Source organism: Mesorhizobium sp. M2E.F.Ca.ET.219.01.1.1, assembly GCF_004016445.2.
GTDB lineage: Bacteria > Pseudomonadota > Alphaproteobacteria > Rhizobiales > Rhizobiaceae > Mesorhizobium.
On sequence record NZ_SADT02000008.1, the window covers coordinates 230,686 to 287,754 of the forward strand.

Annotated in this window: 54 protein-coding genes (2 of these 54 cut by a window edge); 31 read left to right on the forward strand and 23 right to left on the reverse strand. The window is 61.1% G+C overall.

The genetic code is table 11. From position 1 onward, the window contains the following. From EN862_RS32125 to EN862_RS32140, 4 genes are all read left to right on the forward strand, one after another. Positions 1-170, forward strand: partial view of an ABC transporter ATP-binding protein gene (locus EN862_RS32125; RefSeq protein ID WP_127864707.1) — the 3' end only. Its footprint begins 625 nt before the window's first position; only the last 170 of its 795 coding nucleotides appear in the window; the start codon falls outside the window, past its left edge; the stop codon is at positions 168-170. After that, on the forward strand, positions 167-1,015 hold the full coding sequence (locus EN862_RS32130; RefSeq protein ID WP_127864708.1) for an ABC transporter permease subunit: 849 nt from the start codon (positions 167-169) through the stop codon (positions 1,013-1,015). The genes EN862_RS32125 and EN862_RS32130 overlap by 4 nt, the downstream gene beginning before the upstream one ends. A 44-nt stretch (positions 1,016-1,059) precedes the next feature. Beyond that, entirely contained in the window at positions 1,060-2,217 is a 1,158-nt protein-coding gene (ssuD, locus tag EN862_RS32135) for an FMNH2-dependent alkanesulfonate monooxygenase (RefSeq protein WP_127864709.1), read from the forward strand. Between the two features lie 386 nt (positions 2,218-2,603). Continuing rightward, positions 2,604-3,056 (forward strand): MucR family transcriptional regulator, encoded by a 453-nt coding sequence (locus tag EN862_RS32140; protein ID WP_127864710.1) that lies wholly within the window; start codon positions 2,604-2,606, stop codon positions 3,054-3,056. Between the two features lie 651 nt (positions 3,057-3,707). On the opposite strand, the gene EN862_RS36355 is transcribed toward EN862_RS32140, so the two are convergent. After that, positions 3,708-3,977, reverse strand: a complete 270-nt coding sequence (locus EN862_RS36355) for a hypothetical protein (protein WP_189401931.1) — start codon at positions 3,975-3,977, stop codon at positions 3,708-3,710. 332 nt (positions 3,978-4,309) lie between these two features. Further along, positions 4,310-4,534 carry a hypothetical protein gene (locus EN862_RS36360; protein ID WP_167506965.1) on the reverse strand — a complete coding sequence of 75 codons (225 nt, stop codon included), beginning with the start codon at positions 4,532-4,534 and terminating at the stop codon, positions 4,310-4,312. Positions 4,535-5,096: 562 nt separating this feature from the next. Here EN862_RS36360 and EN862_RS32160 point away from each other — a divergent pair. The 4 genes from EN862_RS32160 to EN862_RS32175 all read left to right on the forward strand — a co-directional run bounded on the left by EN862_RS32160 (position 5,097) and on the right by EN862_RS32175 (position 8,596). Next, positions 5,097-5,798: a thermonuclease family protein gene (locus EN862_RS32160; protein ID WP_189401929.1), complete on the forward strand. Its 702-nt coding sequence runs from the start codon at positions 5,097-5,099 to the stop codon at positions 5,796-5,798. 263 nt (positions 5,799-6,061) lie between these two features. After that, positions 6,062-6,247, forward strand: coding sequence for a hypothetical protein (locus EN862_RS37035; RefSeq protein ID WP_127228041.1), 186 nt, complete (start codon positions 6,062-6,064; stop codon positions 6,245-6,247). Between the two features lie 277 nt (positions 6,248-6,524). After that, entirely contained in the window at positions 6,525-7,454 is a 930-nt protein-coding gene (locus EN862_RS32170) for a zincin-like metallopeptidase domain-containing protein (protein WP_127864714.1), read from the forward strand. 830 nt (positions 7,455-8,284) lie between these two features. Beyond that, the gene (locus EN862_RS32175; RefSeq protein WP_127228039.1) at positions 8,285-8,596 is read left to right on the forward strand and encodes a DUF736 domain-containing protein; all 312 of its coding nucleotides are present in this window, start codon (positions 8,285-8,287) and stop codon (positions 8,594-8,596) included. A gap of 22 nt (positions 8,597-8,618) precedes the next feature. Here EN862_RS32175 and EN862_RS32180 read toward each other — a convergent pair whose 3' ends face one another. From EN862_RS32180 to traC, 4 genes are all read right to left on the reverse strand, one after another. Next, positions 8,619-8,897 (reverse strand): WGR domain-containing protein, encoded by a 279-nt coding sequence (locus EN862_RS32180; protein ID WP_127864715.1) that lies wholly within the window; start codon positions 8,895-8,897, stop codon positions 8,619-8,621. A 233-nt stretch (positions 8,898-9,130) separates the two neighbouring features. Beyond that, entirely contained in the window at positions 9,131-11,053 is a 1,923-nt protein-coding gene (gene traG / locus EN862_RS32185; RefSeq protein WP_127864716.1) for a Ti-type conjugative transfer system protein TraG, read from the reverse strand. Next, positions 11,040-11,255: a type IV conjugative transfer system coupling protein TraD gene (locus EN862_RS32190; protein ID WP_167506966.1), complete on the reverse strand. Its 216-nt coding sequence runs from the start codon at positions 11,253-11,255 to the stop codon at positions 11,040-11,042. The genes traG and EN862_RS32190 overlap by 14 nt, the downstream gene beginning before the upstream one ends. A 4-nt stretch (positions 11,256-11,259) precedes the next feature. Next, positions 11,260-11,556 carry a conjugal transfer protein TraC gene (gene traC / locus EN862_RS32195; protein ID WP_127228037.1) on the reverse strand — a complete coding sequence of 99 codons (297 nt, stop codon included), beginning with the start codon at positions 11,554-11,556 and terminating at the stop codon, positions 11,260-11,262. A gap of 246 nt (positions 11,557-11,802) precedes the next feature. Between traC and traA the strand changes: the two genes are divergently transcribed. The 3 genes from traA to EN862_RS32210 are packed head-to-tail and all read left to right on the forward strand — an operon-like array spanning position 11,803 to position 17,079. Beyond that, entirely contained in the window at positions 11,803-15,384 is a 3,582-nt protein-coding gene (traA, locus tag EN862_RS32200; protein WP_127864717.1) for a Ti-type conjugative transfer relaxase TraA, read from the forward strand. Next, positions 15,381-15,914: a conjugative transfer signal peptidase TraF gene (gene traF / locus EN862_RS32205; protein WP_127864718.1), complete on the forward strand. Its 534-nt coding sequence runs from the start codon at positions 15,381-15,383 to the stop codon at positions 15,912-15,914. The genes traA and traF overlap by 4 nt, the downstream gene beginning before the upstream one ends. Further along, entirely contained in the window at positions 15,832-17,079 is a 1,248-nt protein-coding gene (locus EN862_RS32210; RefSeq protein ID WP_127864719.1) for a conjugal transfer protein TraB, read from the forward strand. The genes traF and EN862_RS32210 overlap by 83 nt, the downstream gene beginning before the upstream one ends. 92 nt (positions 17,080-17,171) lie before the next feature. On the opposite strand, the gene EN862_RS32215 is transcribed toward EN862_RS32210, so the two are convergent. Beyond that, positions 17,172-18,053, reverse strand: coding sequence for an MBL fold metallo-hydrolase (locus tag EN862_RS32215; RefSeq protein WP_127864720.1), 882 nt, complete (start codon positions 18,051-18,053; stop codon positions 17,172-17,174). Between the two features lie 158 nt (positions 18,054-18,211). Then, positions 18,212-18,835 (reverse strand): FMN-dependent NADH-azoreductase, encoded by a 624-nt coding sequence (locus EN862_RS32220; RefSeq protein ID WP_127864721.1) that lies wholly within the window; start codon positions 18,833-18,835, stop codon positions 18,212-18,214. A 119-nt stretch (positions 18,836-18,954) separates the two neighbouring features. On the opposite strand from EN862_RS32220, the gene EN862_RS32225 reads away from it, so the two are divergent. Next, on the forward strand, positions 18,955-19,911 hold the full coding sequence (locus EN862_RS32225; RefSeq protein WP_127864722.1) for a LysR family transcriptional regulator: 957 nt from the start codon (positions 18,955-18,957) through the stop codon (positions 19,909-19,911). A 178-nt stretch (positions 19,912-20,089) separates the two neighbouring features. Here EN862_RS32225 and EN862_RS32230 read toward each other — a convergent pair whose 3' ends face one another. Beyond that, positions 20,090-20,344 carry a hypothetical protein gene (locus EN862_RS32230; protein WP_127864723.1) on the reverse strand — a complete coding sequence of 85 codons (255 nt, stop codon included), beginning with the start codon at positions 20,342-20,344 and terminating at the stop codon, positions 20,090-20,092. A gap of 230 nt (positions 20,345-20,574) precedes the next feature. Beyond that, on the reverse strand, positions 20,575-21,597 hold the full coding sequence (locus EN862_RS32235) for a LacI family DNA-binding transcriptional regulator (protein WP_127864724.1): 1,023 nt from the start codon (positions 21,595-21,597) through the stop codon (positions 20,575-20,577). Positions 21,598-21,758: 161 nt separating this feature from the next. Here EN862_RS32235 and EN862_RS32240 point away from each other — a divergent pair, with 161 nt between their 5' ends. Then, entirely contained in the window at positions 21,759-22,634 is an 876-nt protein-coding gene (locus tag EN862_RS32240) for an NAD(P)-binding domain-containing protein (RefSeq protein ID WP_127864725.1), read from the forward strand. 11 nt (positions 22,635-22,645) lie between these two features. On the opposite strand, the gene EN862_RS32245 is transcribed toward EN862_RS32240, so the two are convergent. From EN862_RS32245 to EN862_RS32270, 6 genes are all read right to left on the reverse strand, one after another. Next, complete coding sequence (locus EN862_RS32245) at positions 22,646-24,760, reverse strand: LamG domain-containing protein (protein ID WP_127864726.1); 2,115 nt, start codon at positions 24,758-24,760, stop codon at positions 22,646-22,648. Between the two features lie 45 nt (positions 24,761-24,805). After that, complete coding sequence (locus tag EN862_RS32250; RefSeq protein ID WP_210235692.1) at positions 24,806-26,017, reverse strand: ABC transporter permease; 1,212 nt, start codon at positions 26,015-26,017, stop codon at positions 24,806-24,808. Positions 26,018-26,030: 13 nt separating this feature from the next. Further along, a complete protein-coding gene (locus EN862_RS32255) occupies positions 26,031-26,780 on the reverse strand; it encodes an ATP-binding cassette domain-containing protein (protein ID WP_210235693.1) in 750 nt (249 codons plus the stop codon). A 32-nt stretch (positions 26,781-26,812) separates the two neighbouring features. Then, positions 26,813-27,889 carry a substrate-binding domain-containing protein gene (locus tag EN862_RS32260; RefSeq protein WP_189401925.1) on the reverse strand — a complete coding sequence of 359 codons (1,077 nt, stop codon included), beginning with the start codon at positions 27,887-27,889 and terminating at the stop codon, positions 26,813-26,815. A gap of 409 nt (positions 27,890-28,298) precedes the next feature. Beyond that, entirely contained in the window at positions 28,299-29,078 is a 780-nt protein-coding gene (locus EN862_RS32265) for an alpha/beta fold hydrolase (RefSeq protein ID WP_127864730.1), read from the reverse strand. A 17-nt stretch (positions 29,079-29,095) separates the two neighbouring features. Beyond that, positions 29,096-29,581 (reverse strand): RbsD/FucU domain-containing protein, encoded by a 486-nt coding sequence (locus EN862_RS32270; protein ID WP_210235694.1) that lies wholly within the window; start codon positions 29,579-29,581, stop codon positions 29,096-29,098. A gap of 116 nt (positions 29,582-29,697) precedes the next feature. On the opposite strand from EN862_RS32270, the gene EN862_RS36370 reads away from it, so the two are divergent. The 7 genes from EN862_RS36370 (at position 29,698) to EN862_RS32300 (ending at position 34,744) form a co-directional block, all read left to right on the forward strand. Continuing rightward, positions 29,698-29,862, forward strand: a complete 165-nt coding sequence (locus tag EN862_RS36370) for a hypothetical protein (protein WP_189401924.1) — start codon at positions 29,698-29,700, stop codon at positions 29,860-29,862. Next, the gene (locus EN862_RS32275) at positions 29,859-30,536 is read left to right on the forward strand and encodes a GntR family transcriptional regulator (protein ID WP_127864731.1); all 678 of its coding nucleotides are present in this window, start codon (positions 29,859-29,861) and stop codon (positions 30,534-30,536) included. Before EN862_RS36370 ends, EN862_RS32275 begins: the two co-directional genes overlap by 4 nt. Before the next feature lie 183 nt (positions 30,537-30,719). Further along, positions 30,720-31,190, forward strand: a complete 471-nt coding sequence (locus EN862_RS32280; RefSeq protein ID WP_127404871.1) for an RbsD/FucU domain-containing protein — start codon at positions 30,720-30,722, stop codon at positions 31,188-31,190. Between the two features lie 84 nt (positions 31,191-31,274). Continuing rightward, positions 31,275-32,042 (forward strand): alpha/beta fold hydrolase, encoded by a 768-nt coding sequence (locus EN862_RS32285; protein ID WP_189401922.1) that lies wholly within the window; start codon positions 31,275-31,277, stop codon positions 32,040-32,042. 69 nt (positions 32,043-32,111) lie between these two features. Further along, complete coding sequence (locus tag EN862_RS32290; RefSeq protein WP_127864733.1) at positions 32,112-33,107, forward strand: ABC transporter substrate-binding protein; 996 nt, start codon at positions 32,112-32,114, stop codon at positions 33,105-33,107. 1 nt (position 33,108) lies between these two features. Further along, entirely contained in the window at positions 33,109-33,936 is an 828-nt protein-coding gene (locus tag EN862_RS32295; RefSeq protein WP_210235695.1) for an ABC transporter permease, read from the forward strand. A gap of 85 nt (positions 33,937-34,021) precedes the next feature. Further along, positions 34,022-34,744, forward strand: coding sequence for an ABC transporter ATP-binding protein (locus tag EN862_RS32300; RefSeq protein WP_245519793.1), 723 nt, complete (start codon positions 34,022-34,024; stop codon positions 34,742-34,744). Between the two features lie 284 nt (positions 34,745-35,028). Here EN862_RS32300 and EN862_RS32305 read toward each other — a convergent pair whose 3' ends face one another. Then, positions 35,029-35,709: an HAD hydrolase-like protein gene (locus tag EN862_RS32305; RefSeq protein WP_127864735.1), complete on the reverse strand. Its 681-nt coding sequence runs from the start codon at positions 35,707-35,709 to the stop codon at positions 35,029-35,031. 57 nt (positions 35,710-35,766) lie between these two features. Next, positions 35,767-36,837 carry a substrate-binding domain-containing protein gene (locus EN862_RS32310; protein ID WP_167506969.1) on the reverse strand — a complete coding sequence of 357 codons (1,071 nt, stop codon included), beginning with the start codon at positions 36,835-36,837 and terminating at the stop codon, positions 35,767-35,769. Positions 36,838-37,096: 259 nt separating this feature from the next. On the opposite strand from EN862_RS32310, the gene EN862_RS32315 reads away from it, so the two are divergent. The 11 genes from EN862_RS32315 to EN862_RS32365 all read left to right on the forward strand — a co-directional run bounded on the left by EN862_RS32315 (position 37,097) and on the right by EN862_RS32365 (position 52,165). After that, a complete protein-coding gene (locus tag EN862_RS32315) occupies positions 37,097-38,374 on the forward strand; it encodes an extracellular solute-binding protein (protein ID WP_127864737.1) in 1,278 nt (425 codons plus the stop codon). Between the two features lie 97 nt (positions 38,375-38,471). Further along, positions 38,472-39,410 carry a sugar ABC transporter permease gene (locus EN862_RS32320; RefSeq protein WP_127228018.1) on the forward strand — a complete coding sequence of 313 codons (939 nt, stop codon included), beginning with the start codon at positions 38,472-38,474 and terminating at the stop codon, positions 39,408-39,410. After that, on the forward strand, positions 39,410-40,252 hold the full coding sequence (locus tag EN862_RS32325; protein WP_127228017.1) for a carbohydrate ABC transporter permease: 843 nt from the start codon (positions 39,410-39,412) through the stop codon (positions 40,250-40,252). Before EN862_RS32320 ends, EN862_RS32325 begins: the two co-directional genes overlap by 1 nt. 9 nt (positions 40,253-40,261) lie before the next feature. Then, entirely contained in the window at positions 40,262-41,329 is a 1,068-nt protein-coding gene (locus EN862_RS32330) for an ABC transporter ATP-binding protein (protein ID WP_127864739.1), read from the forward strand. A 17-nt stretch (positions 41,330-41,346) separates the two neighbouring features. Further along, positions 41,347-42,846 carry an aldehyde dehydrogenase family protein gene (locus EN862_RS32335; RefSeq protein WP_127864740.1) on the forward strand — a complete coding sequence of 500 codons (1,500 nt, stop codon included), beginning with the start codon at positions 41,347-41,349 and terminating at the stop codon, positions 42,844-42,846. Between the two features lie 11 nt (positions 42,847-42,857). Next, complete coding sequence (locus EN862_RS32340) at positions 42,858-44,492, forward strand: choline dehydrogenase (RefSeq protein WP_189401918.1); 1,635 nt, start codon at positions 42,858-42,860, stop codon at positions 44,490-44,492. A 217-nt stretch (positions 44,493-44,709) separates the two neighbouring features. Continuing rightward, the gene (locus EN862_RS32345) at positions 44,710-45,579 is read left to right on the forward strand and encodes a dihydrodipicolinate synthase family protein (protein ID WP_127228013.1); all 870 of its coding nucleotides are present in this window, start codon (positions 44,710-44,712) and stop codon (positions 45,577-45,579) included. A gap of 145 nt (positions 45,580-45,724) precedes the next feature. Then, entirely contained in the window at positions 45,725-46,756 is a 1,032-nt protein-coding gene (locus EN862_RS32350) for a proline racemase family protein (RefSeq protein WP_127864742.1), read from the forward strand. A gap of 35 nt (positions 46,757-46,791) precedes the next feature. Beyond that, complete coding sequence (locus EN862_RS32355; RefSeq protein WP_127404834.1) at positions 46,792-48,285, forward strand: aldehyde dehydrogenase; 1,494 nt, start codon at positions 46,792-46,794, stop codon at positions 48,283-48,285. Positions 48,286-48,389: 104 nt separating this feature from the next. After that, entirely contained in the window at positions 48,390-51,338 is a 2,949-nt protein-coding gene (locus tag EN862_RS32360; RefSeq protein WP_127864743.1) for an NAD(P)-dependent oxidoreductase, read from the forward strand. Next, positions 51,338-52,165 (forward strand): inositol monophosphatase family protein, encoded by an 828-nt coding sequence (locus EN862_RS32365; RefSeq protein WP_127864744.1) that lies wholly within the window; start codon positions 51,338-51,340, stop codon positions 52,163-52,165. The genes EN862_RS32360 and EN862_RS32365 overlap by 1 nt, the downstream gene beginning before the upstream one ends. 187 nt (positions 52,166-52,352) lie before the next feature. Here the strand turns inward: EN862_RS32365 and EN862_RS32370 are convergent, their stop codons facing one another. From EN862_RS32370 to EN862_RS32390, 5 genes are all read right to left on the reverse strand, one after another. After that, positions 52,353-53,444 (reverse strand): Ldh family oxidoreductase, encoded by a 1,092-nt coding sequence (locus tag EN862_RS32370; RefSeq protein WP_245519775.1) that lies wholly within the window; start codon positions 53,442-53,444, stop codon positions 52,353-52,355. Between the two features lie 81 nt (positions 53,445-53,525). Then, complete coding sequence (gene alr, locus EN862_RS32375; protein WP_127864745.1) at positions 53,526-54,659, reverse strand: alanine racemase; 1,134 nt, start codon at positions 54,657-54,659, stop codon at positions 53,526-53,528. 165 nt (positions 54,660-54,824) lie between these two features. Beyond that, positions 54,825-56,072, reverse strand: a complete 1,248-nt coding sequence (locus EN862_RS32380) for a glucoamylase family protein (protein ID WP_127864746.1) — start codon at positions 56,070-56,072, stop codon at positions 54,825-54,827. 199 nt (positions 56,073-56,271) lie between these two features. Next, positions 56,272-56,478, reverse strand: a complete 207-nt coding sequence (locus EN862_RS32385; RefSeq protein ID WP_127864747.1) for a hypothetical protein — start codon at positions 56,476-56,478, stop codon at positions 56,272-56,274. A 397-nt stretch (positions 56,479-56,875) separates the two neighbouring features. Beyond that, positions 56,876-57,069, reverse strand: the 3' end of a protein-coding gene (locus tag EN862_RS32390) for an XRE family transcriptional regulator (RefSeq protein WP_127864748.1). It continues 463 nt past the right edge of the window; only the last 194 of its 657 coding nucleotides appear in the window; its start codon lies off the right edge, out of view — the gene reads right to left on this strand; the stop codon is at positions 56,876-56,878.

Consider the following 57,069-nt stretch of genomic DNA (forward strand, 5'->3'; position numbering starts at 1 on the left):
CGCGGCCTGGTCGGATCGTTGCCCGCTTCGACGCCGACTTCGTGCGCGATTTCGCCGAAAGCGGTGACATCGGGCCGATCCAGTCCCACCGGCGTTTCATCGAACTGCGGCAGGAAATCCGCTCGCTCATCCACCAGCCGGAAGGCGCCCGCACAGGAACCTTGCAATGACGCTTGCCGCCAATTCCCCAACCTCGTTCCCGCCCGCGAAGGCTCAGCGGAAGGCCTCTCTCCGACCGCGCCGGCCCGCATCGACAAGCACGTTCGGTATCAGTCTCGTCACGCTGACGGGGCTTATCGCTTTGTGGTTCCTCGCCGCGCGCTTCGGCTGGGCGTCGCCGCTTTTCCTGCCGTCGCCGGCCGACGTGCTGACCCAGTTCGGCGCCGTCGCGGCCGATGGCTATGCCAACGGCACGCTGCTCGACCACGCGCTGGCAAGCCTCGGCCGCATTGCCGCGGCGCTTGGCGTCGGCATTTTTGTGGGCATTCCGCTCGGCCTGCTCATGGGACTCAACCGCTGGGTCAAAGGCATCTTCAGTGTGCCGATCGATCTCTATTGGGGCCTGCCGCCGCTGGCCTATTTGCCTCTGCTGATCATCTGGCTCGGCATCGGCGAAACCTCCAAGATCGTTCTCCTGTCGCTGTCGACCTTCGCGCCCATCTGCTTTGCGGCACAGGCGGGGGTTCGTTCCGTGCCGGTCGAACGCATCAACGCGGCGCTGTCCCTCGGCGCCAGCCGGCTGCAACTGTTCACCAGCATCGTCCTGCCGTCCGCTTTGCCGGAAATCCTCACCGGGCTGAAGATCGCCATCGGTGCCGGATTGTCGACGCTGGTCGCGGCCGAGCTGATCGCTGCCCAGTCCGGGCTCGGCTACATGATCATGTCGGCGGCCAATTTCCTCGCGACCGACGTCGTGTTCGTCGGGCTCATCGTCATCGCCGTCCTCGCCTTCGCCTTCACCAGCGGCATGCGCTGGCTGGAGCACCGCCTCATCCCCTGGAAAGGCAAGCTCTGAGGCTTGCTCCCACAGATTCCGCAATCGCTGTAGGAAACAATCCGATGTCCGGCAACACCCATCCGCTCGATCTCTACTGGTATCTACCGACCCATGGCGACGGCCCCTATCTCGGCACGGACGAGCGGCACCGGCCGGCAACCTTCGGCTATCTCAAGGAGATCGCGCAGGCCGCCGACCGGCTTGGCTTCAAGGGCGTGCTCCTGCCCACGGGGACGCGGTGCGAGGACGCCTGGATCGTGTCCGCCGGGCTGATCCCGCTCACCGAGCGGCTGAAGTTCCTCGTGGCGTTGCGGCCAGGCAGCGGGACGCCGGCGCTGTTCGCGCGCCATGCGGCCACGCTGGACCGCATTTCCGGCGGCCGGGTGCTGCTCAACGTCGTCACCGGCGCGGATCCGGCCGACCTCGCCGGCGACGGCAACAAGCTCAGCCATGACGAGCGCTATGCGCAGACCGACGAATTCCTGACCATCTGGCGGCGCATCCTGTCAGGCGAGCCGGCGGATTTCGACGGCAAGTACCTGTCAGCTCACGGCACCGACATTTCTTTTCCCCCCGTCCAGCAACCTTATCCGCCGCTGTGGTTCGGAGGCTCGTCTGAGGCCGGAATCGACGTCGCCGCTAAACACACGGACGTCTATCTAAGCTGGGGTGAGCCCGTCGAGCAGGTGAAGGAGAAGTTCGATAACGTCAGGGCGCGGGCGGCGGCTCACGGTCGCAAAATCCGCTTCGGATTGCGCATAAACCTGATCGTTCGTGAAACGGAGGAAGAGGCCTGGTCGGCGGCGGAGCGACTGATCAGCCGGGTCACAGACGATGTGATCGCTGAGGCTCAGGATCAATTTACCAAGGTCTCAGAGTCGGTCGGGCAGAAGCGCATATCCGCTCTGCATCAGGGACGTCGTGACAAGCTGGTTATTGCACCCAACCTATGGGCTGGATTGGGTCTCGTCCGAGGGGGCGCCGGCACCGCGCTTGTCGGGAGTGCGGAAAGCGTAGCCGCTCGCATTCGCGAATATCAGGAAATCGGCGTGGAGACGATCATCGCCTCCGCTTACCCGCATTTGGAGGAAGCGTTCAATGTTGCCGAACTGCTTTTTCCGCGACTCGGATTACAAGGTGAACTGCCCCTCAAGGAACGCGGCTGGGATCTTGAGTTCGGACGTGGCAGGGGCGCGGGCGCCCGAGTAGCGGCGTCCTAGGCAGGTCGATTTTAGCGGAAGGAGGACACGGTCCGCGCAGCACCCACATGCCGCTGGCCACCTCTATTATCAGATTTCCAAGCCAGGCCTCAGAATAGCCGCCGAATAGGTCTCTATGCTGCGGTGCTCCAGCTGGAAGTGCGGCTTCTCGCCGATCATCCGAAATACCGACTTCTGCTTCCGGTCCCAAGGCTGTCGCCAGCTTGGCATGTAAGGTGGCCGCTCAAGGCGTGCACGGTGTCTCCGGTCGCCTCGACACTGCTCATCGGGCCTATGAGGACGCTGCCTTTACGAAGCCATTGGTAAACAACGATGCTGCAGTTGCGCTGCGCAGAAAACCGGCTATGAGGTTTCATCTATTGTTGCTGCGAAATGGAGGTTACTGCATGCCGGAAGAGAATGAGAACAGCCGAAGCCATTTGATCGAGCTCACCGCAGATATTGTGTCTGCCTACGTCAGCAAAAACCCAGTGCCGGTTGCGTCTCTTCCAGAGTTGATCGAAAGCGTGAATTCGTCGCTGTCGAAAATCGGACAACCGGCAGAGCCCGAGAAGCCGGCTCAGGCGCCGGCGGTCAATCCGAAGCGGTCGGTGTTCCCGGACTACATCATTTGCCTTGAGGACGGGAAAAAGTTCAAATCTCTCAGGCGCCATCTCGACGTGCATTTCGGAATGACACCCGACGAGTACCGGGAGAAGTGGGGCTTGAAGTCGGACTATCCGATGGTAGCGCCGAACTACGCGGCTCAACGGTCCGCATTGGCAAAATCCAGCGGGCTTGGCCGGAAGCCCACGGCAAAGCCGGCGAAAAGCACAGGCAAAAAGCGTTCTCCGCGATGAACGAGGAGCCTTGCCCGTTCTGCACAGGCACCGATGTGAGGCCCTACGTGACAGGCGAGGCCCGCGGTGTGATAGATGCGACGACCGCATCCGGCGCGGTCTGCATTGGCGAACTGAACGCCGTTAGAAGTTGGAATCGCCGTCCCGCGACACCTGATCAGGATTGGGACTGAGGGTCGGTTATCCAGCCTCATCTCAGCCAAGGTCACAGAATACCCGACCGCTGGGGCTTCGATAGCGGTGTTTTTGATGATCCGGATTCTTGTCGCAGCCGGCGTGATTGCGACGGAGATAGCCGATCTTTCAACGAAGGCTGCCAAGCCTACGTTGAAGAGCAAGCGGATAAAGCAGGTCAGAACAGCCAATCTGACGACGGAAACAATAGCGAGGACAGCGACGAACAGGAAACTCGGCCGGGTCGCGGACGGTTGCCCACTCGTTTCCAGCGGATTTCCACCAGGGCCTGCATCGGATCATGCGCGTCTGCGCGCTCTTGGCTACTCGCGGCTCCGCCTTGTGGATGTGCGCCGATCATTTCGGCACAAGCATATATTTGTTCAGCCGGTGCCGTGGCTCGCCCCCGAGCCCCAGCGGTTAGGCCGGCATTTGCTGGCCTACCCCGCCAGCCTGCCGGCCACTTCCGCGGTTCATCTATTCATCGCGCCAGATCACGCGCTTCTCCCAACGGATCTGCACCAGACGCCGGAACCGGATCGTGTGGGCCTGCTCTCCGGTCGGGTGGAATAGCTGCGCGCTCATCCACTCCCGGCTCTTGCACTGCTGGCAGCGGACCTTGTCTCTAACCTCATCGATCGTGACGTTGCCGATCACCTCCCGCAGCTCGAGCGGCTTGTAGTAGCGCGTGACGTTGCAGCGGGCGCAACGGATGCCCGCCGCCTGCCCTGCGTCGTGGGCATGCATCAGGGTCCAGACGGCGCCGCGCGGCCACTTCTCTGGTTGTTCCGGCATATTCTGAAATGAGGAACATATTCCTGTGCGGTCAAGAGGCGCTTGACTCTTTTGTTCTCATTTTGTTCACTTCGGAAAAATGGAGACAGCGCCTATGAAACCGATGCGTAACACCGAAGCTGACATCGGAAATTTACGCCACAGTGAAGCGCGAAATGCCCGACATTCATCGCGCCATCGCGAAGAAGGACGCCGGTTGGGGTTTCTCGCGACCAAGGCAGCTGTCGCATTGGTTCTGTTTTGAGCACCGTGGCGAGGGAGAGAAGTTCCTATGATCAGCCCGCCTAGACGATCGGCGAGCACGGCAACGACCGCAAGACGTTGGAGCGCGAGGCAAGGAAGTTGCGCGGGTGACAAAGCTGTCGGACCTTGAGCCGCCGATCGTCGGGCGACGACATGGGCGCGACCCTCCCAGCGAACAGGATCACTTCTACAGTTGCAGGAAATGCGGCCAGCCGGTCGACCGGCGTGATCTGCGGCAAGCCATCTGGCATGAACAACCGGACCATCAGCCACTTGACCTGGACGGTTGATCGCGGATTGTTTTGGAAGACGCGGAACCAATTTCGCGCGGCGAAGTTAGCAAGCGCTCTTCGGGGGGACTCACGCGATGCTACTTGCGTTGAACGATGCGATCTCGACGGCCGTTTTGGCCGCCAGAGGCGCAGACGCGGAAATCTTTGGAGTGATAGACCTCACCAGTAAAAATGAAGCCCGGATCGGCGCAATAAGCTTAGGGCGCGCCATTCAGTTCGTGGCCAATGCGTCGGTGCTTGGATATGACGTTCGCGGTGCGATGGTTCTCTATGGGGAACCAGGAACGCCAAGCTTACGGGTGTGGGACTGCGAACATCTTTGGGCGCAATACGGTGGCGCTCTGCTCCTGCCATAGTGGACTTCGGCCTTATTTGAGAGCATCCTTCCGAGCGGGGGAAAGGCTTGGACAGGTCTCGTCACGACAATCGGTCTGATCAATGGCGCAAGCGCGCAGGCGCGAGGCGCTCGCGCGCCCTGCGGTGGGCGAGCGTGCCACGGCGTCTCATTTTCGTGACTGTCGCGGCGGCCGCTGCCTTGGCTGCACACGCCGCCATGCAGCATAGCGACAGCTTGCCCGCAATCAATCTGCAGAACTTGATCGGCCCCAAGCCGCAGCCGATCACCGGTGTTGCATCCGTCATCGACGGCGACACGATCGAGGTCCATGGACAGCGGATTCGCTTCAACGGCATCGACGCGCCGGAGAGCCGCCAATATTGCGACGACGCCAAGGGGTTTGAATATCCCTGCGGCCGGCGATCGGCCGAAGCGTTGGACACCTTCCTGGCCGAATCGAGGCCGGTTCAGTGCACCTTCGTGAAATGGGATCGCTATCACCGCTTTGTTGGCGAATGCCGGCGCGCAGATGGCGCCAGTGTGGCCGGCTGGATGGTCGAGCACGGCCAGGCGCTCGATTGGCCCCGCTACAGCCATGGCGCCTACGCGACACAACAGGCGGAAGCAGAAGCCGCGAAGGTCGGCCTGTGGGTCGGCAAGTTCCAGGCGCCCTGGGACTGGCGCGCGTCGCATGCCGACGGTGCGGCACCATCGAGCCAGCCGCTCGGCGTCGTCAGCCGCAAGCTGATCGCGCAAAGCGGCAGCTATTCGTGCGAGCCGCGTCGCTATTGTTCCCAGATCAGCTCGTGCGACGAAGCACAGTGGTATCTGCACAACTGCTCGTGGGGCCGGAAGCTTGATCGGGACGGCGACGGCGTGGCGTGCGAAACGCTTTGCTGAACCCGGAACGAGCGTCGCACCCGCTCTTCGTTTAGCCTCAAGCAAGCCGATCGGACGCAGTTGTCTCCACGCTGCCCGCGACCCAATCCCGCTCTCTCGTGATGGCTTTCCTGGTGCGGCTGCGGATCTTCCACGATCAACCCGCAAGGGGTCCGCTAGCAAGCTGCGGCCGCTCGGCTGACGCCTTCGGGTGATCGCGCCCGCCGCCGCACACTGACGGAGCCATCGAGCGGGAATTGGCCCGCTCCAAGATGGAGCCTCAGATGTCCCACGATCTCACTCTCGCTCAGAAGGCCGCCTGGTCACTCGCCCGAACCCTCATGGCCCCCGTCGTCCTCTTCCAGGTCGACGACGAATTCGGCGTCCTGCCAGCCGACGAGCTCGATGGCGCCGACGTCGACATCCTCTTCGAATATGATCCCTACAGCGGCGGCCGGTCCGTTCATTGAACCGACATTGCTCCCCCATGCATCCACGCGGCGCCCACCGCCGCATTCTCTTTCTGGCGACCGTTCGCGGCCCCGTCCTTCGCCGTGGTCCTGGCGGAGCCAGGCAGTCAGCGCAACGGCTGCGCCGTCCTTCGCTGCCGCTGCGGCCATGACCACCCCATCGTGAAAGCACGATGGGGACCCCGGTCGGGTGCGCGGCCCGCCTTCCTGCTCCGCCCAACCGGACCCCGTGACGGGGCCGCGATCGGCGCGGCCTCCAGAACTGGAGGTTCATGAAATGAGCAGGAAAGACAAAGCACCGCGCATCGATATATATGCGCGCATCACCGACCGCATCGTGGCTGAGCTGGAGAAGGGTGTCCGCCCCTGGATGCAGCCGTGGCATTCGAGCAATGCCATCGGCCGCGTGACCCGGCCGCTCAGGCACAACGGACTGCCCTATAACGGCATGAACGTGCTGTTGCTTTGGTCGGAGGCTATCGCACGCGGCTTTTCCAGCCCGATGTGGATGACGTTCAAGCAGGCGCTCGAACTCGGCGGCGCGGTCCGCAAGGGGGAGACCGGCTCCATGGTGGTCTTCGCCAGCCGATTTACCAGGACGGAAACGGGCGCCGCGGGCGAGGAAATCGACCGCGAGATCCCGTTCCTCAAGGCCTATTCCGTTTTCAACGTGGCGCAAATCGATGGCCTGCCGGACCACTTTTATGGCCAGCAGGCAGAGCCGGTGCGCGATCCGATCGCCCGCATTACGCATGCCGACCAGTTCTTTGCCAATACGGGCGCTGTGATCCGACACGGCGGTGATCGCGCCTATTTTGCGCCGGCGACCGACCACATCCAGATGCCACCGTTCCAGACCTTCCGGGACGCTGCGTCATACGTGGCAACGCTCAGCCACGAGGCCACCCATTGGACTTCGGCGCCGAACCGCGCGAATCGCGACCTCAGCCGCTACGCCAGGGACCGAAGCGAACGCGCACGCGAAGAGCTGATCGCAGAGCTCGGAAGCTGCTTCCTCTGCGCCGATCTTGGTATCGTGCCGGAGCTCGAGCCACGCCCGGACCACGCGAGCTATCTCGACTCATGGCTCAAGGTGCTCGCCGACGACAAGCGGGCGATCTTCTCCGCCGCGGCCCATGCGCAGCGCGCCGTCGCCTTCCTGCACGGTCTCCAGCCGGCGGCTGCCGAAGAACGCGAAGCCGCCTGATGTCCATGCATCATCGAAGGGGGAAGGCTGCGTGCCTTCCCCTTCGGCATCGCTTGGCCGTGCCGCTTGATGAGGCGGATCTGTCGGCACCGGCAAATCATGGCCAGCTCGATTTCTGGATCGACCAATGCAAGGCATGTACGGTGTCTGACAGGCCTAAGCCAAGCAGCATCTCCTTTCGAAGCGTCCTGTCTGCTCGAGGGTTTCGTGATTGGGTCGGATATTGCGAATGCGTGCGACCAGGAGGTGCAAAGGATCCTTGCTGCCATCTCGAGCGAACGGCACGCGAGCCTGGTGGAACAGCCGAGCGGCTCCAGATCGACGGCAAGTTCGGCCACGGGATCTCGCGGTACTCAAGGACCTGGCAGATCATTTCCACGGTCGTCGGAGATGGAGTTATCGGGCTTCATCGAGGAAGCCGATCACAGCCAACGGCGCATCCTGATAGCGGTTAGCGTCGGCCTTCCCACCAGCGAGGCCATAGGTGCCGAATACCGATAAGTGGGCCAGCTCGTTCCTTCCGCCCCTCGCAACAGGCCAGCCCCTCAGCGGCTCGATGAGGCATGTCTGACCGGAAAGCGGCTGCGCCTCGATCGTTCTCCCGCAACGGCCATACGCAACTTTCTTCCCCTGCCGGACCCCACCCCACTCGGCTTGCCGAGCGGGGCCCCGAGGCGCCGCCATTCCTCGCGCTACCCAAGAAAGCCGCTCCAGGCCGCCCTCCATTGCATTCCGGCCCTTTGGGGTGCGGTCCGATCGTCTCCGGTCTGTCGACTGCCATCGAGGCCGCGAAGGGCGCGGCCCGAAACCAGAAGGAAAGGAACTTCACCATGGCCACCATCGGCACTTTCATCAGCACCGCCAACGGCTTCACCGGCACGATCAAAACCCTCAACCTCAACGTCAAGGCGCGCATCGAGCGGGTCGAGACCCCCTCCGACAAGGGCCCGCACTTCCGCATCTACTCTGCAGCCGTGGAACTGGGCGCCGCCTGGCAGAAGACCGCCAAGGAAACCGAGCGCGACTACCTCTCGGTCAAGCTGGACGATCCGAGCTTCCCGGCCCCGATCTACGCCACTCTGATCGAGGTGGACGGACAGGAAGGCTTCCAGCTCATCTGGTCCCGCCCGAACCGCGACTGAACGGCCCTGGCAAGCGACCCCGTCAAGCAGACGGGGTCGCTTCGGCATGTCGAGCGGCAGATCTTGGCCGATAACCTCGCAGCTTCTTGGCGCGCAACAATGCAAGGAAGAAACCTACGGCCTCACCCTCGTTGTCGAAGGAATGCTGGACGGTGCGGCCGCTAGTTCCGATCCGTCCCCATCGGCGGACAACGCAGGTTTGGCCGAACAGCGTCGCTTCGATCGACAACGCGTAGAACCGGGCCATGTTGAGGTCCGGGTCACGCCGTTCGATGTGGAGCCGATAGTGCAGCGCGTTCATGGCGAACAGAATCGCGCAGTCCAAATCCGGCGTCCAATGATAGGTTTGAATCACTGGGCGCGGTTCGATTCATTCGTGTGATGGATCGCGTGGCCGATCAACCGGCTTTTCCGCAACCGTGCTGCGTGGGTCCTGGCAAGCCAGCAGAAGCCCGATGGCGCTGCTCCAACCCCGCGTGCGGTTTAGGCGCATGGGGCGGGCGCCGATGACAGCCAGGGCGGAACAGAGCAAGGTCATGTCGCCTCCTTCCGGTGGAATCTGTTGTCACCTACGATCGAAGTCATGTCGCTACGCCGGAACCAGATCGCGCGCCCGCATCTCAGCGGCGGATTGCCGGCCGTGAACACGATCTGCTCGTCCATGCGCATCCGCATGACCTCATGCGGCTGGATCAGCCGGCGGCTGGCGAGCTGCTTCGAACGCGAGAGGGACGATCCCCGCATTCCGGTTGAGCGGTTGGTCTGGTCCACCTCGACCGTAGTCTCGCCGCAGCGCTTCGAAATATACTCGGCCGTGTCGGGATCGTTGATGGCGGCGAATGAAATCCAGGACGCCGATTCGAACCATTTCGAGGTGGCATCGCGGCCGCCATAGGTCTCGCGCATCTGGCCGATCGACTGGAAGATCAGCGTCAGTGTGATGCCGTATTTGCGGCCTGCATCGCGTGCGGTTTCGAGGATACGCATATAGCCGACCCGCGCCACCTCATCGAGCAGGAAGAGCGTGCGTCCCGTCACCTTGCCGTCGCGGTTATAGATGGCGTTGAGCAGGGAGCCGACGATCACGCGCGCGAGGCCGGGATGCGCCTCGAGCACCTTGAGGTTGAGCGCGATGAAGATGTCGGTTCCGCCGTTGGCGAGATCGTCGGTCGAGAAGGCGTCGCCAGAGATGAGGCGGGCATAGTTCGGATAGGAGAGCCAGTGGGTCTCCTTCACCGCATTGGCGTAGACGCCGGAAAACGTCTCGGGCGTCATGTTCACAAACACGGCGACGTTCTCGCGCACGAACTCCGAACCCGACTGCTCATAGATCTTCGTCAGCCGCTCGCGCAGCTTCGGCTCCGGCTCGGAGAGGTTCGCCCGCACCCGGCGCAGCGTCTGTTCTTTCTCCTGCGTATGGCCGGACAGGCAGACGTCTGCGATCAGGGCGGTCAGAAGCTGCAAGGCCGACGCCCGAAAGAAGTCGTCGCGCGCAGAAGCTGTCCGCGCGCTGTCGGTCATGATCCAGGTCGCGACCGCGACGATGTCCTCCTCCTTCGTGCTGCCGAACCTGCCGATCCAGTCGAGCGCGTTGAAGCCGTTCTCAGGCTCGGATGGATCCAGGACCATGGTGGTGTGGCCAGCCTTGCGCCGATGCTTGATCACCATCGGCGCGACCTCGCTCGACGGATCGAGCACGACAAGGCTGCCGCCCCATTTGAGCGCGGTCGGGATCGTCACCGATGTCGTCTTGAAGCCGCCGGAGCCGGCGAAGACGATACCATGCGACGATCCGAAACTGCCGTCGAAGCAGAGCAGGGGCCTCTTGCCGCCAGCTCCCCATGTCTCTCGGTCGTCGGCGCGGAACGACCGGGCAGCGACATGATCTCGATCAACGCGATAACGTTCGCCGATCACAATGCCGCCGTAGTCCGGAAAGAGCTTCGCCGCGTCACGCAAGCTCATCCAGACGGACTCGCCATGGATCGCCCGCGCGCCGTGCACACGGCGCGGCGTGGGTTTCGCGAAGGCGGCATTGCCCTTGACTGCGACACGCAGGGCAAAGACGCCGGCGAGGAATACGCCGGCAGCACCTATCGCCGTCGCCGGGTCGACATAGGCGAGGGCGGATTGCCCAGTCGGGACGCTGCCTGCGATCCCGACAAGCCGGGTCGCCTCGCGCGTTGCTGCGACCAGAACAACCGCGGCGCTGCCGGCGACGACGCTCCAGCCCGCCGGCCTGATGTTCGCCGAGCCGTTGGCCGCGAACAAAGCGGTCACGCCGATTGCACCTGCCGCGGCGTAGGGAAGGGCGAGACCGACGCGCCCGAGCATCATCTTCGCGTGTGCAGTCGCTCCGAACGCCGCCAGCCAGTGCTCGACGCCTGGGAGAAGAACCGTCGCCGCCAACATGATTGCACCGGGTACTGTCGCGAGCAGAACCTTATTCGCTGTCATGGCCGAAAGCCTCCGCGCCAAGCGCGGCAAGACGCGCACGCTCCGCGTCGTCGCCTTGTATGCGTCGGCTGGCGTCGATCAGCAGTCCGAGCAACAAGGCGCGCTTCTCGTAGCGAAGCCCGGCCTTCACGATCAGGCCGCCGAGCTCGATCTTCTCGCGCGTGTCCTTCTTGCGCGCATCGGTGATTGCGGAGCGGTGCATGCGTTCAAGCCTTGCCAGCGCCGCGCGCAGCCGCGCCAGCTTCGACCGCCGCGGTTGCGGCGCCGGCGCTCCGTCCATCGCCTGCGTTCTTCCTTCCGGTCGCTTCGCCCTTGCCGCCGCGAAAGCGCTTCGCGGTCTCCTCGAATGCCGCCTGAAGCGCGGCCTCCTCGATCTCAAGCTCGCCGAGACCGGCCTTCAGCGCGATCCGGCCGATGCGCTCGGCCTCGCGAGTCTCGGCCAGCCGAAGCTGTTCCTGCAAACGCGCGATTTCTTCCCTGATTTTCGATGAAGGCTTTTTCATTCCGGTCGGCCCTCCTTGGTGCTTGAAGCGAAGCTGCAAGGCCAAGGATCAACGAGGGAGGCGCGGAGCGCAGCCCCGTTTATTCTACAGTCGGCAAAGCCGACGCTTTTGGAGATCATCCCGGCCGTTCCGAAGGAGCGGCTCCAAGGGCGCAATTATACGTCGCTGACGCGACGTCCTGTGTTGCAAGCACGAACCGCCCGCCGATCCCGACGAACAGGTTTTCAAACGGGAGCATTCGTCGCCTTGGCCATCGCTCACTTCTCCGTCAGCATCGTTAGCCGCGGCGACGGCCGCAGCGCCGTGCTGTCGGCGGCGTATCGCCACTGCGCCAGGATGGAGTTCGACCGCGAGGCCCGCACCGTCGACTACACGCGGAAGGAAAGGGTCCTGCACGAAGAGTTCCTGCTCCCGGGGGACGCGCCGCAATGGCTGCGTAGCCTGATCGCGGATCGCTCGATCGCCGGCTCATCCGAAGCCTTCTGGAACACGGTCGAGGCCTTCGAAAAACGCGCCGATGCGCAGCTCGCCAAGGACCTCACCATGGCCCTGCCGCTGGAGCTGTCGGCCCAGCAGAATATCGCGCTCGTGCGCGATTTCGTGGAGCGGCACATTCTGTCAAAGGGCATGGTCGCCGATTGGGTCTATCACGACAATCCCGGCAATCCGCACGTCCACCTGATGACGACATTGCGGCCGCTGACGGAGGATGGTTTCGGCGCGAAGAAGGTCGCGGTGCTGGGCGAGGAAGGACAGCCCCTCCGGACGAAAGGCGGGAAGATCGTCTACGAGCTATGGGCCGGAGGAGGCGACGACTTCAACGCTTTTCGCGATGCGTGGTTCGAGCGGCTGAATCATCATCTTGCCCTCAACGGCATCGACCTTCGCGTCGATGGGCGATCCTACGAGAAGCAGGGCATCGATCTCGTTCCGACCGTCCACGTCGGCGTCGGCGCCAAGGCGATCGAGCGCAAAGCTCAGGTGGAAGGCCGCAAGCCGGAGCTGGAGCGCCTCGAACTCAAGCAGGAGCGGCGCGAGGAGAACGCCCGACGTATTCAGCAGAATCCGACGCTCGTGCTGGATCTCATCACGCGCGAGAAGAGCGTTTTCGACGAGCGCGACATTGCCCGTGTGCTTCACCGCTATATCGACGATGCCGGCCTGTTTCGGAACCTGATGGTGCGCCTTCTCCAAGACCAACAAATCCTGCGTCTGGAGCGCGAACGCATCTCGCTTGCTACCGGCGTCAGAGAACCGGCGAAATACACGACGCACGAACTGATCCGGTTGGAAGCTCAAATGGCAAGCCGTGCGATCTGGCTCTCGCGTCGCTCCTCGCATGGCGTCGGAAAGCGCATCCTCGAGCAGACATTTTCGCGACACGAGGGGCTATCGCAGGAGCAGCGTGCCGCGATCGAGCATGTCGCCGGCGGCGCATGGATTGCGGCGGTCGTGGGCCGCGCCGGTGCGGGCAAGACCACCATGATGAAGGCCGCGCGCGAGGCGTGGGAAGCGGCCGGCTATCGTGTCGTCGGCGCAGCGCTTGCCGGCAAGGCCGCCGAAGGACTGGAGAAGGAAGCCGGCATCGCCTCACGCACGCTTTCGTCATGGGAACTGCGTTGGAAACAACAGCGTGATCGCCTCGACGAGAAGACCGTCTTCCTTCTGGATGAGGCCGGCATGGTGTCGTCGCGGCAGATGGCTACGCTCGTCGAAGCCGTTACCAGCGCCGGCGCCAAGCTGGTGCTGGTTGGCGACCCCGATCAGCTTCAGCCGATCGAAGCGGGCGCGGCGTTCCGGGCGATTGCCCATCGGATAGGCTATGCCGAACTTGGAACGATCTTCCGCCAGCGCGAAGTCTGGATGCGCACCGCATCGGGAGATCTTGCACGCGGTGATGTCGGCGCGGCTCTCGCCGCATACGACAATGCCGGCATGGTCCGCTCCGCGTGGAGCAGGGACGAGGCTGTCGGCTCGCTGATCGACGACTGGAACAGCGAATACGATCCGGCCAGGACCTCGCTCATCCTCGCTCACCGCCGGCGCGACGTGCGCACTCTGAACGAACTGGCGCGCGAGAAGCTGGTCGAGCGCGGCTTCGTCGGCGAGGGTTTTGCGTTCCGGACGGAAGACGGCGCCCGTCAGTTCGCGGCCGGCGACAGGGTCGTGTTCCTGAAGAACGAGGGGTCGCTCGGCGTCAAGAACGGCATGCTGGCGACCGTCGTCGAGGCCGCGCCTGGCCGGATCGTCGCCGCGGTCGGGAAGGGCGATGATCGCCGTGAGGTCGTCATCGAACAGCGCTTTTATGCCAACGTCGATCACGGCTATGCCACGACGGTCCATAAGTCCCAGGGCGCCACCGTCGACGATGTCAAGGTGCTCGCCTCCGGCACCATGGACCGCCACCTCACCTATGTCGCGCTCACGCGTCATCGTGATGCCGCGCGGCTCTATGTCGGCCTCGACGAGTTCGCCAATCGCGGCGGCTTGCTCGTCGATCACGACGCAGCACCCTTCGAGCACAACCCCGAGAACCAAGAGAGCTACTTCGTCACGCTCGAGACCGCCGAGGGGAAGCGGGACACGATCTGGGGTGTCGACCTCAAGCGCGCGATGGCCGAGGCGGCCCCGCGGATTGGCGACCGTATCGGTCTGGACCATCAGGGCTCCCAGACGGTCCGCCTACCCGACGGAAACAAAGTCAAGCGCCATTTGTGGAAGGTCGTCGACGTCAGGGAGCTTGCGCTCTCCAGGATGACGGAGCGTCTGTCGGCTGACGGGTCCAAGGAAACGACGCTGGACTATGAGCGGGCACCGTCCTATCGCGCCGCTTTGCGCTTCGCCGAAACGCGTGGCCTCAATCTCATGAAGGTCGCTCGGACCATCGTGCGTGACCGTCTCGAATGGACGGTCCGGCAGAGGCAGCGCCTTGCCGATCTCGGCTCAAAGCTGCTGGCGATCGGCGCACGGCTCGGTCTCGTTTCCGGCCTGCGGACAGAATCCCAATCCAACAGCATGAAGGAGGCGAGGCCGATGGTTGCCGGCGTCACGATTCATCCGAAATCCCTCGAACAGGCTGTCGAAGACAAGCTCGCCTCCGATCCTGCGTTGAAGAAGCAATGGGAGGACGTCTCCACCCGCTTCCGGCTGGTCTTCGCGGATCCCGAAACCGCCTTCCGAGTCGTCGATGTCGAGGCCATGCTGAAGGACAGCGCCGCCGCGAAATCCACGCTGGCGACGATCGGAAACAGGCCAGAGGGCTTCGGTGCGCTCAAGGGCAAGACCGGCATTTTCGCCAGCCGCGCCGACAAGGAGGATAGGGAAACGGCGACAGTAAATGCGCCGGCGCTCGCTCGCGATCTCGCACGCTATCTCGAAATGCGAGAGGCCGCCGCACAGCGCCTTAAGACGGAGGAGAGGGCGCTCAGGCATCGTATCTCGATCGACATCCCGGCGCTGTCGCCGGCCGCCTGTGCGGTGCTCGAGCGAGTCCGCGATGCGATCGACAGAAACGATCTGCCCGCCGCCCTCGGATACGCGCTCGCGGATCGCGAGGCGAAGCAGGAGATCGATGGCTTCAACAAGGCCGTCGCCGAACGGTTCGGCGAACGGACGCTGTTGAGCGACGCCGCGCGCGAGTCATCCGGGAGACTCTTTGAGTCGCTTGCCAAGGGTCTGCAACTACAGGAGAGGGAACAACTGAAGGAGGCCTGGCCGGTAATGCGGGCCGCGCAGCAGCTCGCCGCCCAGGTGCGCACGGTCGCAACGCTGAAGCAGGCTGAAGACATGAAGCTTTCGCAGAGCCAAACTCCCGTCATGAAGCAATGACCAGGTCTCGCGCCATCGCGCTAATCGGCGTTCCGGCCGCCCTTGTACTCGTCGGGTCCGCGATCGCATTGACCGGCGGGTATCGGCTCAACCTGACGCCGAGCGAACCGCTCGGACTCTGGCGGATCGAGACGCCTGATCGCGATGTCGCGGTCGGCGATCTGGTATTAATCTGCCCACCGGCGGCAGTGTCGTTCCTTCAGGCACGCGAGCGCGGGTATCTGCGCCGAGGTCTCTGTGCCGGCGGCTTCGCGCCTCTGATCAAAACGGTCACGGCGCTTGCTGGCCAGCGCATCGACGTCGGTGAAAATGTCGCCATAGACGGCAGGCCGATCCCTTCATCCCGCATCCGCACTATCGATGGCGATGGCAGGGCGATCGAGTCCTATCCCGGCGGCATCGTGCCGGCCGGATTTCTGTTTCTCCACTCTTCCTATGCGAGTTCCTATGATTCCCGATATTTTGGCCCGATCCCGGATTCTGGCCTTCTCGGCATTGCGCGGCCAGTCCTTACCTTCGATCCCCGCTAGCCTCCGCTCGCTGCTCCTGATCGCCGTCGCGATCGTTGTCGGCACGGTCGGATGGAGCGGCCATGTGCTCGCCCTTCCCATCGCCATCATTTTTCCGGCGCTTTGGGCGCTGACGCCCGCGCGTGTGGTCGCAGGCATGGTGTCGGCTGGATATTTCCTCGCCGCCTCGCGCGGCCTGCCACAAGGGGTGGCGAAGTTCTACGCAGCCGATTTCTGGCCCGGCCTTCTGCTCTGGATAGCCGCGTCGCTTGCCTTCGTCGCTGTGCATACGATGCTCTGGGCAGGGCCACCGGAAATGGGCTGCCCGGAAAGGAGGGCGCTGCGATATCTGGCGGCGATGGTGCTGATGGGGCTGCCGCCCTTCGGCATAACCGGCTGGGCGCACACGCTTACGGCGGCCGGCGTGCTATTCCCGGGGTGGGGATGGTGGGGGCTCGCAACGACTGCCGCCGGCCTCGCAATGATGACATCGCGATTTTGGCCGGCTGCAGTTCTCACCTTGGCAGGCTTTTGGCTCTGGTCCGCCGCAACGTGGACGCAACCCGATCTACCGCAGGGATGGAAAAGCGTCGACCTCAAATACGGAGCGAGCCTCGGTCGTGACGGTTCGCTCGATCATCACCGTGATATGATCGCCACAGTTCGAGCGCTGGCTGGTGACGGAACGCGCTTCGTGGTGCTCCCCGAAAGCGCGCTCGGCTTCTGGACGCCGACTGTCGCGCGCCTCTGGCAGCAGGGCTTGCACGGGCTTGACGTCACCGTTGTCGCCGGCGCGGCTGTCATTGACGAGCGCGGCTACGACAATGTCATGGTCGCGATCTCCTCCGACGAGGCCCGTGTCCTCTATCGCGAGCGCTTGCCGGTTCCGGTTTCCATGTGGCAGCCCTGGCGCGCTTGGTTTGGGCGAGACGGCGGAGCCCGCGCCGATCTCTTTGCGAACCCGGTGGTCGACCTCTCCGAAACGAGGATCGCACCGCTTATCTGCTACGAGCAACTCATCGTCTGGCCTGTCCTCCAGTCGATGCTGCATTCGCCCGAGATCGTCGTCGCCACCGGCAATGGATGGTGGACCGCCGGCACCTCAATCGTCGCCATCCAGCGAGCCAGCGCGATCGCCTGGGCGAAACTCTTTGCTGTACCGATCGTCACAGCTTTCAACATATAGGTACAGGAGGAGCCGGGGGGTCGATGCCGCCCTCATCCAGCACATACCTTGTTCGATTGGTTCACTGTTATTCTTCGGGATGTCCTAACGCGCTATTTCTTGTATATTGCGGCGACCGAGCGTTCGAGCGCAAAGGCGAACCCCGCATCGGGATGCCCTTTGACAAGCGCTGCCTTCAGCTCATCGGCCGATTTGCTCGCTAGCAAGGCCTTTTCCCAGCTGTCGAGATAGGCTCTCGTATAGGTGAATATGGAATTGTCCGACCGGCTTTCCGGCTTTCGATGTCCAGGGATCACCGTTTTTGCGCCGATCGCCTCCAGCCTCCTGGTGCTCTCGCGCCACTTGCCGATCTGGTCGGGAGTTGTGGTTTCCTCCAGCCAGAGATGCGTATCGGTGTACCCGACATCCGCTGCTATGAGGGTGTTCAGGGAAGGTATGTGAACCGGTGTGACGAATTCCGTGTCGCCATGCATCGGGTCCAGAATGTCGATGCGTTCGCCCTCCAGCAGCAGATGGTCCCGGGTCAAGACGTCGGGCACGATGAGCTTGTCCGTGAAGACGCCCGGCGGCGCGTGTTCGTTCAACGCCTTGAGGGTCGGAGCGGATGCTTTGTTGATCATCGCAAGGACCTTCGGATGGGTCAGAGGCTTCGCTTCCGGGAAACGCTCCAACAGCACTGACAGGCCAAGCAAATGGTCTGGATGGTAGTGGGTGACCAGGATTGTCTCGATCTTCCTTGCTGTCGCCTGGATGACGTCGGCGAGTGCTTTGGCGTTCGCGACCGTAAACTGGGCGTCGATGACGACGGCGGATTTCTCGCCGACAATTACCGTGCTGTCGACCATCACGCCGGCTTCATCAGCTGTGAACACCTTGGCCTCTGAGACAGCGGCGAGGGAAAGCCTGCTTGCCATCGCCGTGGCGGCACCAGCTGCACCGAGCGCCAGAAAATTTCGTCTGTCGAGAACGAACATGGATAGATCTCCGCGTTTCTGGCGGGGTTGCTTCGCGCGCCAGGCAGGGTTTCGATGAGTTGTTTGCGTCGAGTAATAAAGTTCGGAGCGTGCCCGTCTGAGGGCCAACCGTGGCGCGGCACGGACATCAGCCCTGCCGCGGGGCGCTGCCTGCGAAATCAAGCCGCCATTCTGGCCACCAGCGGGGAGACGGCCTCAAGAGCACTGTTCATGGAGTTGGCGCGAGCATCGTTGCCGCGTGACATGTTCTCCGCCCGGATGAAATCGAGGTCCTTGATGCCGATGAAGCCAAAAGCCGTTCTGAGGTAGCTCTCCTGGAAATCCATGGTGGCCAGCGGGCCGGAAAGATAAGAACCTCCGCGCGTCGAAACGATGAACACCTTCTTGCCGGCGGCAAGGCCGATCGGACCATTCTCGGTATATCTGAAAGTCTTGCCGGGCTGGATGACGCGATCGAGCCACGCCTTGAGCTGGCTGGCCACGGAGAAATTGTACATCGGAGCGCCGACGACAATGATATCGCTTGCCATCAACTCTCCGACAAGCGCGTCAGACCGGGCGTGCTCACGGCGTGTCGCCTCATCCGATACGTCGAATGCGAGCGGGCGAAATCCTGCTCCGATCGGCCCGTCAAGATGGGGGACCGCTTCTTCCACCAGATCGTGATAGGTCACCGCAGCGCCGGGATGCTGATCGAGCAGGTTCGCCACCACAGCTTTCGTTAGCGTTCGAGAAGCGGACCCCGCGCCCTGGATGCTCGAGTCGAGATGAAGAATGCGCATGGCGTTTGGCTCCGTTGTAGTGTGTGAACCATACTTATGCCAACGCACTAGCGTTGCACTAGAAGGCCAAATGGCACAGATTGTTCTACTAGTGAGACAATCCAAGGCCGGAGATTTCCATGGATGACCTGAACGAGCTGACGATGTTTGCTTCCGTCGCGCGTCACGGCAGCTTTTCGTCGGCGGCCCTCGCTCTCGGAATTCCCAAGTCGCGCGTCAGCCGGCGTATAGCAGCCCTGGAGGCCCGTCTCGGGGTTCGGCTGCTGCAGCGGTCGACTCGCTCGGTCAATCTCACCTCCGTGGGGCAGGAATTCCTGAAGCATTGCAATGAAATGATCGATGCTGCCCGCCTGGCCTTCGAGATCGCTGAGCAGGCGGGTGAGGCGCCGGCGGGCCGCCTGCGGGTAAGTTGCCCGGTTGGGCTTGCTCACGTTTTTGTCGCGCCCGTACTTTGGAAATTCATGCGGGCTCACCCGGCCGTGCGACTGGACCTCGATCTGACCAACCGGCGGGTCGACCTTATCGCGGAAGGCTATGACATCGCATTGCGAGTCCGCTCGACCATCGAGGATTCTCAGTTGATGATCAGGCGGTTGGGGATCAGTGAGCAGTGGCTCGTGGCGGGTCCTGAATTCGTCTCATCCCACGGTCCTTTCGATGCGCCCCAGTCCTTGCACCTGCAAAAAGGACTTGGTCCGGCTGGGGTGAGGGGTGAACGGAATCTGTGGCATCTGATGGCGCCGGACGGCCAGGCCACCGACATCGAATATGTCCCGGCACTCGCCACCGATGATATCCATATGCTCGGCCAGGCGGCTCTCGCGGGAATGGGCATTGCTCAATTGCCACGCAACCTCTGCGGAGATGCCGTCCGCAAAGGCCGACTGGTCAGGCTGTTGCCGGACCACACATTGCCTCCGCATCAGTTGCACGCCGTATTTCCTTCACGGCGCGGGCTTGTGCCGGCCGTTCGCGCCTTTCTCGATTTCCTGGGCCACGAATTGCCGCAGCTGACCGCCAAAATCGAGGACGGCTACGCTACCGGTTCCAGAGACGGTGGTTTGCTGACATTGTGAGGTAAATTCAGCTGCGCGTCCGTGTTGATTAGATCGACCGACCGTGATCCCATCGTGAAAACGTGCTGCAAATCCATCGGTATTTCTCTCGAGCGCGCCAAATGTCCTCGCACCAGCCACTGGCGACGGCGCGTCCAGGTTCGTAACTGGGCCGCGGCTGAACTGTCTGACAGGGCGATCAGGTTGCTATCTCAAACATAGGCTCGATTTTGAGCATCCCCGCGGCAGGTTTGGCTGTCAGCAGATGGAATTGGCCGGGATGGAGGACACCGTCGCCGACGTTTTCGTGGGTGTTCAGACCAATATCGCCGGGTGCGCTGGCTTCCGGAGCGATCTTGTCACTCCGGCATGGAAGCGACGGCAAAATGTACGCGGCAAGTCCGGCCCTTCGACCCGTCCGGCTGATTGCGTCCGCGAGGGAACCGATGAACATCCCCGGTCTAACAACGCCTGATCACGACATCCACCAAGGTGCCTAATCTTGCGGCTCTCTTCCCATATAGGCCTGCGCCATGGCCGCAGGTGCGCATAGGAAGTTCGCGAGGCAAAGTGCGGCTTCCGGTCTGAACCATCGCGAAGCTGTCCGTTCGCCGCCCCCGAAGCAGGCACCCAATCAGTTTCGGCAAACGAGGCTTCTACGGCGGTACCAAGGCGTCGAAGTCCCTAGCGCCTCACGGGAGCGGTGGTTTCCCTGACGATCAGCCGGATTGCCAGTTCGCGTCGCCTCAAATGCAGTCGTTGCGACGGCGATGCCAGGATGTAGTCCGCAGCGATGCGGCCCATGTCTCGCGCCGGCACCTCGAGCGTGGTCAATTCCGGCGAGGTGAGTTCCGCGATTTCCAGATTGTCGAAGCCAACAATCGAAACTTCTCCGGGGACCGCGATCCCGGCGGCGTGACAGTATTTGATGGCGCCCGCCGCCAGGATATCGCTGCCGCAAAACACCGCCGTCGGCCTTGTGCCTTCTTCCATCAGCCGCTGCATGCACCGCCGACCGTCGTCCAGCCTGTAGGCTCCTTCGACAACCGGAACTTTTGCACGCTCCATGCCGGACCGCTCGAGTTCATTCAGGAAGCCGTCGCGACGGCCTGCTGCACGATCATTGTCTTGGGTGATGCCGGCGATCATCCCGAATCGGGAGTGGCCGAGGTCCAGCAAGTAGCGCGCTGCCGTGCGCCCAGCCTTCTCGTTGTCGAACCCTACCGCCGCGCCCGACTCGGGGGCCCTCGAGGTGTACGTATAGACATAGTCGATACGCTTCTGCTCAAGCATTGCGAGCGTTGCCGGCAGGTGCGTGGACCCTACCAGCACTACCGACTCGACGCCGCGCTCGACCAGCAGGCGAGCCTGCTCATACTCGAGGTTGATATCGTAGCCCGAGGTGTTGATGATCAACGAAACGTCTTTTTCGGACAGCCGGGCCTGAAGCGCGTCGACCATTGTGGCGTAGATCGTGTGGTCCAAGGTCGGAATGATGGCGCCAACCAGTCTTGTTCGCGTGGACCGCAGCGCCCGGGCCGAGCCATTGGGTACATAGCCAAGCTCCCGGGTGGCTCGCACCACGCGATCGCGGACGACCTCATTGACCTTTGGATTGCCATTCAGGACGCGCGAAACAGTGGCCGGCGAGCAGTTCGCAAGCCGGGCCACGTCAACAAGTTTGGCGCCGCCGTCTTCGATATCCATTGAGTATGGCCAGGCGCGCTTTTCGAGAAACCGTTTTCTAGATCGCATAACTTCTTTCAGGCCACCACATAGCTCGGACCTCGTTCAAGAGCTTTCTCATTTCCTAGAAAACGTTTACATTTGCATCGGTGTACATCGCTATATCAGATGGAGAGAGAGAAATGCAGCTCGATGCCGTGACTGTGCTTGGCATGGGCAATATGGGGTGCGCTCTCATCCGGGCTCTAACAAAGGGCGGTCATCGGGTAACGGCCTGGAATCGGAGCGATCGCTCGCAGCAGGCCGCAAAACTCGGTATTGCGCTGGCGAAGAATACCATCACCGCCATCGAGGCCTCGGAAGTGATCATCGCTTGCCTCTCGAGCTACGAGGCAACGCACCAAGTGCTTGAATCAGAGGAAGCACGACGAGCATTGGAGGGCAAGACACTCATCCAGCTGTCGACCGGGCTTCCCGAGGAAGCGATGGCGTTGGCGCAGTGGGCGGCTGAAAATCGAGTGCCGTATCTGGACGGGAAGATCGCTGTCGTGCCCGAATCGATCGGTCTTGAATCAGCAGTGATATTCTGGGCGGGAAAAAAGACTGTCTTTCGGCGCCACGTCGCTACTTTGCGCAGCCTAGCCGGCAATCCCGTTTATGTGGGTGCGGATGTTACGGCAGCATCCAAGGGCGACTTCGCCTTCCTGTGCTATTTTTTTCTATCCACCATCGGAATCCTTTATGGGACTGCGTTTTGGCAGGCAAGCGGGCTGGATCAGAAGCAATACCTTTCTCTGATACCGAACTTTGCGGCCGACATTTTAGGTCGCCTGCCATCATTTAGGAGGGCGCTGAGCTCGGGCGATTTCACTTCAGAGATACAGTCAACCCTCAAGGTGGATCTCAACGGCGCGAAGCTGCTGGCGATGTCGGCTCAAAGGCTCGGTCTGTTGTGGGATCCCGCTAACTTCATGGTTGATTGCTTCCGGCGGGGAGTCGATAGCGGACTCGCTGAGAAGGACACCGCTGCTTTGGCCACGGTTTTTCGAGGCAGCTGATTGTCCGTAAATCACCCCCCCAGGAATTTTCGCAGCACGTTGGTTGTCAGCCCCGCAATGTCGTTGTCGTAGTTGTTGGTACCCAGACTACCCGCCCAACAAATCGACCCCGTCGAGAACACCCTTCCGCCGCCTGGGTGATCGACAAGAACCACGTCGGCGCGCACATGCGGGTTTTTGGAACCTTGCTGGTTCGGCGCCACTTCGGTGACGCTGTCGAGGCTGGGGAAGTACAGATCGTTATGCCTGGACGACATCAACACGACCGTGCTGTCGGGCGTCCCGCGCGCTGGATCTGCATGATCAAGCTCATCGCCGGCCGCGCCACCCAACAAATAGCCGTGCTCGCCCAGCGTTTCGCTAGCGATGCCCTCGAAAACCCACGCCACGGCTTCGGCATAGCTTTCAGGGGTGCGTGTGAAGCCCGAGGCGGGTCCCCATCCGGCGGCCGCCATGCCAACCCCAAGGAAAGGATTTTGGTCATGGCCGCGGTGCCTGTAGGCGCCCCCCATCTCGCCGGTCGAACTGTGATAGAGCTCAGCCGCATGGGAGGTCCAGTTACGCTGCGCCGCATAGCCCCGCCGCACCTCGATGGCTGTGCGGAGCTTGTTGACGTAACTTGTGGCCCAGAAAAATCCGTTGGCGCCGAGATACATCAGCTTGCCGCCGCCCTTGACGTAATTTTCGAAAGCGTCGAATTCGGCTGCAGTGGGGTATTCCGGATGACTCCCGGTGAGGACCACATCATAGCTGTCGAGCAGGTCCTTGCCCAGGCTGTCGACGTCCTCATCGGTCGCCACATCGAATTCGACGCCGATGCTGTCCAGCCAACCTGTGATGAAGAAGTCCCCGGAGAAATGTCTTGGACCCCCGGCCAGCCAGTTGATGTAGTTCGGCTGCATGTTGGTCAGGGGGCGCAACCGCGAAGCATAGATCACCCCGCTATCGTCCGAATGCCGATCGTACAGCGATCTGCCGAGTGAAGGCATCTGCTGAAGAATGGTTTCCGCCTTGTCCAGCACGATCGGAAAACTCATCATCTTTTGATGGGCGACTCCGCGCTCGCCCTCCCAAAGATGCTCGTTGCCATAGGCCAGATAAGTGTTCGTGGGAGCGACGAACAGGACCCGTTTCCTGACCGCGGCCGGGCGAACGTAGAAGGGAATGTAGTAGGTGGTTTCACCCTGGTTCAGGCGAACGGCATATATCCCGCTTTCGGCGGGAGCTTCGACCTCGAAGTCCGTTCTCCATTGCGCGTCATCCAGATCGTCATCGTGCAGATGCAATGCATTCCACTGCGGCGGGTCGTCGTTCCAGCGGATGGTTTTCTTGTCCCATGCAGGACCGAGAACCGCTCGAGCCGGCCGGTTGAGTAGCCGTCCGTGCCGCCCGGCCCCAGAGACGTCCACCGCGATGTCACTGTCCATTTGCCTGGAGAAGTCCCATTGCAGGATAGGCAGCTTCGGCGAAGCTCCGAATACATTGACCTCGGATACGCATCCGTTGAAGCAGTCCGTCGCGCGATCGTCTTCGGCATGCGCCGCGCCGACACGAAAACGTGCGGCGGATCCTTCCGCTACGATGACCGGTGTGGACCAGCGGTGTGCGCCGGTCTGTTCCTCCGCGGTCAGGCGCAGTTCCGCTTCGCCGGGGTCGTAGACAGCCTTCAAGAACACCCAACGCCCCTTCGGCAGCGGATCGGGTGAGGACACTGTCGTGACCGCGCCGTTCGACGACCGAAGATACATCGCCGGCCGGCCGGCCCGATCGAGTTCAAGCATCATGCGAGTGACAGAGCTATCGTCCGATAGGCTGAACAGTGTCTGGCAAAGACGACCTGGGGCGGTCGGTTTCACCCACAGGCTGACCCCGACCCCCTTTGCGAAATCGACCCTCGGCAAGGCAACATCGATGAACGATCCCGGATGAAGTGCCTGCACCCGGCCGGTGTGCTGACCATTGCTCTTGGATGACAACGATTCTTTGGCAACCGAGAGACCGGCGGCGCCTTCTTTCATGCCTCGCAGGCGCACCAGTTGCGATCTGTAGATGCCCGCAGCGCTGACTTTGATATCGACATGGTCGCCAGCATCGACGGAAAGCTTATCGGCATAGCCGATCAACATCTTGATCTTCTCCCAACTTGGTTACGGCAGTCGGACGGCCAAGTCTTACCGCGACGACGAAGATCCGCTCCGGGCAATGAGCGCGTCCGCTATGACCGCGGCTACGAGCACGCCGCCCTGAACGAGCAAGCGCAATTGCGTGCTGGCGTTGATCAGGAACATTCCGTTGGCGATCGAGCCGATGACGAGGGCGCCAAGAATAGCTGCCCAGACGCTGCCGCGACCGCCAAAAAGGCTCGTCCCGCCGATGACCGCCGCCGCGATTGCCTCCAGCAAGAGACTTTGGTCAGCCGATGCCGGGGAGACGCCCAGCACCCGGGCCGCAGCCACGACTCCGCCGAGCGCCGTCAACATGCCGAGAATTGAAAAGGCCGCCATCTTCATCCAGTTCACAGGGATGCCGGCGCGGCGTGCCGCCTCGCGATTGCCGCCGATGGCGTACAGCCAAATGCCGAACGGAGTTTGGGTTGTGGCGTAGGACAAGATTGCGATCAGACCCGCAAGCACGGCAACGGTCAGAGGCACGCCTCGGTAAGCATTGAAAATGGCGACAACCGCCAGACTGGCAAAAATGATGGCGACGCCAATGGCCATGGAGCGCATCAAATTCGATGGCAAACCGTAGGCCACTCTTTGGCGGTGATCGTTCAATCGCATGGCAAGGCCTATCAGCCCGACGGCCGCGGGCAAGGCATAGCTGAGGGTCGTTGGCAGACGATAAGCGGCCAGGAACTGCAAATCGGTCCCGGCGAGAGGAACAAGGCCGCTTTCCGCCGGAAGCAAAATCAGCAAGACACCTTGCAGCATGAGCGAGAAGCCGAGTGTCACGATGAAGGCCGGTGCGCCGCTATAGACGATCATCGAACCCTGCAGCAAACCGTAGAGGCCGCCGACGGTAATCGCGATGATCAGCGCGATCGACAGGCTGACGTCCATGTTGACGACGAGCACGCCGACAATGCCGGCGCACACGGCCGCGAGACCGGCAACCGAAAGATCGATCTCGGCAACGACCAGTACGAGGACAAGCCCGAGCGCCACGATGCTTGTGGTCGCGATCTGATCGGCAAGGTTGGTCAGGTTGCGCGCTGAGAGAAACACTGGGGATTGCGAGGCAAAGATCGCCCAGATGAGAGCCAGCGACAGCAGGACCGGTACGACACGCCATTTTGTCGATAGCGCCTCAAGCAGGTTCTGCCTGAAACTGATTTTTGCAGGCGCCGTTGTGACAGAAACTTGTTGTCTCGTGGTGTTCATAGCCTGCATCCCTTCAATGGTCTGTGCCGGTTATGGCTGCGACCAGGCTGCTCCTCGTCCATTCCGCGACTGGCCGCTCGGCGGCTTTGCGCCCCAGGCGCAGGACGACGATCCTATCGGCAATGTCCAACACATCACCCAGGTCGTGAGAGACGAGGATCACGCCCAGACCCTGCTCGCGAAGGCGTGCGATGAGTGCCATGACCTCCGCCCGTTGCGCCACGCCAAGCGCGGCGGTTGGCTCGTCGAGCAGAATCACTCGCGGTTTCGACAGAACCGCGCGTGCGATGGCCACAGACTGGCGCTGGCCGCCAGAAAGCCGTCCCACGGAGACACTGTAGTCCCTGATCTTCACGTTGAGACTGGACAGGGCCGCATGGGCTCGAGATTCCATCAGCGGTCGCGAGAGCTTTGCACCCCGAAGCAGCCCTGAATGCATTTCCCTTCCCAGGAAAAGGTTTTGAACGGTATCAAGATTGTCGCAAAGCGCGAGGTCCTGATAGACCGTCTGAATGCCCAGCTCCGCCGCATCCTGCGGCTTCCTCAGCGATACCTCTTGGCCGTTGAACAGAATCCTGCCCTCGTCGGAGGAAACGATCCCGCTGATGATCTTGACGAGGGTCGACTTTCCGGCGCCGTTATCTCCGGCCAGCGCCACGACCTCTCCCTCCCGGACGTCGAAATCGACGCCCGAAAGGGCGGTGATGCCGCCGTAGTGCTTCCCAATTCCCGCCAGGGACAGGATTGGAGCGTCGTCGTTCATGGCGACCATCTTGTTGTTACCGCTTCTCTGCATCAGCCGCGACAGAAGGCGGAGTCGGCGGCCACGCCTTTGGCGCAGATCTGCTCCTTGGTATAAAGACCGGTGTCGACCACCGATTTCTGAATGTTGTCCTTGGTGATGACGCTATTTGGCGCGTCCACCTCGGGAATGCCTCCCTTGTAGCCGTTGTCGAACGTGGTTGCGACGAGATCAGCCGGTATCTTGTCGCCCTTCATCGCGTGCACGGCCAACTGGACGGCCAGCTTGTTCATCGCGACGTAGTCCACAGTCATGTCCATCTCCTGCAGGCCGGCAGCAACGCGCTGCACTCCGGCAAGAGTGGCGTCGTACCCGCCAAACAGCTTGATCCCCTTGAGCCCGGCAGCTTCCACCGCAGCCAGCGCCGCACCGCCGGTGTCGTCATTCATCGAGAAGATCGCATCGACCCCATTGTGGGTCTTGGTCAGGCACTGATCCATTGCAGTCTGAGCATTGGCTGGGAGCCAAAGCAGCGCATCCGCCTGACAAACGACTTCCAATTTGCCGGCCTTGATCAGCGGATCCAGATATTCGCCGATGCCCTTCACCTGGTCGCCGTAGAAGGGAAACTTGGGGTCGCCGTAGATCTTCGCCAGCCGGACAGGCTTGCCGGTCTTGGCGTTCATCTCCTCGATTACCTTAGCTGCCGCCTGCGCCTGCTTCTGGCCGATTTCAACGAACGGGGCGGTGAGGTAAGCGTAGGCAGGCCCGCCGGTGCAAGCGTGAATGGTGCAAATAAGCGGGATCCCGGCTTGCTCGGCAAGGGCCAAGGTGCCCGCGGTCTGCATTGGATCGACGGCAACCATGACGATTGCTTTGGCATCGTTGGCGATAGCGGCCTGAACCTGCGAGGTCTGTTGCTGCACGTTGTTTTCGGAGTTGAGAATCTCGACTGACATGTTCGGCACCAGTTCCTTGGCGGCCTTCAAGAAGGCCGGCTTGTCGAACTGCTCGAAGCGGACTGTCGTGAAGTCCGGCAGGATAAAATAGATCTTGCCGGTGAGATCTTCTGCGGCGGCGGGAGGCGTGAGTGCCATGCATGCCGCGAACCCGCACATCAGCGCTGGCATGCGAATTTTCCCAACGAATTTCCTAAGCATTACGAGATCCTTCCATTTTCGCTGTTCTCTCTCTGGTCCGCCGCATCATCCGAGTTTCGGAACATCACAGGGCTTGGAGCATGGCTTCGGCCGCGCTCCGTCATTTTGGGAGATTGCTATTTTGAAAGTTCCGGCCTCCGCCCTTGGACGCGCTCCCATCGCCTTACGCATCGATATCAGCCGTTTCTGCGACGGTCTTCGGTGGATGCGTGTAAACGTTTTCAAAATGGCGCGCTGGAGCGACGGTGTCAAGCGCAAAGAGGTTGGAGTGTTTCAGGCCATGTAGGCTTCGTCCGCGAGAACACATACCGGTCGGCGAACGACCATCGCACGTGTGCTGCAGTGCTGATTGGCATATCAGTGTGCGGCGTCCGGCGGATCAGCGGGCTCGCGTACCAACCGTCCATCCGATCACGGCTTGCGCAATAACGTCCGCAACGTCGGCATGGCTCGCATCGTTGATGAGATCGTGATGGGTATTGGCGAACAGGTGATGCCTTGCGCCTGGAATTCGTGACGCCCAGCGCCGCGCGAGATCAGGAGGGCAAAACATGTCCTTGTCCCCGCTGATCAAGAGCGCGGGAAGGCTGAGTTCAAGCAATCCGGCCTGTATCTGTTCACAGACCGGCGCCGAGAGGACGCTTCTTAGATGGACGAAGGCCATCGTTGCATCGAACTTGAGTGGGTCGAATTCCAGTTCGTCTAGATAGAAGGGGTCAAGCGACATCACGCCTTGCTCAGCCTGGCGCTCTTGCTCTTGGCTGATCCCCTCGACAGGCATGCCGCCGAGCACCACCCCACGGAAGGGGCCAGCGCCGGCAATGACCACCGCAGCTGCCGTCATCGCGCCCATCGAATGTCCTACCAGGGCCATTGGAAGCCCGGGGTCTTCCCGCTGCGCTATCCCTGTCAGGCGCTCGGCATTCGTTCTCAGATAGGCCATGGAGCCGGGATTGCCCCGCTCGCCATCCGAGAGCCCGTGTCCGATTGCATCAAGCGCCCAGACGCCGATTCCCTGTGCATTCAAGGAGTTCGCGAAGCGATGGTAGAGGCCGCTATGTTCGCCATATCCATGCAGAAAGACGATCTGCGCAGTGGGCTTCAGCGGAGCCCAGTGGCGGTAGTAGACCTGTCCGGAAGCGCCCTCAAACCTTGGCATCGACCACCTGTGACGGGTTACTTCGTTTTCGGGCCAAGCCCGTTGAGGATCATGTCCATAGGAATGTCTGCGCTTGGATAGCCGCCGACAAGGATCACATTGGCATGCACGCGATAGTCGCCCGTCTGGACAAACAGCTTGCACCGATCGCGCAGGTCGTAATAATCCGGGATGTAAGGCACTTCGTAGATGTGTTTCTCATCGAAGAGCCTGGACAGCATGGCGAAGCCCTCAGGATTTGCGCCGCGCATGTCCTTGGTGACGATGCAGGCCTCGATGTCGCCGACGTCGCAGATCACGGGAACGAGATCGTCGATCGACGGCACGCCGGTAACAACTTCCAGGTCGAGGATCTCCACATCAGGCGCCAACGAACGCAGCGCCTTGGCTGACGTGCCACTGCCGGCATCGGCAATGAATATCAACTCGCCATGGCGCAGGTCGGCCAGCGCCGCTGCCAACCTTTGGTTCAGTATTCTCGGCCTCAGAAGCTTCGTGGTCATCGTGCGTTCTCGCGGGTTCGATCGTCGTCGGCGATTGAAATCGTTTACACAAAAATTCGGTTTTGTCGATATCCTTGGCAGGAACTCTTATAACTTGCAGGCGGAAGTCTGGGGGCATGGCCGGCTTGACCCAAGTGGCGGGAGGACGTCTTTCCATGCGCGATTGCGATCTGATTGATCTTACGTGCAAGATGCCGTCGATTCTGGCGATCTTGCCGGCTCAACGCTATGACATGGTCACGGTGTGTCGCATCGCCCGCAACTCTGATGGATTGTCATGAGAACTGCAAAGAATGAAGATCTCACCGAACCAGGCGGCCATGGCGGCCAATGGCAGGCCGTCTATGAGGGGCTTCAAAAGGGCATTATCTCCGGAAAGTATCGTTCCGGCGTGCGGCTCATCGAAGACGACATTATTGAAGCCACCGGGGCAACCCGCCATGCAGTCCGCAAGGCATTCGACGAACTTGTTCGCCTCGGCCTCGCCGTCCGCTACCCGCATCGCGGCGTGCAGGTGCGGAGCTTCAGCGAATCCGAGATCTGGCAAATCTACGAAGTCCGTGAGTGTCTCGAGCTGAAGGCAATAAGCTACTATACCGAGCCGGCGGCAAAGGAGCTCGTGCGAAAATTGAAGGCCGTTGTCTCGGATCACGAGAGGGCGATCGCGAACAACGATCTTGCTGAAATGTATCTTCAGAACAATCTTTTGCACGAGGCTATATATCAACGGTGCGAGAACCAGTTCCTACTCGAAGCCATTAAGCATCATTCGCTTCTCTCGCACCTGATTCATACTAATTCGGTGCAAAGCAAGGATTTGCGCTCCAAAGGCGCCAAGGATCACTTGACTATGATTCAAGCGATAGAGAAGGGCGACCAGAAAACATTGGCTCGAACGCTTCGAAACCATATCCGGACCTTCCGGGACTATTACCTTCAGCATCTGACCTCTTAAAGCGCGTCGCGCTGAAACGAATCCGGGCGACGCGCTTCAGGTCCTCATGTCGCTCGCAAGAGCGGCCGCGCAATTCTAGGCGCCGCGCCATAGGAGCACGCCGGCTGGCCGGCCTTGGCTTGTCGGTTGACATTATCGATAAAACAGGCGGATAATATTATCGATGAAAAGGGGGAGCACGAAATGCAATACGGCGCGGACAACCGCATCATCAACGGCACGATCGCGGCGGCTCTGGCCACGCTCCGCCATGGTGAGGTGATCTTCATTGCCGACGCGGGCGGCGTAATCGCTTCATCCGTGCAGGTGCCGATCGTGGACCTTGGAATTGCCCCAGGTCTGGTCTCGATCGAGCAGCTGCTGCCGCTGCTGCGCGACAATGGTGACATCGAGCGGGCTGTCGTTGCCGAGCCGATGGAGGCACAGAGTCCCCAGAAATACAAATTCGTCGTCGACACTTTCGGGAAGGAGCGGGTCACTACCGTTCCATACCGGCCCTCGATGTATGCGATCCGCAACGCCAGCAAGTTGATTATCCGCACAGGAGATTACAGCGTCCACGGCAATATCGCCCTGGTCGGAGGCTATGCCAGCGCCGACGTCAAGTTCATTCGGAACACGGAAGTCGGGGACATCAGGATACTGCCGGACTGACATGACACACGGCCGATGTTCTCGAGCGTCGGCTCTCCAGTCGAGAGAACCGTTCTGGTCAAAATTTGCCGAAGGGCCGTTCAGATGCCGTTCTTCGAAACCGCGCATGGGAAAAGCTACTACCGGTGCTGGGATGCGCGGAAGGCGGTCGGCGGTGTCGTGTTTCTCCATGGTTTTGGTGAGCACAGCGGCCACTACCATCGCCTTGCGGGCGCCTTCAACGCCAGTGGCCTCGCCATGTGGGCGCTCGATCAGCAAGGACACGGCCTTTCCTATGGCGAACGTGGCGCGGTGGCGTCGATGGATCCCCTCGTCGACAATGCCGAGCGTCTGATCTCGATCGCCGCCAGCGAAGCTCCCGGCCTGCCGCTGGTTCTCGTCGGCCATTCTCTCGGCGGCATTGCCGCTGCGCTGTTGATCGCTCGTGGCGAGCGCCGGTGCCTGGGGCTGGCCGTCACGGGCACGCTGATCCAGCCGGAGACCGTTGCCATACCCGCGCCGCCGGAAGTCACCCGCGACCCATTCTATCTAGACATGCTGGCGACCGATCCATTCGCCTTCAGCGTAACGCCAGAAAGCACGGCGGCGCGGCGGGCGGCCATGCACAAGGCGCGCGGGGAGCTGGCCGCGACTCTCCCCAAGGTCGACCTTCCCGTGCTGCTGATCAATGGCGACCAGGATGTGATTGCCCCCGCCAGGTATGCCCGTGCGGTCCGCTCGCAACTCAAGAACGCCACGGTGCTCATCGTGAAAGACGGCTTCCACGACATCATCAACGACGTGCCCCACTTCGCCGTCGAGAGGCGCCTCGTCGCCTTCGCGAGGGCGGCGACCAACGGCCGAGGGCGGTAGAAGGAAAGACCTCTTTCAAGGTTTGGTAAGGCGCGGCTTGCAAGCCGCCAGCAAAAAAGGGAGCAGCAAATGGGTGGATTTCGAAACGAACTGCATTCGCTCGCCGTCTTGGTCGCAGGCTTGATAGGGATGGCGATGTCGGCCGGAACCGCGCAGGCCACAGATACCGTGACCATCGCGACATCGATCGAAACACTCGACGCTTTCGTGCCTCAGTTCGGCTCGCAGGTCGGCATCTTCGCCAGGCATGACCTCGACATCAACTACGTCAAGGGCGCCAACGGGTCAGCCATGGTAGCCGCGGTGGTTGGAGGCTCGGCCGACATCACGCATGTCGGCGCGGCTCTGATCTTTCCGGCCATCCAAAAGGGTGCGGCGCTGACGGTCCTGTTGGGCAACTACGACATCGACTACACCTTCATCGCGCACAAGGACGCCGGAGTCGACGTCAAGAAGGGATATCCGGCTTTTCTCAAAGATCTCAAGGGCAAGCTGATCGGCGTCGCCGGTCGCGGGGGCGCAACCGAGCTCTACGTGCGCAAGATGTTCACGGACGCGGGCATGAATCCCGACAAGGACATCACCTTCATCGCGATCGGCACGGGCTATGGCGCGGCGGGCGCCTTCACCAACCGCCAGGTCGATGCGATGGCCAGCATTCCGCCGAGCTCGACCTTGATCGGTCCGGACAATCTCGATGTGCTGGTCGATCTCAATGCCACACGCAAACAGGTGTTCGATCCCGAGTATCTCTTCACGGTTTTCACCGCCAATTCGGATTTCATCAAAAACCGCCCGCAGGTTGCCCAGAATTTCTGCAAGGCGGTCATCGAGACGATCAACTACATGAAAGACCCTGCGAACGAACAGAAACTGGTCGATTTCACCGCAAAGACGCTCAAGCTCGATGCAGGCAAGGCCAAGGCGTTGATCGACGTCTACAAATCGGGCTTCAATGCCAAGCTCACCAAGGAGCGCTGGGAAGGCATGAAGAAATATGCCGCTTTTGTTCCAGACTGGACGATGAACGCGTATGAGCCCTGCGCCAGCCTGACTTCGGGCTGAGGTGGCCGAGTTGGTCGCCGCGGCAGGTTCATCGGGCTTAAAAGGGAAGGCCGGTCGGCCTTCCCACCGGAATGTCGCGCGGCTCAAGCGACTTGCTGGACAAATCGGCGTCGGAATAGCCTTTCTGGCGTTGTGGCAACTCGTCTACATGTCCGGCGTCGTCAAGCCGCTGATTTCGCGAAGTCCCGGGCAGGTGTTCTGGTTTTTCGTCCAGATCGCCACCGATGGCACGCTTCTGCCAGCGCTCTATTCCACGGTCGAGGCAACAGTGGTCGCTTTCGTGCTGGCCTCATTCGTTGGAGTAGTCATCGGCATCGGCCTTGGTCTGTTTCCCAAAGTTGAGGAACTGCTGGACCCCTATATCAGTGCGTTCAACGCGATGCCGCGGACCGCCTTCGCGCCGGTATTCATACTGCTTTTCGGCGTCAGCCAGGCAGCCAAGATCGCGCTTGCCTTCAGCGTCGTGGTTTTCATCCTGATGGTCAACGCGCGCGCCGGCATTCGCACCGTCGACCGCGATATCAGACTGATGGTGACGGTCATGAATATTTCCAAGCGGGATATGTTCATGAAGATCCTGCTGCCCAGCGCCGTGCCCTCCATTTTCGCCGGACTGCGCCTTGGCATCATCTATTCGCTTCTCGGCGTCGTGACCTCCGAGATATTGGCGTCGCGGGTAGGCCTCGGCCAACTCATCGCGGGATATGCCGGTACTTTTCAGCTCGAAGGGGTCTACGCCGTCTGCATCGTGCTGGCCGTGATCGCTTCCTTGCTCAATGCCGGGATGGCTCTGCTCGAACGCTATCTGCTCGGTGCGCGAGCGCTCTAAACCGCGAGGACCAGGGACGATGGCACCAAGCATATCGCCTGCCGCGGGAACCGACGGTGTCGCCGCCAGGATTTCCGACGTCGTGATGGAGTTCCAGACCACGTCGGGACCAGTGCGCGGGCTGGATGATGTGTCGTTGGAACTGCGAGAGGGAGAGTTCCTGGTTCTCGTCGGACGTAGCGGTTCCGGCAAGACCACTGCGCTCAATGTCCTGGCCGGGCTCCACACTGCAACGATCGGCGAGGTGAGCGTACTTGCCCAACCGCCCGTCGCCGCGCGTCCACAGCTCGGCTACATGTTCGCGCGCGATGCTTTGCTGCCATGGCGAACTGCACTCAAGAACGTAGAGTTCGGGCTGGAAGTGCGCGGTTTCGCAAAAAGCGAAAGACGGGCCCTGGCCCGAGACTATCTGGGCCTCGTCGGTTTGAAGCGCTTTGCCGATAATTATCCAAGTCAGCTCTCCCAGGGCCAGCGGCAGCGTGTGGCGCTCGCTCGCACCTGGGCGCCTTCGCCGAAGATACTGTTGATGGACGAGCCTTTTTCGGCGCTCGACGCACAGACGCGTGAATCGCTTCACGAGGAGTTCGTGCGCATGTGGGCCGCTGACAAGAAGAGCGTTGTCTTCGTCACCCACGATCTGAACGAGGCGATCACCTTGGCCGACCGGATCCTTGTTTTCAAAGACGGCAAGATCGCCAAGGAATTCTCGATCCCTTTCGCTCGACCTCGGGACCTCGTCGATATCACCGCGGACCGGACGGCACGCGACATCTATCATGAGATCAGGCAACTGCTTTATCAGCATTAGCCGGCCGATAGCCGTCCCCGGGGTGGGCGGCGTGCACTGGTCAGCAGCTAACCCGGTGGATGCGTGGCCATGTAAACGTTTACGCCATTGGCGGATTGGGTCAATGCGGAGTCTCTGCCGGGACCCCATTTCCGGATTGCCGCGTCGACCGTTCGGACCAAGCGCGCCCTCGGTAATACGAGTTCAGTCGAGGCGCATTAAGATTGTCGATTCGGGAATGTATGTGCCTTCCAGTACCGGTGCACCATTTCTCGGCGGCAGCACCTCGGCCACGCGGACGGTGGTCAGCTTGGGGGCAGGCTGCCGAAGCCGAGCAGGTTGCTTGCATCGCGCAGGTCCGGGAGCGTTACGATACCTTCCGGAAAGACGGCTGGCGAGGGCCCGCCTCGAATTCCGAGGAATGCGATTCCCAGCTCACAGGCAGCGGAACATTCCGTGGTTGAATCGCCGACCGCCACCACGGTTTCGCGCTCTAGTCCCATGTGCAAGATTCGCGCAAAGGCCTCGCGCTTCTTCGTTGGCGCGCCGATGACCAGCTCAAAATAGTGATCAAGGGTTCGCTGACGGATGACCTCGATCAATTCTTGCTGCGGGGTTCCAGAAACGACGAAAAGCCTGGAGCGACCAGATGCGTTTTCAAGCAGTTCCCGCGCGCCGGGAATGAAAGGCGCGGCGAGGATCTTCTCAAAAACGATGTCGGTGAACCTCTTCGACAGCAGCGCCAATCGCTCCTCGTTCGGGGCGCGACCCACTATCTGTCTGTCGAAATGGTCGAACTTCTCCCGGCGTGAAATACCGCCATGCAGCCGCTGGTAGCGGAGGATGGGTTCCCTCCACTGCCGCCCATAGCCGGAATAGATTTCAGCGAACGCCTCTGCTTTGATCTCGGCAGAGTCAAGGATGACGCCATCGAAATCGAATATGATAGCGGCGGGTCGAGAGGGCAGAAGCGGCTGACGGGGCATGACGGTGCCTATGTGCACACTCGACTTCGCGGGTGTGAAGCGCCCGCGGACCTGGATTTAGACGGCCGCGGCCAAGCGCAACTGTTTTAGAGCGCGCGGCGGGCACGCGGATTTTCTTACGATCAGGTGCGAATCGAGCCTGACGAAGCGAGGGGGCTCGCCGTTCGACAGCGAGCTGTGGAGCATTTCGGCCGCCAGCCTGCCCATTTCCTCGGCAGGCACGGCTATGGTCGTCAACGGAGGCTCCAACTGGGCTGCATATTCTGCATCATCGAACCCGACGATCGAGATATCCTGGGGAACCCGGATTCCGAGCCGCCGACTTTCACTTAAGGCTCCAAACGCCATGACGTCGGTGTTGCAGACCACCGCCGTGGTTTCCGGATATTTGTCCAGGATGGCGCGTATTGCCTCGGTTCCGTCCCGGATGGTGAAATTGCGAATGATTATATTCGCTGCCCCATGGAGATTTCTCGATCCGACGAAATCCTTGTAGGCGGCAATTCGAGCGCGCTGGCGATCGCTACCCTTCGGGCTGCCGGCAATCATGGCGAAATTTCTATGCCCCAGATCGGCAAGGTATTCCATCGCGCTTTCCGTAGCCGCGTAATTGTCGAACCCTATGCAGGGTACGATCTCGTCGGGCAGGTATGAGTAGGTCGTCACCACTGGGATATGCGGTCGCTTAAGATAGCTCACGAGCGCCGGGTCCTCGATCGCGCCAACCAGAAGAAGCGCCTCGGCGCCGCGATCCACCAATGTCTTGACCTTCTCAAAAACATTGGCGTGTTCGAAGCCAGTTGTGGCAACGATCGTCATGTAGCCGTGCTGCGCGAAGCTATCCTGAAAATGGTTGATCATCTTCGCAAAGATCGCATAGTCGAGCGTCGGGATAGCCGCTCCCACGATATGGGTCTTGCGGGATCGCAATGCTTTTGCCGCCGGGTTGGCCGCGTAGCCCAGATTCTGCGCAGTCGCCAGGACCCGTCGGCGAACGTCCTCGCTGACGATGTCAGGCAGATTGAACGCCCGCGATACGGTGGCTACCGAAACCCCCGCCTCGCGGGCAACGTCGAAGACGCCTGCCTTTTTCTTCAACTTGGGCTGTTTGGCTCTTTTGCCCGGCATAAGCCGCACCATCTTCGTTGGCTTTTGTTCACCGGTGGCTTTTGTCCTCGACTTCACCGCGCTTGACAAGCCATAAAACGTCCCCACATGTAATCGTTTACAGAAATTTCTATGTTGACGCGGGTTTGGGCTTGACATCACCGTTTAGCTCGCAAAGAATGAAAACGTTTACATAAGTTGGGAGCGCGAGGCCGGCTTTTGCCGCGCCTCGCATAAAAAACGGAGGATCAACAATTTGACCGCGTCGATCAGACTGCCAGTGTCTCGTCGCAACTTCCTCAAGGCCTCTGCCGGCCTTGCTGCCGCCGTGGCCGCCTATCGCGCCTCGTCGGCATATGCGGAGGAAGTGACGCTCAATATCCTCAATAGCAATTCAGTCTGGGCAGGGGCCCTCACCGATCAGGTGGCGAAGGCATATACAGCCGCGAAGATCACCGGGGAATCCAACCCTTACGAATCTCACTACGAAAAGATGCTGATCGAACTCTCACAGGGTTCGGAAACGTTCGACATCATCACCACCGACAGCCTGTGGGTCCGGCAGCCGCAGCGCAACAAATGGGCGCCCACGATGGAGGACATCAAAGCCGCCAACCCTGACCTTCCCGAGATCAAGTATGGGAACGTCACCGAGGGATCGCTGCAATACTCCATCTACCAGGGCAAGCACTACGGCCTGCCGCTCGCCATGACGATTCCGGTCTTCATCTATCGCAAGGACCTATTCGAGAAAGCCGGTATCGATAAGGTGCCCGTCACCTGGGACGAGTATGTCGCGGCCGCCAAGAAGCTGCACAGCTCAGACGTCGCCGGAAACACGCTTTGCCTGGGAGGGCAGGACGCCCACATGTCCGGCGACTGGATGACGCGCGTCATGGGAATGACGAAGCTCGCGCCTACCGACGACGGCTGCTTCAACGATGCCAATGAGCCCGTCTTCAATTCGGAAGGACAGGGCGAGCATGCCATCGAAAGGTTGAAGGAGGTCTTGCAGTATTGCCCTCAAGGCGTCTCCGGGTTCGACTACCCGGAAGGTCAGTCCGCGATCGGTCAGGGAACCGCGGCCATGATCATTTCATGGTCGGACGCGCTCTCCGGCATTGAGGGCGGGCCGCATGCCGGCAAGTTCGGCTATGCGGTGGCGCCGACCGAGAAGTTCCAGCAGTCGATGATTGGCGGCTGGACCGTGGTGCTTAACGCCGCCAGCAAAAAGCAGGCCGACGGCTACAGGTTTTTGGCCTGGCTCGCCGACGGCGGCTACAAGTATTTCTCGGAAGCGGGTGAAACCTCGATCTGCTACAAGCCGGATCTCGAAAATCCGGACATGGTCAAGAAGATTCCCGGCCTTCATGTCTTTGAGGATTTCAAGACCCGCGGGACGCAGCCGATCGCGATCCCGCCTTATCGCCTGACCAATGCGGTGGAAGTGCAGCGGGCAATCTACGAGGAAGTCCTCGCCGGCGTGACTGGGCGAAAGACCCCCAAGACCGCGATGGTCGATGCCGTCGATCGGGTGGGAAAGCTCGTCAAGGGCTGAAGTCGCCGCCCGCAAGCGCCTGGATATTCCAGCGCTCGTAGAACAGGAACGCGCTGTGCGGGCAGATGCCCGCTCGGCGCCTTCGGGATCAAGGACCATGACAGTCAGCTTAGAGGGTTTGCCCGTCGCGACCGACCGGGCCAAGCGTGCCGGAGAGCGTTACACCGGCATGATCCTGCTCGCGCCGACCATGATCATCATGACGGTTGTCGGTCTCTTTCCGCTCCTGCACTCGCTCTATATGAGCCTCACCGGCTATCGCCCCTCGGATCCGGACAAGTTCCAGGGATTTGTCGGCCTCGCCAACTATGCCGATGCGGTGTCGGACGCCCAGTTCCTGCATTCGATCCTGCTGACGCTGCTATTCACCGTCTTGTCCGTGGGGCTGTCTCTCACCTTGGCCGTGCTGCTGGCCCTCCTCTTCAACGTCAGGCTCCCCGGTTTCACGCTGCTAAGGACCATCATCATCGTCCCCATGCTGATCACACCGATCGCGGTCGGCATCACCTGGCGCATCATGATGATGCCCGACCTTGGCGTGCTCAATTACGTTTTGAGCCTCGTCGGCATTCCGCCGCAGCCATGGGCCGGCGAGAAGGCCAGCGCCATGGCCTCGATGCTGCTTGTAGATGTCTGGCAGTGGACCCCGTTCATGTTCCTGATCATCTTCGCCGGCCTTTCGGCCCTGCCCAAGAGCCCCTTCGAGGCGGCGGCGATCGACGGCGCCTCGCCGATCCAGACCTTCTTCATGGTCACGCTGCCGATGCTGAAACCCGTGATCGTGATCGCGAGCCTGCTCAGGATCGTCGATGCCATCCGCACCTACGACACGGTCTACATCATTACGCGTGGCGGTCCCGATTTCGCCACCGACCTGCTCAGCATCTACCTGGCAAGGGTAAATTTCCGCTTCTTCAGCCTCGGCTATGGTGCTGCGCTATCCTGGCTGACGCTCCTCATCATCCTCGCCGTGGTTCTCATCTTCGTGAAATACACGGGCTTCATGCGCATGGTGAACGAAAAGGAGGCCCGCTGATGTCAAGCTCGATCACGCGACGCGGGTCCATCCTCAGCGGCATCGGCTACTATGCGCTGGCCCTGATGGCGACCGCCTTCTTTGCTTTCCCCATCGTCTGGATGACGCTTTCTTCGTTGAAGTCGGATGCAGACATATCGGCATATCCGCCGAGGTGGGTTTTTGCTCCGACATTGGAGAGCTACCGCAAGCTTTTCACAGAGTTGAATGCGATGGATGCCTTGATCAACAGCGCATTCATCGTCTGCCTGGCCACGCTGTTTGCAATGATCGCAGGCACGCTCGCCGCCTACGGACTGGCGCGTTTCGACGTCAAGAACAAGAACTTCATCGCCTTTGAGGTTCTGTCGATCCGCATGCTGCCGCCGATGGTGAGCGTCATCCCGCTGTTCATCATCGCCAAGCAACTGGGGATCTTCGACACGCCGTGGCTGCTGATCGCCGTCTACACGCTGAACGGATTGCCGTTCGTGGTGTGGGTAATGCGGGTGTTCATCCAGGAAATTCCGCAGTCGATCGAAGAGGCTGCCCTGATAGACGGCTGCAGTCGGTTCGAGTGCTTCTGGCGCGTGACCTTGCCGCTGCTCTTGCCCGGGCTCGCGGCGACGATGGTGATCATATTCATGTTCGCCTGGAATGAGTTCCTGCTGGCCAGCATTCTGACCTCTTCGGAGGCGCGGACGCTGCCAGTGATCGCGGCGAGCTCGATCAAGGCCAAGGCGATCTCGTGGGGATTGGGCTCGGCCGCCGGTGTGTTGATGTCGTTGCCGATCGTCGTGCTCGTCCTGTTGATGCAAAAATATCTTGTCAGGGGCCTGACGCTTGGCGCCGTGAAGGGATGAGGAACGACGATGGGTATTGAAGTCAGATCAGTCTACAAGCGCTTTGGCGCCTTCACTGCCGTGAACGGCGTGTCGGTCGACATCAAGGACGGCGAATTCTTCGTCATGCTGGGTCCCTCCGGTTGCGGCAAGACGACGACATTGCGCATGATTGCCGGACTGGAGCTTCCCAGCGACGGCCAGATCAAGATCAACGGCCGCGACGTGACATATGAGGAGCCTCGTCACCGCGATATCGCGATGGCGTTCCAGGACTATGGTCTTTATCCGCACCTGTCCGTGTTCCAGAACATCGAGTTCCCTCTCAAGGTGCGCAAGATCGCCGAGGGCGAGCGCAGAAAGAAAGTGCATGCAACCGCGGAAAAACTCGGAATTGCCGAGTATCTGAATCGCAAACCTGCGCAGATCTCCGGCGGGCAACGGCAGCGCGTCTCCCTGGCGCGGGCTTTGGTGCGCAATCCCCGCGTCTTCCTGATGGACGAGCCGCTGTCGAACCTCGATGCGAAGCTGCGTGCCACAATGCGCACCGAGATCAAGAAGCTGGTCACCAGCCTCGGCATCACCACTGTCTACGTGACCCATGACCAGATCGAAGCGATGTCGATGGCCGACCGGATCGCCGTCATGCGTAAAGGTGACATGGTCCAGGTGGCAACGCCGCTGGAGATCTACGACAGGCCAAGAACCGAGTTTGTGGCCGACTTCATCGGTTCTCCGCCCATGAATCTGTTCCCCGCCCATTTCGACCGCAAGAAGGGACTTGCCGCCTCCGTCCAGCCCTTTGCCGACAGTTTGTCAGGAGAAGTCGCCGACAAGGCAAGCAGCTTTGCCGACGCCCAGGGACAATTCTTCGTTGGAGTCCGCCCTGAGCATCTCTTGATCGTTGGTGACGGCGCCGAGGGCGCCGCGTCGGCAAGCGTCGATTTCGTCGAGCCGCTTGGGCAGACCACCAATGTGTATGTCGACTGCGGTGGCCATAAGTTCATCGTCGTTACCGATCGAACAGAGGCGAGGGTCGGCGACGTCGTCGGCGTGCTCGTTGCGCCAGGCAAGAGCCGGCTTGTTGCGCCAAACTGACCGAAGGAAATGGATCGATGGACGTGCGTGAATACGACAATTGGATCGACGGCGGTTGGGCAGGCGCCGATCGAAAGGTGGAACGCAAATCGCCAGCTCATGGCAGGCTATTGGCCCGTTTCGCGCAAAGCGACGAGCACGCGGTGATGGCTGCTGTCGGGGTCGCCCGCAAAGCCTTCGACACGAGATCTGTCTGGTCATCGCTGCCTGGCGCCGAAAGAGCCAAGGCACTCGGACGCTGGATCGACTTGATGATCCGTGACACCGACCGGCTGGCCCTTATTGAGGCGGAAGAGGTTGGCAAGCCGATCCGCTTCGCCAAGGCTGAGATCGAGTGGTCCATTGAGCTCGCGCGCTACGCGGCAGCGCTTGCCTGGCAAATCCCAGGAGACCTGGTCTCAAATGTCGGTGACGCAAATCTGGGTCTTGTGACCCGTGAGCCGCGCGGTGTGATCGCAATGATCACACCGTGGAATTTCCCTATGGTGACCCTGTTCCAGAAGCTGCCCTTCGCGCTCGCGGCCGGCTGTACGGTGGTGATCAAGCCGTCGGAACTGACCTCTGGTTCGACGCTCGAAATCGCCAAGCTGGCGACGGAGGCTGGCATTCCAAATGGCGTCATCAATGTGGTAACCGGCTCGGGCCGCACCGTCGGCGAGATCCTGACCGGGCACAGAGATGTCGACATGATCTCGTTTACCGGATCGACATCAGTCGGGATCAGGATCGCGCAGCGCGCGGCCGAGCAGGTCAAGCGCGTTGGCCTCGAGCTAGGCGGAAAGGCGGCGAATATCGTCTTTGCCGATGCCGATATCGACGCGGCGCTGGATGGCATCCTGCTCGGCTACATCCTCAACCAGGGCGAAGAATGCGTCCAGGGCACCAGGCTTCTCGTTGAGGATAGCATTGCGGACAGCTTCCTGGAGAAGCTTGTAGAGCGTTCGAAGAAGATCCGCCTCGGCCTGCCGACCGATGAGCAGGCAGACGTCGGAGCGCTGATCCATGAAAAACACATGGATCAGGTGCTGGCATACATCAAGAGCGGGATAGACGAGGGCGCGACGCTTCTCCTCGGTGGCAACCGTGTCACCGAAAACGGCCTCGGCATGGGCTATTATGTTGCCCCTACCATCTTTTCCAACGTCACCCCCGACATGACAATCTTTCGCGAAGAGATTTTCGGCCCCGTGCTTGCGGTCACGCGTTTCCGCAGCGTCGAGGAAGCAATCGCGCTCGCCAATGACACGAACTATGGTCTGGGCAACGGGCTATGGACGAAGGACATCGACAAGGCGATACGCGTTTCGCGCGAACTTCGCAGCGGAACGGTCTACGTGAACACATTTCTCGAGACCGCGGTCCAGATGCCCTTCGGCGGCTTCAAGCAAAGCGGGATCGGTCGTGAAAATGGGTTGGACGGCTTGCTCGAGTTCACCGAGGTGAAGTCGACCTTCATCAAGCTTGGGAAACGCACCCACGCCCTGCCGCACACCCTGACAGCCTCGGCAAGATCGTAAGGAGTGCTCCGGTGACGGATAAGAAGGCGTTTGACTATATCGTCATAGGTTCCGGCTCGGCAGGCTCCGTGATCGCGTCCCGGCTGGCCGAGGACCCGTCGACCACGGTTCTGCTCCTGGAAGCGGGGCCGTCCGATCAGCACATCTATGTCCGGATGCCGGCGGCCCTTGGTTTTCCGCTGATGAACGACCGCTTCAACTGGTTCTACAATTCGGAGCCGGAACCGCACTTGCAGGGGCGGGTCATACATGAGGCGAGAGGGCGCGTGCTGGGCGGCTCGTCCTCAATCAATGGCATGAATTGGGTCCGCGGCAATCCTTGGGACTATGACAACTGGGCAAGCATCGGAGCTGACGGATGGTCCTATGCACAATGTCTGCCCTATTTCAAGAAAGCCGAGACATTCGACAAGGGAGCGAACGCTTATCGCGGCGGCTCCGGGCCGATGCGGATCGAGACCTGCAAGGCGGAAAATCCTCTCTACCACGCCTTCCTGCGGGCGGGGGTGGAGAGCGGTCTAAAGCATGTTGCTGACCACAATGCGTATCAGCAGGAAGGTGTTCACATCACCCAGCGCAACGTCCATGACGGCATTCGCTGGAGCACCTCGCAGGCCTATATTCATGCCCGGCCCCGCAAGCCCAACCTCACCGTACTCACCGGCGCGAGGGTCACGGGCATCGAAACGAGCAATAAGCGCGTCGTTCGGGTTGCTGTGACCACAAAAGCCGGCGCCCAGCAATTTGAGCCGGAACGCGAAACAATCCTGTGCGGGGGAGCGCTGAATTCCCCGCAACTGCTGCTGCTGTCCGGCATTGGTCCTGCCGATGACCTCAGGAAGGCTGGGATTGCGCTCAAACATCATCTGCCCGGCGTCGGACGCGGGCTGAAGGACCATGTCGCGGCCCCTGTCATGTACCGTGCGACCAAGAACGTGTCGGCCGCAAAGGAACTCTCCACCTTCGGCAAGGCGAAGCTCGGACTCCAGTGGCTCCTCTTCAAGAAGGGACTTGGCGCGACCAATTTCTTCGAGGTGGGTACCTTCATGCGCACGAGGGAAGAGGAGACGATACCCAACGTCCAGTTCGAGTTCGTGCCAATGCTGGGTGAATTCCAGCACGGCAATGTCAAGCTCGAGAATGGCTTCCAGTATTTCCTAAGTCTGATGAGGCCCAAAAGCGAGGGACGCGTCTGGGTCGAGTCGGCCGATCCAAGGGCGGCGCCGAAATTTGTGTTCAACTATCTCGAGCACCCTGACGACATGCTGCAGGCGGTTCAGGCTGTGAAGGCGATCCGCAACGTGGTCCGTCAGAAGGCATGGGACGAGTTTCGCGGCGTGGAAGAAACGCCTGGCCCTTCGATCGCCACCGACGACGATATTGCCAATTGGCTGCGCGGTATTGCCGGCACCAACTACCATCCATGCTGCACCTGCAGAATGGGCGAGGGGGACGACGCGGTCGTCGACAAGGAAGCAAAGGTACATGGCATTGAGGGCCTGAGGGTGGTCGATGCCTCGATCATGCCCGAGATCGTCAGCGGCAACCTCAACGCCCCGGTCATCATGATGGCTGAAAAAGTCGCGGACGCCATTCGCGGGATAGCGCCGTTGCCCGCCGACCCGCAGCCTTACCACACCGCCTGAGGAGCACGAGCATCAAATGCAGCAAGCCCTTGATCTATAGCATGAAAACGATTACAACTATGGAAACCCATAGTTGGCAATGTGGTTCCGGATCGCTGGTTGCTAACAGGAAGTATACAGCGAAATCTATAGCTTATGGCGTCAAGTCATTCCCAGGCGGAATGAGGTAGCGCCGCAAGTTCAACGGTCAAATCAGTCGCGCTAAAGGAGCAAAGACGTGAGTGAACTAAAAGGCATCTGCGTGCCGATCTGCACGCCATTCAAGGACAATGGCGCTGCGCTCGACGAGGGCGCATTGGCGGCAAATATAGACTCGCTGATCGACGCGGGGATTCACATCATCGCCGTGAATGGCGGGACCGGAGAGTTTCCTTTCCTCACCGAGACCGAGAAGCGGCGCATCGCCGAAATCGCGGGCAAGCGGATCAATGGCCGGGCCAAGCTTATTGTCCAGACGTCTGCCCTGCGCACCGAAGACGCGATCGACAATTCGAAGCACGCGCGGGACGCTGGCGCGGACGCGTTACTCATCCTGCCGCCCTTCTTCGAGGGGCCAGGCGAACCGGGAGTGCGCTACCACTACGAGCAGATTTCCAAGGCCGTCGCGACCCCCATCATGGTCTACAACATTCCCCAGTACACCGGCTTCGACATCACGCCTGATGTCTTCAAGCGCTTCAGCGAGATCGACAACGTCAAATACATCAAGGACAGCACGTCGAACATGATGCGCATCGATCAACTCTCGGCCCAGGGCGCCAAGGTGTTCAATGGTTGCGACTATCTGAATTTCTACAGCCTTGTCAGCGGCGCGCCCGGCGTCTTCACCGGATCCGGCAACGCCGTCCCGAAGCAGCTGGTCAAGCTCTACGATCTCGTTCAAGCCAGGAACCTCGCCGAGGCGGCGGCTCTTTGGCTGAAGCTGCGCCCGCTGTCGCTGCTGCTTTGGACGTCTCCTTTCAACCCCGTCGCCAAGGCAGCGAGCACCAAGACGGGACGCCCCGTCGGCGAGTGCCGGCTTCCTGTCCTGCCGCTCACCGAGGCGGAGGTGAAGCTGGTCGACGAAGCCCTCGGCGCCGCCGCCTGAGGCGAGCGCCCTTGTCCCGGGGACACCGTCTCCCCGGGGCAGGCCTGGATGCCGTCGGCCGGCTGCGGCATGCTTGGGATTTACCGGCCGTCATTCGGCTGCACTCTCGGATCGCCTCGCACCGACTGAACAAGGAGGATGACACATGCGGTTATCGCGGATGATCAACGTTGTCGGCGCCCATGCTGAAGGCGAGCCCAACGACGTCATCACCGGTGGCGTCATTGACGTTCCTGGCAAGACGATGTTCGAAAAGGCGCGCTGGCTGGAGACAAAGGGCGACGATCTTCGCGCGTTCCTTCTCCACGAGCCGCGCGGCAAAGTCACGCTGTGCACCAACCTCGTCCTGCCCTCGTCTAACCCTGACGCCCAGATGGGGTACGTGATCATCGAGCCGGCGTCCTATCCGCCGATGTCGGGGACAAATACCATCTGCACGGTGACCGTGCTGCTTGAGACGGGCGTCATCGCCATGCAGGAGCCCGTCACCAAATTGGCGCTCGAGGCGCCGGCGGGGCTGATCGAGGTCGAAGCGCAATGCCGCAACGGAAAATGCGAAAGCGTGAAGTTCCGTAACCAGCCGTCCTTCGTCATGCATCGCGACCGGATGATCGAGGTCGCTGGCATTGGCTCTCTTCGCGTCGACGTCTCCTATGGCGGGATGATCTACGTGATCGTCGATGCCCGCGACTGCGGCTTCGCGATTGAGCCGTCGGAAGCGCGCGACCTGTCCGACGTCGGGGAAAAGATCAAGCGCGCGGCGGCCGAGCAGCTGCCTTCCATCCATCCTGAAAACCCGGCAATTCACACCATAAACCAGACACTTTTCGCCGGCCCGCTCACGGTCAGCGACGGGGTAAAGACATCGCGCAACGGCGTGATCGTCTCGCCTGGCCGCCTCGACCGCTCGCCCTGTGGCACCGGGACTTGCGCGCGGCTGGCGCTCCTCCATGCCCGCGGCGAGATCGCGCCCGGCGAAAAATTCATCCACGAATCGATCATCGGGACAAAGTTCGAGGGCGAGATATTTCAGACTTCTAAGGTGGGCGACCTCGATGCCGTCTCCGTCGCGATCAGCGGGCGGGCCTGGATCACCGGCTTCCACCAGTTTGTGCTCGATCCGAGCGATCCATTCCCCACCGGGTACACGCTTTCCGACACCTGGCCCAGCGCCTGATCAACACCCTTCAATGCGATCTGCAGGAGTTTAACATGAATGTCCACACAGACTTCCACGCTGAAGCCAAGACACTGAAATTCGAGACCAGGGCCTTCATTGATGGCGCCTATGTCGCGGCCAAATCGGGCGAGACCTTCGAGACGGTGAATCCGGCAACAGGCAAGTTGCTGGCCAACGTGGCTGCCGGCGGGGCGGAGGACGTCGATCTCGCGGTCAAGGCGGCGCGCCGCAGCTTCGAAGCCGGCACCTGGTCGGGCCTGCCGCCGCGAGAACGCAAGAAAGTCCTGCTGCGCTTTGCGGATCTGATCGAGAAACACAGCGCCGAGCTGGCGCTCATCGAAACGCTCGACTGCGGGAAGCCTATCAACGATTCCATCAATGTCGACTTGCCCGACTCCATCGAGACATTGCGCTGGCATGCGGAGGCGACCGACAAGATCTACGACCAGGTGTCTCCGGCGCCACGCGACGTCGTGTCGATGATCGTGCGCGAGCCGATCGGCGTCGTCGGCGGCGTGATCCCCTGGAACTTCCCGCTATTCGTCGCCATGTGGAAGCTGGCGCCCGCCCTGGCCGGGGGCAACTCCCTGGTCCTGAAGCCGGCCGAGCAGACATCCCTGTCATTGATCAGGCTGGCGGCGCTGGCATCCGAGGCAGGCATACCTGATGGCGTGTTCAACGTCGTTCCTGGCCTGGGACCGACTGCCGGTCAGGCCATAGGCCTCCACAGAGACATCGATTGCGTCAGCTTCACGGGATCGGGAGAGGTGGGTCGGCTATTCCTCAAATATTCGGCAGACTCAAACATGAAGCGCATCATCCTCGAATGCGGCGGCAAGAGCCCTGCCATCGTGATGGGCGATGTCAGGAATTTCGCTCCGATAGTCGAGAACGTCGCGACCGGGATTCTTTTCTGCCAGGGCGAGAACTGCTCGGCCGGCTCGCGCCTCATCGTCCATGAGAGCATCAAGGACCGCCTGCTCGAGGAATTGAAGCCAGTCTTCCAATCCTGGACTGTTGGCGACCCGCTCGAGCGCACAACGCGCATTGGAGCCATGATCGAGCAGGAGCATCTTGCCAAGGTGCTCTCCTACATCGAAACCGGACGCAAGGAAGGCGCCAGGATCGCCCTGGGCGGAAGCCAGATACTGGCGGGTACGGGCGGCAGCTTCGTCGAGCCGACCATTTTCGATGGTGTTTCCAACAATATGAAGATCGCCCGTGAGGAAATCTTCGGCCCGGTGCTGTCGGTGATCACTTTCAAGGATGAGGCTGAGGCGGTGCGCCTGGCAAACGACACCAACTACGGCCTCGCCGCGTCCCTCTATACCGACGATCTCAACACCGCCCACCGCGTCGCCAAGCAAATCCGCGCAGGAACTGTTTCGGTGAACTGCTATTCGGAAGGCGACTTTGCCGTGCCGTTTGGCGGCTACAAGGAGTCCGGCTTCGGCGGCAAGGACAAGGGCCTGGCCGCGCACGATCAGTACACGGAGACGAAAGCCGTGTGGATCCAACTGCGCTGACGACATCGCCTGGCCAGCGTCTGTGCTGGCCAGCACATTCCCGATCGGGAACTGAACGCGCCTGCGGCTTCGCAGGTAGATCCCCATTGCTTTGAGGTAGGCTGATGACGTCCAAAGAAACGCTAAGGGCAGAGCGGCTTGCCGCGCTGCGGCTGACGGCCGCCGGGCGCCCAAGACGAACCGCCAACCCATTTTTTGGCGTCGGCCCCATCACCGACCTCACCGCCGACGAGGTTGATGCGCGGCTCCTGCGTTTCGAGTTCGATGCCTGGCTGGAACGCAACTACAGGAAGCTCGACGACAGAGGCAACGATATCGGCCCCTTCACCACCGCGGAGATCGGCCGCAGCATGCATCGCGGCTATCCGGCCGACAAGATCCTGCTCGACATGATGCGCGAGATAAATCGCTACTTCGGGTTCCCCAAGTCGAACCAGATGGCGGTCGGACTTGGAGGAGGACATAGCGGCTTCACCGCTTGCGTCATGCACCTGATGAACGCGAGCAACGACAAGCAAGGGGTCTACGTCGATACGCCAGCGCCGGAATCGGAAGCGGCAGGCTCCGGCGGCTTCTTCCGCCAGTCTTGGGGTGCCCAGCTTGTCGAACTGCATCGCTATTCAAAGCGAGGCGACGAACGGCGCGTACACTTCTCGCCAACAGAAGGGACCATTCCATCCGCCGGCTATCTGCGCGGCTTGGGGATCGAACTCTTCATCGGCGTCGGCCATGAAACGACTGGCGCCACCACCTATACGGCGCAGGATATCTCCAACCTCCTGGAATGGCTCCGCAGCGATCCTGACAACCATCACGCCGTTCTGGACGCCACATCGCTGCTTGGAGCAATGCCTTGGGGTGACGACGTCGTGCGGGAACTGCTGGCAAGGACCTGCATGTTCATGCCGTTCCAGAAGGCGATCGGCGGCGTCTCCGGTTACTTCGTCGCGACGTTCACGCCGCAAGCGCTGCGGCTTATCGAGCGCAACCAGCGGGATCCTTCATGGGCAATTCCCCGCCAGCTCAAAATCGCTGTGCCAGCGGACCCCAAACGGCCTTTGAGCGGCGATCGCTCGGTCGCGATCGGACCGCTTTACGATCCGCAGGGCGACAAGATGCTGGGCGGCGTTATCAATACCTACTCCGCGCTCGCATTCGCAGAGACGACTTTCGGCCTACTGCGCTCCGAGAGGCGGCTCGGCTCGGTGGAGAATCTCAATCGACGCTCAACAGCCAATCGGGACGCCATCAACGAGTGGGTGTCGCGCAGTCCGGTGCTTCGGCTCAGCGTCACCGAGCCTGAACGCCGCGGCGCCGCGGTGACGCTGTTGAAGGTGGTGGACCCAGCCTTGGAGAGTTCGGGTCTGCACGCACGCATCATTGCGCGCTCCAAGCAACTGCTTGGCTACGAAGGGATCACCCATCCTGACGGAAATCACGAGCCCGGGCTGGACGTCGCCCGTTACGTCAACGCGTTCCCGGGCACGCCGGGCGACTATCGCGCCTGGATCGGCGGGGTTCGCGCCCCAGACGATGTCGTCGCGCTGCTGGACAATCTGCAATATGCCTATCTCAGGGCCAAGGTCGCGGTGATCGAGGAGGAACTCGCCAAGCTCGGAGAACGCTTTCCTTCGTCACCGAGCACAATCGAGAGCGGCCGCAACGGCGATGCCAGCCGAACCTATACCGTGCTTGTCGCTGATCCGATCGGATTGCGATTTGGGCCAGAGGGCACGCTTGACCATAGCGAGGTGCGCGCGCACATGGAGGCAAGGGGAGGCGTCTTCCACCTTGGGGCTGTCTGCCGTGAAGCGCTTGAGCCGGGCCGCGTCCATTTCTCCTATCAGCCGGACCTAAGCACCGCCGACGAGATCCTGCAGCAGACCGACAAAGGTCAGTACGATGCCGTCATTGCGGCAGCTACGGCAATCCCGGAAGAAGCGGTCTTTTCAGAGGGCGGCGTGCGCATCGGCGCGGGCACCGGCAACATGCAGTCCAGGTCCTGGGGAGGACCCAACGGCGGCGGCCCTGCGCCTTTGATGAACACGCCAAGCTTCAACAGCCGGGCCACGGCGCAGATGGCGCTCAAGGCGATGCTGAAGGTGGTTCCCGATCTTCCCGTCGATGAATTGCATCAAAGGGTAGTCGACGGGCATTTCGACACCGCGAGGAACCTCCGCGAATTCCCTACCGAAAAGATCGAAGGCAAGAAGGTCGCCATCATTGGATATGGCAATATCGGCAGGGAGTTGGCCAAGCTTTGCAAGGCGTTGCGCATGCGTGTGTGTGTGCATGCCCGCGCAATTCACCGCGAGTGGATAGAGGCCGAGGGCCTCAAATATGCACCGACGCTTCAGGACGCCGCGCGTGGCGCCGACTTCATAAGCCCCCACACCGGCCTCGGCGCATTCGACCAAGCTCGAGGACGCTTCGCAAATGTGGGACTGATCGACGGCGAGATACTCTCACTTCTCAACGATGGTGCCGTGGTCATAAATTACGACCGCGGAGAGATCATCGATGCTTCGGCGCTGGCAGCCGCCCTTGATTGCGGAAAGGTCCGCCATGTCGCGGTCGACGCCGACATCTTCTTCGACGGCCAGACATCCTCCTTCGTCGGCCCGCTGGTGGCGTATCGTCACCTGGCTCTCAAGTTTCCAGGCAAGCTGGAGCTTCTGCCGCACGCGGCCGCCGACACCGATCACCCCTCTCGAGTGGCCGGCGCCAAACAGGCCGTGGATCAGATTCTCGACGCTATTCTCAACCGTCGGATTGTCAACCGCAAGGGCGAACTGCCCTCAGGCTACATCGACGGTGGATCCCGCACGGTTCCCGGCATCGGAAAGCCTTCGCGCGATCAGCTTGCCGCCGTCATTGCCGACCGGCCAACGCTGGAGGAAGGCAGGGCACTGAGCGAGAGACTTGCCGCGATATTCGGTGCCTTGTCATGTGCCGGAACAGAGGCGCAGCAATCCCTTCTCACGCAATACGGCAGTCAGCTGGTGGAAACCGGCGCGCGCCTCAATAGCCTTCTTGAGGAGAGGGGGCTCTGATGCAGGCGCGCCTCTCGCTTGGCGCTGCCCGTCGAGGGGACGACGAGGCGCTGCCGGACTTCGAATTGTTCCGCAGGCTGGCCGATGCGGCTGCCGCCGAGACGCTGCCGAGATTTCGCACAAGAGGGTCGCATAATGCCAAGAACACGACCGACATCGCATATGGGCCCGTGAGCGAGGCGGCTCGCGCGGCCGAAAAAGCCATTCGGGGGATCATAGCCGCCGACTATCCAATGCACGCAATGCTGGGCGACCAATTCGGGCCCTCAGGATCAGGGCCGGTACAGTGGGTCATCGATCCGATCAATGGAGCAAAAGCTTTCCTGTGTGGGCTTCCGGTCTGGGGGACCCTGATAGGTCTCACGATAAATGGCCGCCCCACGATGGGCATGATGAGCCATCCCGATACCGGGGAATGCTTCTGGTCCGATGGCACTAGATCGGTGTGTCGCTCTGCCCAGGGCGAGACGGTTTTGAAAACAAGTGGCGTCCAGCTTCTCTCGGAGTCGATTTGCCACACGAATTCTCCTGAACCGTTCGCACGCCGTCCGGGCAGGGGCTTTGCTCGGCTCGCCTCGTCGGTCAAATTCACGCGGTACGGCGGCGACTGCTACGCATTCGCCATGCTGGCAGCCGGCCAGATCGACCTTTGCGTGGAACTTTCCTTGCAAGCCTGCAATATCGCAGCGCTGATCCCGGTCATCGAGGCCGCCGGCGGTGTGGTCACCCGCTTCGACGGGGGCCGCGCGGAGCGAGGTGGAAACATCCTGGCATCGGCAAACGCCATCCTGCATGAGGCAGCGCTGCGGGTGCTCAATGACATCTGAACGACGGCCACCAGATTTGGGAATGTGTGGCAACGACGAGGTGCCAAAAAAAAGGAAGGGCAGCCGAACCGAAGGGGGATCCCGCCTATGGGGCTGGTTCTGGGTGGTTGTCGCGACAGCAGCCATGTATCTGCTTGTCTGGGTGACCCGGTAACCGGAACGGCTGTCGTGCGATTGGCCGCTCGCTTTAGAGGGCCATCAGCTGCTTCCACATCGCGGGCGCAATGGCGATGCCGCGTTCGGCTGCCAACTTGCGGGCGGCAAGCCGGCGTTCGCCTGGAAGGCGCGTCTGTCCGGCGTCGACCATCGCTGCGAGCAGATCCTCGATCCGCTGCGTGAACATCCCAAGCGAGCCGGTTCCCCTGGTCGGATCGATCAGGATAACGGTTTCGCCCGTGTGAGCCGATTCCGCGCCGGGATGGGCCGACCAGTCGACCTGATGGGAAAAGTTGCTACCGGTCAACGCCCCGGCAAGAACGTCGATCATCATGGCGATGGACGAACCCTTGTGCCCGCCGAAGGGCAGCAGCGCTCCGCCCTCCAGTATCGCCTTTGGGCTGCGGGTCGGCAGCCCTGCGGCGTCGAGGCCGATGCCCTCCGGAAGAAGCTTGTTCTCGCGCGCCGCAACCGCCACCTCGCCATGAGCCATCGCTGCTGTCGCCTGGTCGAACAGCAGCACCTGCCCATCCATCCGCGGCACGGCAAAGGCCATCGGATTTGTGCCATAGAGCCGCTTGCGACCCCCATGAGGGACGACATAAGTGACGCTGTTGACGACGCCGAGCGCGACCAGTCCCACCTCCGCGAATGGCTCGACATCAAGCCACAGCGGCCCGTTATGGTGGGCATTGCCGATGGCCAGCACGCACGCGCCGGCCGATCGGGCTTTTTCGATGGCTCGCGGCATGGCCGCTTCCAGCGCCGGTCTGGCATACCCGTTGCCGGCGTCCACGTGCAGGTAGGCGGTTCCTGCGTCACGAATGTGCGGGACGGCGCGACCGTCGACAAAGCCGCTCCTGAGATTCTTCACATAACCCGGCATCCTGAACAGGCCGTGGCTTTGCGAGCCATCGCGTTCGGCGCTCGCACAGTTCGTGGCCAGCACGCGAGCGACGTCATCCGACGTTCCGTTGTGCAACAGAATGGGTTCGAGTGTTGCGACAAGATCGGGGAAGCTGCGGTAGATTGGGGGTTCGTCCGAGGGCGGGTCTGTCATGATGATCGCGGATTGGCAGCAACCCGACCCGCTGCCTGTGATTTCGGGGCCGCCAACGAGCACGTCAGGTGCCCATTGGCGGCCGAGTGCCTGGCACAGCCTGGGAGCGGGTCCATGCCAGGTCACCCAACACGATGGCGCGAGCTATTCATTGACGTAACGGCGTGCACAACCACGGCCAAGTGAGATCAAGACCTCGTGCTCAATCGTCCCGCAGGCCTCCGCGAGGTCGTGGTCGCGAACATTCGGGCCAAGAATTTCAACTGGGCTCCCCGGCACCAGCGCCCAGTCTGGAACGGCCGAGACATCCACTGTCAGAAGATCCATCGAGACGCGCCCGACAACCTGGGCTGCGAAACCTTGAACAAAGACGGTGGCGCGGCTTGAACCGGCTCTGCAGTAGCCGTTGGCATAGCCGATCGCGACGGTCGCGATCTTAGCCTGCTCGACCAGCCGATATGTCGAGCTGTAGCCGACCGGCGAACCTCGCTTCATCGTCTTGACCTGGATGATCGGGGCTATCACGCTGGCCGGTTGCAACATTGGGTTTTTGCGGCCGGTCAGCGGATTGATCCCGAACGTTGCTTTGCCGGGGCGCACCATGTCGAACAGATAGTTCTCTCCCAGAAAGACGCCAGCCGAATTGGCCAGCGACAGCTTCGCGGCAGGCAGCCCGCTGACTGCTTTGAGGAAAGCGTTCCGCTGGAATTCGCACCGCTCGAAATCGAGATCGTCGGCAGCCGAGAGGTGCGACATATAGAGGAGGGGAGGGATTCTGGACAGGAGCGACAAGTTCTCGCGAAGCCATGCGGTATCGTCCGCAAGCAGCCCAAGCCGGTTCATGCCGGTGTCGAAATGGATGATTGAGCCGAGGGGACGCCCAATCCTATTCGCCGCCTTGTGCCATTCCTCGATCTGGTTGCGGCTGTTGAGGACGGGAAGCAGGTTCGAACCGGCAAATGCCTCCGTTTCCTCAGGCAGAAAACCGCCCAGAACACAGATTTTTGCCCCCTGGAGCACGGTTCGAAGCGCCACGCCGTCATTGGCGGTTGCGACAAAAAAGGTCCTGGCTCCCGCTTGCCAAAGCGCGAGCGCGCACGCGACCATGCCATGCCCATAGGCGTCGCCCTTCACGACGGCCGCGCAATCGGCATCTCCAGCAATGGCGCTCAAGCGCCTGTAGTTCTCTCGCACCGCTTCCAGATCGACGACCATCTCGGCCTGGTTGATCAGGCTGTGAAGGCCTTGCCCGGTGGGTGAGGATTGACTTCCATTCATGATCGGCGAGCCCGTTCCAGTATAGGAGTCTTGTAAACGTTTACATGCCCCGGCTCAATGGGAATTATGATTTTGAGCTGCTGAAAATCCTCTTAGTCCTTTTAGGCCCTGCTACGGTCACGGCCGTTGTGGCGCAGGGTTCGCTAGTCATTGTGGATGTCGCAGTCAGCTGGCCCAGGTCTCGACGAAGCCCAACACGCTCAAGCCTTCACGCACCTCAGGCGCGCTCATGAAGAGTTCCCAGATCAGCCCGCTGCGGTGGTTCTCGATCATCGCTATGATCGGCCCCTGATTAATCGCCAGATAGGTTCGAGCGAACCAACTCAGGTTCTCGCTGAAGCTGTCGACAAATCCAAAATTTCCCCAGATGCGATGAAGCGGCTTTGTGAGGAAGTATCTCAACGCCCGCATGGATTCCACCGGCGCGTAGGGAAGGCTGGACAAGGCTGCGCTTGGGGTAATAACGCCCCTGTCATGGTCTGGCGCGTGCGCAACGTAGCCGTAGGGCCCATGGCCTGACGTTAGTCCCCAGCAATTGGCGCCATAGCCGGAATGCCCGTGCGGGTTGCGAGCGCAATGTTCGTAATTGATGCGCGTGTGGGCTACATTCTGTTGCCAGTAACACGCATATCGATCCCTCAGGCGCCGAGGGTCCAGCCCGCAGAACGAATACTGGGCCAAAAACAGGGGCCCACCGTAGTCCGGCCCAAGTGGAAGCACTGTGCCGTAGAAACTCTTCCCGTTGGACATCTGGCCTTCGCGGGCGAACCCCCTGTGATAGGCGCTGGCCCTGATCGGATGGGTGTCGGAACCAGCTGCCAGCACATAAGACAGCAGTCCTTCGTTCCATCCCGACACGGGGCAATTCATCGCCCATCCGCAGCCAGGACTCCAGTGCCAGTAGAGCATTTCTTCGTCGCGGCAGTACCAATTCCATTCGATTGATAGCCATAATCGATCTATCCGCTCACGCAGGCGCACTTCAGCAAAGGATCTTCGGCTAAAGTACTGGCGCGCGCAAAGAAGGCCCTGGAACAACAAAGCGGTCTCCACGCAATCGCCGCCGTCGTCGTTGCGAGCAAATCGAATAGTTCTCCCGCTCCGACCATCGACGAAGTGCGGAAACATCCCGTGATGTCGGCTGACCTTTTCCAGGAAACAGGTTATCCGGCTGAGATGCTCCACCGCGTCATCGCGAGCGATCCAACTGCGTTCGACAGCCACGATGATCGCCATCACCCCGAAACCTGTGCCGCCTATCGCCACGAGATCATTGTCGGACCGGGGAGCAAGCCGCTGTCGGTCGCGCGCCATGCCGCTTGCGGGGTGGGCGCCGTCCCAGAAATATCTGAACGTCTGGCGTTGGACAGCTTCTATCAGCGCTTCGTCTGCCAGGTCCCTGAGGTATTTCATCTGTCACGGCTGCGGGGAAGAACGTTAACACGGCGACGTGCCGGTAGAAGCGGCCTCGTCGAGGATGCGAGTCTGGTAGATGAATTGATGCAAAGCGACCTGACCAAAGCTGGACGTCTTTATCGCGGGGTGCCAGTCGGCGGAAGGCCCGGCCTGGAAAACCTGCCGGCTTAAGCGAAAAATCGGGATCGTCGGTCCGCTATTTATTCTTGTCGAGCAGGACCGCGAGATAGTGCTCAGCCGCTGAGGACTGCGCCTGAGCAATCATGCCGCGTTCAGCGCTTTGTTCGGCAAGCATCGACATCGTGGTTGGAAACAGTTTTGCAAAGATGAGAAGGGCGAGGAAAGGCCAGGAAAATTTCGCAACGCGCAAGAATACAGTGAGCGTACGATTGTGTGCGTTCATGGCGCGCCTTTGAGAACCGGGAAAGCGGTTGTATTCGCGATCGTCGACGTGAATAGTAAACGTTTACACGTCTCTGTCAACGACTCCCCGGATGATGCCGGGTTGCGGCCGCAAGCGGCCAAACGTGAGTTGCCGCCAAAAGAGGGCTGCGGCATCCGATCTCTTGCATTAGAAATCGACCGGCGCGCACTCCCGACAGGCTTGGAGGAAGCCGTAGGCAGGTAAATCTATCCGACATTGGTGGCCGAAATTATCGGCGGTCGCGCTAGCTTTTGATTTTTGCACTTTGCTCGGCAGCCGTCTCGACTTCGCCGCGGCCTCCAACTTCGACCGAAGGCTCAACCTTCAAGGGGGCTCTCACCCTACGACCCGCTTCAGCAAATGCCGGAACTGAACACTAGCGTCCTCCGTCCCTGCCGACGACTTCGTCGTTGAATTGCAGACGTTCGGTGAGGCACACTGATAGCATCACTGCATCGTCCTCGCTCCTGGACACGAACGCATGTCCCATCGTGCTATCGATGTAAGCGCTGTCTCCAGCTTTGAGCACGAGAGGAGAGTAGAGGCTGGTGTGCAGTTCTAGTTCCCCGC

Bases quoted from the DNA above. Each gene is read 5' to 3' on its own strand.
- traF (WP_127864718.1), top strand. From the start codon at position 15,381: ATGACCAGGTCTCGCGCCATCGCGCTAATCGGCGTTCCGGCCGCCCTT.
- EN862_RS32380 (WP_127864746.1), bottom strand. From the start codon at position 56,072: ATGAAATACCTCAGGGACCTGGCAGACGAAGCGCTGATAGAAGCTGTC.
- alr (WP_127864745.1), bottom strand. From the start codon at position 54,659: ATGAATGGAAGTCAATCCTCACCCACCGGGCAAGGCCTTCACAGCCTG.
- EN862_RS32355 (WP_127404834.1), top strand. From the start codon at position 46,792: ATGAATGTCCACACAGACTTCCACGCTGAAGCCAAGACACTGAAATTC.
- EN862_RS32335 (WP_127864740.1), top strand. From the start codon at position 41,347: ATGGACGTGCGTGAATACGACAATTGGATCGACGGCGGTTGGGCAGGC.
- traG (WP_127864716.1), bottom strand. From the start codon at position 11,053: ATGACAGCGAATAAGGTTCTGCTCGCGACAGTACCCGGTGCAATCATG.
- EN862_RS32280 (WP_127404871.1), top strand. From the start codon at position 30,720: ATGCAATACGGCGCGGACAACCGCATCATCAACGGCACGATCGCGGCG.
- EN862_RS32250 (WP_210235692.1), bottom strand. From the start codon at position 26,017: ATGAACACCACGAGACAACAAGTTTCTGTCACAACGGCGCCTGCAAAA.
- EN862_RS36370 (WP_189401924.1), top strand. From the start codon at position 29,698: ATGGCCGGCTTGACCCAAGTGGCGGGAGGACGTCTTTCCATGCGCGAT.
- EN862_RS32275 (WP_127864731.1), top strand. From the start codon at position 29,859: ATGAGAACTGCAAAGAATGAAGATCTCACCGAACCAGGCGGCCATGGC.
- EN862_RS32290 (WP_127864733.1), top strand. From the start codon at position 32,112: ATGGGTGGATTTCGAAACGAACTGCATTCGCTCGCCGTCTTGGTCGCA.
- EN862_RS32330 (WP_127864739.1), top strand. From the start codon at position 40,262: ATGGGTATTGAAGTCAGATCAGTCTACAAGCGCTTTGGCGCCTTCACT.
- EN862_RS32190 (WP_167506966.1), bottom strand. From the start codon at position 11,255: ATGCACCGCTCCGCAATCACCGATGCGCGCAAGAAGGACACGCGCGAG.
- EN862_RS32225 (WP_127864722.1), top strand. From the start codon at position 18,955: ATGGATGACCTGAACGAGCTGACGATGTTTGCTTCCGTCGCGCGTCAC.
- EN862_RS32260 (WP_189401925.1), bottom strand. From the start codon at position 27,889: ATGCCAGCGCTGATGTGCGGGTTCGCGGCATGCATGGCACTCACGCCT.
- EN862_RS32360 (WP_127864743.1), top strand. From the start codon at position 48,390: ATGACGTCCAAAGAAACGCTAAGGGCAGAGCGGCTTGCCGCGCTGCGG.
- EN862_RS32255 (WP_210235693.1), bottom strand. From the start codon at position 26,780: ATGAACGACGACGCTCCAATCCTGTCCCTGGCGGGAATTGGGAAGCAC.
- EN862_RS32285 (WP_189401922.1), top strand. From the start codon at position 31,275: ATGCCGTTCTTCGAAACCGCGCATGGGAAAAGCTACTACCGGTGCTGG.
- EN862_RS32210 (WP_127864719.1), top strand. From the start codon at position 15,832: ATGATTCCCGATATTTTGGCCCGATCCCGGATTCTGGCCTTCTCGGCA.
- EN862_RS32215 (WP_127864720.1), bottom strand. From the start codon at position 18,053: ATGTTCGTTCTCGACAGACGAAATTTTCTGGCGCTCGGTGCAGCTGGT.
- EN862_RS32180 (WP_127864715.1), bottom strand. From the start codon at position 8,897: ATGAACGCGCTGCACTATCGGCTCCACATCGAACGGCGTGACCCGGAC.
- EN862_RS32350 (WP_127864742.1), top strand. From the start codon at position 45,725: ATGCGGTTATCGCGGATGATCAACGTTGTCGGCGCCCATGCTGAAGGC.
- EN862_RS32245 (WP_127864726.1), bottom strand. From the start codon at position 24,760: ATGTTGATCGGCTATGCCGATAAGCTTTCCGTCGATGCTGGCGACCAT.
- ssuD (WP_127864709.1), top strand. From the start codon at position 1,060: ATGTCCGGCAACACCCATCCGCTCGATCTCTACTGGTATCTACCGACC.
- EN862_RS32265 (WP_127864730.1), bottom strand. From the start codon at position 29,078: ATGCCAAGGTTTGAGGGCGCTTCCGGACAGGTCTACTACCGCCACTGG.
- EN862_RS32140 (WP_127864710.1), top strand. From the start codon at position 2,604: ATGCCGGAAGAGAATGAGAACAGCCGAAGCCATTTGATCGAGCTCACC.
- EN862_RS32170 (WP_127864714.1), top strand. From the start codon at position 6,525: ATGAGCAGGAAAGACAAAGCACCGCGCATCGATATATATGCGCGCATC.
- EN862_RS36360 (WP_167506965.1), bottom strand. From the start codon at position 4,534: ATGGTCCGGTTGTTCATGCCAGATGGCTTGCCGCAGATCACGCCGGTC.
- EN862_RS32175 (WP_127228039.1), top strand. From the start codon at position 8,285: ATGGCCACCATCGGCACTTTCATCAGCACCGCCAACGGCTTCACCGGC.
- traC (WP_127228037.1), bottom strand. From the start codon at position 11,556: ATGAAAAAGCCTTCATCGAAAATCAGGGAAGAAATCGCGCGTTTGCAG.
- EN862_RS32320 (WP_127228018.1), top strand. From the start codon at position 38,472: ATGACAGTCAGCTTAGAGGGTTTGCCCGTCGCGACCGACCGGGCCAAG.
- EN862_RS36355 (WP_189401931.1), bottom strand. From the start codon at position 3,977: ATGCATGCCCACGACGCAGGGCAGGCGGCGGGCATCCGTTGCGCCCGC.
- EN862_RS32365 (WP_127864744.1), top strand. From the start codon at position 51,338: ATGCAGGCGCGCCTCTCGCTTGGCGCTGCCCGTCGAGGGGACGACGAG.
- EN862_RS37035 (WP_127228041.1), top strand. From the start codon at position 6,062: ATGTCCCACGATCTCACTCTCGCTCAGAAGGCCGCCTGGTCACTCGCC.
- EN862_RS32270 (WP_210235694.1), bottom strand. From the start codon at position 29,581: ATGACCACGAAGCTTCTGAGGCCGAGAATACTGAACCAAAGGTTGGCA.
- EN862_RS32130 (WP_127864708.1), top strand. From the start codon at position 167: ATGACGCTTGCCGCCAATTCCCCAACCTCGTTCCCGCCCGCGAAGGCT.
- EN862_RS32385 (WP_127864747.1), bottom strand. From the start codon at position 56,478: ATGAACGCACACAATCGTACGCTCACTGTATTCTTGCGCGTTGCGAAA.
- EN862_RS32325 (WP_127228017.1), top strand. From the start codon at position 39,410: ATGTCAAGCTCGATCACGCGACGCGGGTCCATCCTCAGCGGCATCGGC.
- EN862_RS32240 (WP_127864725.1), top strand. From the start codon at position 21,759: ATGCAGCTCGATGCCGTGACTGTGCTTGGCATGGGCAATATGGGGTGC.
- EN862_RS32230 (WP_127864723.1), bottom strand. From the start codon at position 20,344: ATGTTCATCGGTTCCCTCGCGGACGCAATCAGCCGGACGGGTCGAAGG.
- EN862_RS32220 (WP_127864721.1), bottom strand. From the start codon at position 18,835: ATGCGCATTCTTCATCTCGACTCGAGCATCCAGGGCGCGGGGTCCGCT.
- EN862_RS32235 (WP_127864724.1), bottom strand. From the start codon at position 21,597: ATGGATATCGAAGACGGCGGCGCCAAACTTGTTGACGTGGCCCGGCTT.
- EN862_RS32305 (WP_127864735.1), bottom strand. From the start codon at position 35,709: ATGCCCCGTCAGCCGCTTCTGCCCTCTCGACCCGCCGCTATCATATTC.
- EN862_RS32310 (WP_167506969.1), bottom strand. From the start codon at position 36,837: ATGCCGGGCAAAAGAGCCAAACAGCCCAAGTTGAAGAAAAAGGCAGGC.
- EN862_RS32300 (WP_245519793.1), top strand. From the start codon at position 34,022: ATGGAGTTCCAGACCACGTCGGGACCAGTGCGCGGGCTGGATGATGTG.